The sequence below is a fragment of the Sphingobacterium sp. WM genome (assembly GCF_029542465.1).
GTDB classification, from domain to species: domain Bacteria; phylum Bacteroidota; class Bacteroidia; order Sphingobacteriales; family Sphingobacteriaceae; genus Sphingobacterium; species Sphingobacterium cellulitidis.
Genome location: NZ_CP120709.1, coordinates 807,401 through 865,071, shown reverse-complemented (window position 1 = coordinate 865,071; position 57,671 = coordinate 807,401). Strand labels below are relative to the sequence as shown.

General features: G+C 37.3%; 54 protein-coding genes and 1 tRNA gene (2 of these 55 running past the window's edge). 26 read left to right on the top strand and 29 right to left on the bottom strand.

Annotation, left to right across the window (positions count from 1 at the left end; all coding sequences use genetic code 11):
- Nucleotides 1–998: the start of a bifunctional aspartate kinase/homoserine dehydrogenase I gene (gene thrA / locus PZ892_RS03765; RefSeq protein WP_182499267.1), read on the bottom strand. Its footprint begins 1,450 nt before the window's first position; only the first 998 of its 2,448 coding nucleotides appear in the window; it begins with the start codon at nucleotides 996–998; its stop codon lies off the left edge, out of view.
- 484 nt (nucleotides 999–1,482) lie between these two features.
- Here thrA and PZ892_RS03760 point away from each other — a divergent pair, with 484 nt between their 5' ends.
- Nucleotides 1,483–2,058: an NlpC/P60 family protein gene (locus PZ892_RS03760; RefSeq protein ID WP_094255215.1), complete on the top strand. Its 576-nt coding sequence runs from the start codon at nucleotides 1,483–1,485 to the stop codon at nucleotides 2,056–2,058.
- 171 nt (nucleotides 2,059–2,229) lie between these two features.
- Nucleotides 2,230–2,745, top strand: a complete 516-nt coding sequence (locus PZ892_RS03755) for a phosphoribosyltransferase family protein (RefSeq protein WP_094255715.1) — start codon at nucleotides 2,230–2,232, stop codon at nucleotides 2,743–2,745.
- A gap of 52 nt (nucleotides 2,746–2,797) precedes the next feature.
- Here PZ892_RS03755 and PZ892_RS03750 read toward each other — a convergent pair whose 3' ends face one another.
- The 5 genes from PZ892_RS03750 to PZ892_RS03730 form a co-directional block, all read right to left on the bottom strand.
- Nucleotides 2,798–4,252 (bottom strand): lytic transglycosylase domain-containing protein, encoded by a 1,455-nt coding sequence (locus tag PZ892_RS03750; RefSeq protein ID WP_182499266.1) that lies wholly within the window; start codon nucleotides 4,250–4,252, stop codon nucleotides 2,798–2,800.
- A gap of 148 nt (nucleotides 4,253–4,400) precedes the next feature.
- Nucleotides 4,401–4,616, bottom strand: coding sequence for a twin-arginine translocase TatA/TatE family subunit (locus PZ892_RS03745; protein WP_094255217.1), 216 nt, complete (start codon nucleotides 4,614–4,616; stop codon nucleotides 4,401–4,403).
- Between the two features lie 75 nt (nucleotides 4,617–4,691).
- Entirely contained in the window at nucleotides 4,692–5,969 is a 1,278-nt protein-coding gene (locus PZ892_RS03740) for a peptidoglycan DD-metalloendopeptidase family protein (protein ID WP_094255218.1), read from the bottom strand.
- 108 nt (nucleotides 5,970–6,077) lie between these two features.
- Entirely contained in the window at nucleotides 6,078–6,860 is a 783-nt protein-coding gene (locus tag PZ892_RS03735; protein WP_220476800.1) for a DUF4292 domain-containing protein, read from the bottom strand.
- Nucleotides 6,838–8,544 carry a tetratricopeptide repeat protein gene (locus tag PZ892_RS03730; RefSeq protein ID WP_277712102.1) on the bottom strand — a complete coding sequence of 569 codons (1,707 nt, stop codon included), beginning with the start codon at nucleotides 8,542–8,544 and terminating at the stop codon, nucleotides 6,838–6,840. The genes PZ892_RS03735 and PZ892_RS03730 overlap by 23 nt, the downstream gene beginning before the upstream one ends.
- 433 nt (nucleotides 8,545–8,977) lie before the next feature.
- On the opposite strand from PZ892_RS03730, the gene rplM reads away from it, so the two are divergent.
- The 11 genes from rplM to PZ892_RS03675 all read left to right on the top strand — a co-directional run bounded on the left by rplM (nucleotide 8,978) and on the right by PZ892_RS03675 (nucleotide 18,742).
- Complete coding sequence (gene rplM / locus PZ892_RS03725; protein WP_094255220.1) at nucleotides 8,978–9,421, top strand: 50S ribosomal protein L13; 444 nt, start codon at nucleotides 8,978–8,980, stop codon at nucleotides 9,419–9,421.
- A gap of 11 nt (nucleotides 9,422–9,432) precedes the next feature.
- A complete protein-coding gene (rpsI, locus tag PZ892_RS03720; RefSeq protein ID WP_094255221.1) occupies nucleotides 9,433–9,819 on the top strand; it encodes a 30S ribosomal protein S9 in 387 nt (128 codons plus the stop codon).
- An 18-nt stretch (nucleotides 9,820–9,837) separates the two neighbouring features.
- Entirely contained in the window at nucleotides 9,838–10,644 is an 807-nt protein-coding gene (rpsB, locus tag PZ892_RS03715; protein ID WP_093098738.1) for a 30S ribosomal protein S2, read from the top strand.
- A 191-nt stretch (nucleotides 10,645–10,835) separates the two neighbouring features.
- Nucleotides 10,836–11,672, top strand: a complete 837-nt coding sequence (tsf, locus tag PZ892_RS03710; RefSeq protein ID WP_094255222.1) for a translation elongation factor Ts — start codon at nucleotides 10,836–10,838, stop codon at nucleotides 11,670–11,672.
- A gap of 300 nt (nucleotides 11,673–11,972) precedes the next feature.
- Nucleotides 11,973–13,037: an AI-2E family transporter gene (locus PZ892_RS03705; RefSeq protein ID WP_094255223.1), complete on the top strand. Its 1,065-nt coding sequence runs from the start codon at nucleotides 11,973–11,975 to the stop codon at nucleotides 13,035–13,037.
- A gap of 212 nt (nucleotides 13,038–13,249) precedes the next feature.
- Complete coding sequence (locus tag PZ892_RS03700) at nucleotides 13,250–13,993, top strand: glucose 1-dehydrogenase (RefSeq protein WP_182499264.1); 744 nt, start codon at nucleotides 13,250–13,252, stop codon at nucleotides 13,991–13,993.
- 166 nt (nucleotides 13,994–14,159) lie between these two features.
- On the top strand, nucleotides 14,160–15,026 hold the full coding sequence (locus PZ892_RS03695) for a methylated-DNA--[protein]-cysteine S-methyltransferase (RefSeq protein WP_182499263.1): 867 nt from the start codon (nucleotides 14,160–14,162) through the stop codon (nucleotides 15,024–15,026).
- Nucleotides 15,013–15,615, top strand: a complete 603-nt coding sequence (locus PZ892_RS03690) for an alpha-ketoglutarate-dependent dioxygenase AlkB (protein ID WP_182499262.1) — start codon at nucleotides 15,013–15,015, stop codon at nucleotides 15,613–15,615. The genes PZ892_RS03695 and PZ892_RS03690 overlap by 14 nt, the downstream gene beginning before the upstream one ends.
- Before the next feature lie 153 nt (nucleotides 15,616–15,768).
- On the top strand, nucleotides 15,769–17,358 hold the full coding sequence (locus PZ892_RS03685) for an ABC-F family ATP-binding cassette domain-containing protein (RefSeq protein WP_182499261.1): 1,590 nt from the start codon (nucleotides 15,769–15,771) through the stop codon (nucleotides 17,356–17,358).
- Nucleotides 17,359–17,376: 18 nt separating this feature from the next.
- Nucleotides 17,377–17,916, top strand: coding sequence for a dihydrofolate reductase family protein (locus PZ892_RS03680; RefSeq protein WP_182499260.1), 540 nt, complete (start codon nucleotides 17,377–17,379; stop codon nucleotides 17,914–17,916).
- A gap of 307 nt (nucleotides 17,917–18,223) precedes the next feature.
- Nucleotides 18,224–18,742, top strand: a complete 519-nt coding sequence (locus PZ892_RS03675) for a hypothetical protein (protein ID WP_182499259.1) — start codon at nucleotides 18,224–18,226, stop codon at nucleotides 18,740–18,742.
- 8 nt (nucleotides 18,743–18,750) lie between these two features.
- On the opposite strand, the gene PZ892_RS03670 is transcribed toward PZ892_RS03675, so the two are convergent.
- The 5 genes from PZ892_RS03670 to PZ892_RS03650 form a co-directional block, all read right to left on the bottom strand.
- Complete coding sequence (locus tag PZ892_RS03670) at nucleotides 18,751–19,527, bottom strand: SDR family oxidoreductase (protein ID WP_277712096.1); 777 nt, start codon at nucleotides 19,525–19,527, stop codon at nucleotides 18,751–18,753.
- An 11-nt stretch (nucleotides 19,528–19,538) separates the two neighbouring features.
- Nucleotides 19,539–21,182 (bottom strand): sodium:solute symporter, encoded by a 1,644-nt coding sequence (locus PZ892_RS03665; protein ID WP_182499257.1) that lies wholly within the window; start codon nucleotides 21,180–21,182, stop codon nucleotides 19,539–19,541.
- A gap of 5 nt (nucleotides 21,183–21,187) precedes the next feature.
- Entirely contained in the window at nucleotides 21,188–22,408 is a 1,221-nt protein-coding gene (locus tag PZ892_RS03660; RefSeq protein WP_182499256.1) for an enolase C-terminal domain-like protein, read from the bottom strand.
- 36 nt (nucleotides 22,409–22,444) lie between these two features.
- Nucleotides 22,445–23,491, bottom strand: a complete 1,047-nt coding sequence (locus PZ892_RS03655; RefSeq protein WP_182499255.1) for an alpha-L-fucosidase — start codon at nucleotides 23,489–23,491, stop codon at nucleotides 22,445–22,447.
- Between the two features lie 239 nt (nucleotides 23,492–23,730).
- A complete protein-coding gene (locus PZ892_RS03650) occupies nucleotides 23,731–24,156 on the bottom strand; it encodes an L-rhamnose mutarotase (RefSeq protein WP_182499254.1) in 426 nt (141 codons plus the stop codon).
- A gap of 181 nt (nucleotides 24,157–24,337) precedes the next feature.
- On the opposite strand from PZ892_RS03650, the gene PZ892_RS03645 reads away from it, so the two are divergent.
- Nucleotides 24,338–25,204: an AraC family transcriptional regulator gene (locus PZ892_RS03645; protein ID WP_182499253.1), complete on the top strand. Its 867-nt coding sequence runs from the start codon at nucleotides 24,338–24,340 to the stop codon at nucleotides 25,202–25,204.
- Between the two features lie 59 nt (nucleotides 25,205–25,263).
- Nucleotides 25,264–26,559, top strand: coding sequence for a serine hydrolase (locus PZ892_RS03640; RefSeq protein WP_182499252.1), 1,296 nt, complete (start codon nucleotides 25,264–25,266; stop codon nucleotides 26,557–26,559).
- Between the two features lie 2 nt (nucleotides 26,560–26,561).
- Here the strand turns inward: PZ892_RS03640 and PZ892_RS03635 are convergent, their stop codons facing one another.
- Nucleotides 26,562–26,948 (bottom strand): diacylglycerol kinase family protein, encoded by a 387-nt coding sequence (locus PZ892_RS03635; protein ID WP_182499251.1) that lies wholly within the window; start codon nucleotides 26,946–26,948, stop codon nucleotides 26,562–26,564.
- A 158-nt stretch (nucleotides 26,949–27,106) separates the two neighbouring features.
- Between PZ892_RS03635 and PZ892_RS03630 the strand changes: the two genes are divergently transcribed.
- The 4 genes from PZ892_RS03630 to PZ892_RS03615 all read left to right on the top strand — a co-directional run bounded on the left by PZ892_RS03630 (nucleotide 27,107) and on the right by PZ892_RS03615 (nucleotide 29,621).
- Nucleotides 27,107–27,637, top strand: coding sequence for a hypothetical protein (locus PZ892_RS03630; RefSeq protein ID WP_182499250.1), 531 nt, complete (start codon nucleotides 27,107–27,109; stop codon nucleotides 27,635–27,637).
- A gap of 197 nt (nucleotides 27,638–27,834) precedes the next feature.
- Nucleotides 27,835–28,419 (top strand): hypothetical protein, encoded by a 585-nt coding sequence (locus PZ892_RS03625; RefSeq protein WP_277712094.1) that lies wholly within the window; start codon nucleotides 27,835–27,837, stop codon nucleotides 28,417–28,419.
- Between the two features lie 37 nt (nucleotides 28,420–28,456).
- Nucleotides 28,457–29,005 (top strand): hypothetical protein, encoded by a 549-nt coding sequence (locus tag PZ892_RS03620; RefSeq protein WP_182499248.1) that lies wholly within the window; start codon nucleotides 28,457–28,459, stop codon nucleotides 29,003–29,005.
- A 61-nt stretch (nucleotides 29,006–29,066) separates the two neighbouring features.
- Nucleotides 29,067–29,621 carry a hypothetical protein gene (locus tag PZ892_RS03615; RefSeq protein WP_182499247.1) on the top strand — a complete coding sequence of 185 codons (555 nt, stop codon included), beginning with the start codon at nucleotides 29,067–29,069 and terminating at the stop codon, nucleotides 29,619–29,621.
- A gap of 363 nt (nucleotides 29,622–29,984) precedes the next feature.
- Here the strand turns inward: PZ892_RS03615 and PZ892_RS03610 are convergent, their stop codons facing one another.
- On the bottom strand, nucleotides 29,985–30,413 hold the full coding sequence (locus PZ892_RS03610; RefSeq protein ID WP_182499246.1) for a hypothetical protein: 429 nt from the start codon (nucleotides 30,411–30,413) through the stop codon (nucleotides 29,985–29,987).
- Between the two features lie 313 nt (nucleotides 30,414–30,726).
- A tRNA-Met gene (locus PZ892_RS03605) sits at nucleotides 30,727–30,800 on the bottom strand.
- A gap of 327 nt (nucleotides 30,801–31,127) precedes the next feature.
- Here PZ892_RS03605 and PZ892_RS03600 point away from each other — a divergent pair.
- The gene (locus PZ892_RS03600) at nucleotides 31,128–31,505 is read left to right on the top strand and encodes an START-like domain-containing protein (protein WP_094255298.1); all 378 of its coding nucleotides are present in this window, start codon (nucleotides 31,128–31,130) and stop codon (nucleotides 31,503–31,505) included.
- Nucleotides 31,506–31,706: 201 nt separating this feature from the next.
- Entirely contained in the window at nucleotides 31,707–33,167 is a 1,461-nt protein-coding gene (locus PZ892_RS03595) for an LptF/LptG family permease (RefSeq protein WP_182499245.1), read from the top strand.
- Between the two features lie 67 nt (nucleotides 33,168–33,234).
- On the opposite strand, the gene PZ892_RS03590 is transcribed toward PZ892_RS03595, so the two are convergent.
- The 3 genes from PZ892_RS03590 to PZ892_RS03580 all read right to left on the bottom strand — a co-directional run bounded on the left by PZ892_RS03590 (nucleotide 33,235) and on the right by PZ892_RS03580 (nucleotide 39,456).
- On the bottom strand, nucleotides 33,235–35,649 hold the full coding sequence (locus tag PZ892_RS03590) for an outer membrane beta-barrel family protein (RefSeq protein WP_182499244.1): 2,415 nt from the start codon (nucleotides 35,647–35,649) through the stop codon (nucleotides 33,235–33,237).
- A gap of 52 nt (nucleotides 35,650–35,701) precedes the next feature.
- Nucleotides 35,702–36,904, bottom strand: a complete 1,203-nt coding sequence (locus tag PZ892_RS03585; RefSeq protein WP_182499243.1) for a PepSY-associated TM helix domain-containing protein — start codon at nucleotides 36,902–36,904, stop codon at nucleotides 35,702–35,704.
- 80 nt (nucleotides 36,905–36,984) lie between these two features.
- Nucleotides 36,985–39,456, bottom strand: a complete 2,472-nt coding sequence (locus PZ892_RS03580; protein ID WP_182499242.1) for a TonB-dependent siderophore receptor — start codon at nucleotides 39,454–39,456, stop codon at nucleotides 36,985–36,987.
- A gap of 74 nt (nucleotides 39,457–39,530) precedes the next feature.
- On the opposite strand from PZ892_RS03580, the gene PZ892_RS03575 reads away from it, so the two are divergent.
- From PZ892_RS03575 to PZ892_RS03565, 3 genes are all read left to right on the top strand, one after another.
- A complete protein-coding gene (locus tag PZ892_RS03575) occupies nucleotides 39,531–40,544 on the top strand; it encodes an AraC family transcriptional regulator (protein ID WP_182499241.1) in 1,014 nt (337 codons plus the stop codon).
- Between the two features lie 251 nt (nucleotides 40,545–40,795).
- The gene (locus tag PZ892_RS03570) at nucleotides 40,796–42,007 is read left to right on the top strand and encodes a bifunctional 3,4-dihydroxy-2-butanone-4-phosphate synthase/GTP cyclohydrolase II (protein ID WP_094255304.1); all 1,212 of its coding nucleotides are present in this window, start codon (nucleotides 40,796–40,798) and stop codon (nucleotides 42,005–42,007) included.
- Nucleotides 42,008–42,108: 101 nt separating this feature from the next.
- Entirely contained in the window at nucleotides 42,109–43,542 is a 1,434-nt protein-coding gene (locus PZ892_RS03565; RefSeq protein ID WP_182499240.1) for an NAD-dependent succinate-semialdehyde dehydrogenase, read from the top strand.
- Between the two features lie 11 nt (nucleotides 43,543–43,553).
- On the opposite strand, the gene PZ892_RS03560 is transcribed toward PZ892_RS03565, so the two are convergent.
- From PZ892_RS03560 to PZ892_RS03535, 6 genes are all read right to left on the bottom strand, one after another.
- On the bottom strand, nucleotides 43,554–44,060 hold the full coding sequence (locus PZ892_RS03560; RefSeq protein WP_182499239.1) for a hypothetical protein: 507 nt from the start codon (nucleotides 44,058–44,060) through the stop codon (nucleotides 43,554–43,556).
- A 10-nt stretch (nucleotides 44,061–44,070) separates the two neighbouring features.
- Complete coding sequence (locus PZ892_RS03555; RefSeq protein WP_182499238.1) at nucleotides 44,071–44,622, bottom strand: CopD family protein; 552 nt, start codon at nucleotides 44,620–44,622, stop codon at nucleotides 44,071–44,073.
- Nucleotides 44,623–44,750: 128 nt separating this feature from the next.
- Entirely contained in the window at nucleotides 44,751–45,776 is a 1,026-nt protein-coding gene (hemE, locus tag PZ892_RS03550) for a uroporphyrinogen decarboxylase (RefSeq protein ID WP_277712090.1), read from the bottom strand.
- A gap of 11 nt (nucleotides 45,777–45,787) precedes the next feature.
- Entirely contained in the window at nucleotides 45,788–46,303 is a 516-nt protein-coding gene (locus tag PZ892_RS03545; RefSeq protein ID WP_094255308.1) for a hypothetical protein, read from the bottom strand.
- Between the two features lie 4 nt (nucleotides 46,304–46,307).
- A complete protein-coding gene (locus tag PZ892_RS03540; protein WP_094255309.1) occupies nucleotides 46,308–47,015 on the bottom strand; it encodes a response regulator transcription factor in 708 nt (235 codons plus the stop codon).
- Nucleotides 47,005–47,880 carry an ATP-binding protein gene (locus PZ892_RS03535; protein WP_094255310.1) on the bottom strand — a complete coding sequence of 292 codons (876 nt, stop codon included), beginning with the start codon at nucleotides 47,878–47,880 and terminating at the stop codon, nucleotides 47,005–47,007. The genes PZ892_RS03540 and PZ892_RS03535 overlap by 11 nt, the downstream gene beginning before the upstream one ends.
- Before the next feature lie 120 nt (nucleotides 47,881–48,000).
- On the opposite strand from PZ892_RS03535, the gene PZ892_RS03530 reads away from it, so the two are divergent.
- Nucleotides 48,001–48,702 carry a YjjG family noncanonical pyrimidine nucleotidase gene (locus PZ892_RS03530; RefSeq protein ID WP_182499236.1) on the top strand — a complete coding sequence of 234 codons (702 nt, stop codon included), beginning with the start codon at nucleotides 48,001–48,003 and terminating at the stop codon, nucleotides 48,700–48,702.
- Between the two features lie 20 nt (nucleotides 48,703–48,722).
- Here PZ892_RS03530 and PZ892_RS03525 read toward each other — a convergent pair whose 3' ends face one another.
- The 4 genes from PZ892_RS03525 to PZ892_RS03510 all read right to left on the bottom strand — a co-directional run bounded on the left by PZ892_RS03525 (nucleotide 48,723) and on the right by PZ892_RS03510 (nucleotide 53,569).
- Nucleotides 48,723–49,832 carry an SGNH/GDSL hydrolase family protein gene (locus PZ892_RS03525; RefSeq protein ID WP_182499235.1) on the bottom strand — a complete coding sequence of 370 codons (1,110 nt, stop codon included), beginning with the start codon at nucleotides 49,830–49,832 and terminating at the stop codon, nucleotides 48,723–48,725.
- Nucleotides 49,832–50,650, bottom strand: coding sequence for a DUF1080 domain-containing protein (locus PZ892_RS03520; protein WP_094255313.1), 819 nt, complete (start codon nucleotides 50,648–50,650; stop codon nucleotides 49,832–49,834). The genes PZ892_RS03525 and PZ892_RS03520 overlap by 1 nt, the downstream gene beginning before the upstream one ends.
- 58 nt (nucleotides 50,651–50,708) lie before the next feature.
- Nucleotides 50,709–53,198, bottom strand: a complete 2,490-nt coding sequence (locus tag PZ892_RS03515; RefSeq protein WP_277712089.1) for a TonB-dependent receptor — start codon at nucleotides 53,196–53,198, stop codon at nucleotides 50,709–50,711.
- An 89-nt stretch (nucleotides 53,199–53,287) separates the two neighbouring features.
- Nucleotides 53,288–53,569: an ATP-dependent Clp protease adaptor ClpS gene (locus PZ892_RS03510; RefSeq protein ID WP_094255315.1), complete on the bottom strand. Its 282-nt coding sequence runs from the start codon at nucleotides 53,567–53,569 to the stop codon at nucleotides 53,288–53,290.
- A gap of 68 nt (nucleotides 53,570–53,637) precedes the next feature.
- Here PZ892_RS03510 and PZ892_RS03505 point away from each other — a divergent pair, with 68 nt between their 5' ends.
- Nucleotides 53,638–54,687 (top strand): beta-ketoacyl-ACP synthase III, encoded by a 1,050-nt coding sequence (locus PZ892_RS03505; RefSeq protein WP_094280128.1) that lies wholly within the window; start codon nucleotides 53,638–53,640, stop codon nucleotides 54,685–54,687.
- 72 nt (nucleotides 54,688–54,759) lie between these two features.
- Here the strand turns inward: PZ892_RS03505 and PZ892_RS03500 are convergent, their stop codons facing one another.
- Together PZ892_RS03500 and atpG are read right to left on the bottom strand one after the other, a co-directional pair.
- Complete coding sequence (locus tag PZ892_RS03500; protein ID WP_229678310.1) at nucleotides 54,760–55,449, bottom strand: sterol desaturase family protein; 690 nt, start codon at nucleotides 55,447–55,449, stop codon at nucleotides 54,760–54,762.
- A 1,459-nt stretch (nucleotides 55,450–56,908) separates the two neighbouring features.
- Nucleotides 56,909–57,671, bottom strand: the 3' portion of a protein-coding gene (gene atpG / locus PZ892_RS03495) for an ATP synthase F1 subunit gamma (RefSeq protein ID WP_094255319.1). Its footprint extends 119 nt past the window's final position; the window shows 763 of its 882 coding nt (coding positions 120–882); the start codon falls outside the window, past its right edge; the stop codon is at nucleotides 56,909–56,911.

Genomic DNA, 57,671 nt, shown 5'->3' with positions numbered 1-57,671 from the left:
CTACCGCTGAAGCCTGATTTACCAACCATTCCACTACCTGTTAGATTGATAACTGAAACATCAGAGATAGAAGATATCCCCTTGATTGGGAATGCTGCCTTCCCTGTTTCAAATTGAATAACCGTTCCTGGAAACTTTGGCTGGAAGGTATTACGGATAACAATAGGGATTTTCTTCATGAAGGCAGGAACCATTGTCGGAGGATAAATCACCTTCGCCCCAAAATAGGATAGTTCCATAGCTTCTGTATAAGATAAAACTGGCAATGAGAATGCTTTTTTAACAATACGAGGATCCGCAGTCAACATTCCATTTACGTCAGTCCATATTTCGATGGCGGAAGCATTGAGCACCGAACCGAAAATAGCCGCTGTATAGTCTGATCCCCCACGGCCTAATGTTGTAATTCTACCTTTTTCATTCGAACCGATAAATCCAGTTACAAATAGGAGTTTATCAGCATGTGTTTGAGCAAGGGCTTGAATTAATTGAGTTGTTAAGGGTTCATTTAGATGAGCATTTCCAAAGTTGGAGTCTGTTTTTACATAATGCGAAGCATTAATATATTCGGCTTCAGGAACTTCTTGTTCCATGATTTTAGCAACCAAATAATTACTGCAACGCTCGCCATAGGAAATGATCAGGTCTTTGCTTTGATTGCTTAACTCTTTGAGAGCTGCTACACCTTGTAAAAGATCTTCAAGTTCATTGACCAATAATTTAAGTCTGGTCAATACTGGATTTTGGAATTTTACAGCGATTAATTTCTTAACGACTTCAAAATGTTTTTCTTCCAACACCTTCAGATCCTCTATGAAGGACTTGCCTTCAGAAGCGTCTTCGGCCATTTTTGTCAATAGGTTGGTGATTCCTGACATGGCTGATAAAACAACCAATGGTTTTTCTCCGGCTTCGAAGGATTCTTTAACGATTGCCAATACGGCCTTGATACTTTCTACGGAACCTACGGATGTTCCGCCAAATTTTAGGATTTTCATGCTTTAGTTGCTCTGATTATTTACTGTTTTGTTTGTTTTAAAAATAAAAAAAGCCCTCCTCAAAATGAGGAAGGCTTCTAATATCTGTACTATTTACTATACAATAGAGTCACTTCCTCCTGGCTTCTCCCCCGGTGGTAATGATAATTGTAATAATAATAGATGCGTTTAACATTAATTTTGCTTTTGTTTTTCCAAATATATTATTAAATTTTAGATAATCAGATAGTTTTATTAAAAAAATTAAAAAAAACATTAAAACAGGTGATTTATTAGAATAGGGCAAGTTTTTAAGCGTTTTTCGATAAATAGAAGATTGAACATCGAAAAAATGCAAATGTTAAAAGTGTTAAAACTTTGTTAAATTTCTTTAAGAATGTTTTGATTTCTATACAGTATGTATTAGATTTGCTTCAGCTCGTTTGAAAAATTACAAAAAAATGAAGATTTCAGAGAGCTTATGGTTGTATAAATTAGCGATTTAATGAAAACAAAGAAACTAGTGGCAGTGATGCTATTCATAGGCTTATGTCTATTCTCGCAGGCTCAAACCAGCCAAAAATCCTCCGACCCTGATAACCTAGCAAAAGAATACTTCTCTCAAATAATGGGCGTTGCATCAAACGCTACTACGAACACAAAACTTTATCAATTTGTTTACGAATGGTTAGGAACTCCATACCGTTTGGGTGGAGATTCTAAAAGAGGTATTGACTGTTCAAAATTTTCGTTGGCAGTTTACGAGAATGTGTTCAACACAACAATCGGTTATAATAGCCGTAATCAGTATTCCAATGTAACTCCGGTTCGCAAGAATGATTTACAAGCGGGAGACCTAGTTTTCTTTAAAATTAGAAGTAGAAGTATTACACATGTTGGAGTTTATTTAGGAGACGATAAATTTGCACATGCCTCTTCAAGTAAAGGTGTGATGGTAAGTAACCTTAATGAAGCTTACTGGAAGAGATATTATTATAATGGTGGCCGTCCTAAATTAGAGGATAACGAGCGTATCATGACCGCTGATGCTAATCCTACTGGCAAAAGCAATCTTCACTAGATCAAACAAAAAATATAATATTAAATAAAGTCCGAAAGTCATGCTTTCGGACTTTATTTTTTAAAATTTTATTAAATTTACCCCTATCAAAAGCATTCATGTGCTAATTATATTTTACAATCTAGTATACACATGAATTCCTTTAATAAGACACGAATAGAAAAAGCAACAATGTCATCAAAGAAAACACTTATTCTCAATAAAGAGCAGATTCACCAAAAGTCAAAGCGTATTGCTTACCAAATCATAGAAGACAATTTTGATGAATCTTCCATTGTTCTTGTTGGACTTGCGGACCGTGGTTATGTGTTTGCGGAACGCCTACAAAAGTTATTAAAGGAAATTGCTCCAGAAAAAAACTATGAGCTGATCAAGGTAACTGTTCAAAAAACAAAGCGTAGCTTGGAAGCTATCACAGACGTTCCTGTGGAAACTGCCAAGAACAAAGTTATTATTCTAATAGACGACGTTTTAAACAGCGGTAGGACCTTAGCTTACGGTTTGGGCGTCTTTCTTAACGTTCCATTAAAAAGAATGCGTACAGCCGTTCTAATTGACCGTAGCCACCATCAGTTCCCGGTATTCAGTGATTACTATGGATTAAAACTTTCAACGATCCTCAAAGAACATGTAGAGGTCGTTTTGGAAGAATTCGATAAACAAGAAGATGCGGCATATTTATCATAGCCGCATCTTCCATTTTTACTAGTATCTGTTTAGGTAATCCCTCGATTTTTTCTTAGCCTTTACCTTTATAAATTTTCAATTTCTGACCTATGCGAAGGTTTGACCCTCGAAGGTTATTATCTGACTTAATCTTGCCAATCGTAGCTCCACGATGTTTACCGGCAATTTCTGACAAGGTATCCCCTTTTCTTACAACATAGGTTACATAGGTTGGATTCTTTTTGGCTACAGTCTTAGCCTGACTTACAGCAGCAACCACATTTTTGGTTAACTCCTCGTCAATAGCTCTCGACACTACAATCTCACGCCCTACAATCGATGATCTCGAGGTTAAATGATTCCAAGCCATTAAGTTTTGTACACTTACACCATATTTCTTTGAAATACTCTGTAAGGTTTCGCCCTTAGCTACCAGATGATTTTTATCCTCTTTCACCTCTACAGCTGCAATCGCCTTTTGAATTACTTCATCTTGCGGATTGTGCAAAGCCGCATAGATTAAAGAATCACTCATGGATTCATTCACTGGAATAACCAACCTTCTTTGTTTCTCTGGACTTGCAATCACCACATCGCGCTTGTAGCCAGGGTTCAATTGCTTTAGCAATTCTGTTGAACAGGTCAGAGCAGAAGCCACCTGATTCATGTTGATGGATTTATCCAACATCAACACTTTATGATCCGATTGTAAATCATTGACCGCTGTATTTAATCCATACAATTCAGCATGGTTGAGGACATAGGTCATCGCGATAAACTTGGGAATATAATTTTGAGTTTCTTTTGGTAGATATGGCGAAAGCTCCCAATAATTAGGGCTATTCAATCCGGAACGCACTATTGCCCGGCGAACGCATCCCCTACCACAGTTATAAGAAGCAAGAGCCAACAACCAATCGTTAAACTCATCATAGGCTTCTTTCAAATAACTTGAAACAGCATAGGTCGTTGAATACACATCCTTACGTTCATCAAAATTCGAATCCATGGTCAGGTTATAGACCTTTGCGGTACCATAAATAAATTGCCAGGGTCCCACAGCTCCTGAAGTGGAAACTGTATGCGGATTAAGGGAGGATTCAATGACTGATAAATACCGAATTTCTTGCGGCAATCCTTGCTCAGCAAAGATCTGATCGTAAATTGGGAAATAATACTCGCTTAATCCGAGTAATTTCTCCATGTAAGGTTTGTAGTTTCTGGAGATATACTTATCCAGATAGGCTTTAACGCGAGCGTTATATTCTAAGGGAACAGTTTTTTGGATTCGGGCAATACGCTGGGCGATATTGACATCTTCCTCATTAAACACAACCGAACTCCCTGCAACTTGCTTTACGGAGTCGAGTAATAAAAATGTTTTCTCTTTGTCCTTTTCAATTTGGTCAATAATATTAGCCTGAAAAGTTTCGCCGAAATTATGAGGTTCGAACTGTTGTTCCTGTGTGTATCCCAATTTCATCACACACAAGCCTATTGTAACTAGGAAACTAATTTTTTTGTTCATAAGTATTTAAGTACTGTAAACTATCTGTGTTAGTTCTTCGCTTATCGTTGGCAATCTGTGCCAATTCCTTTGGTTAGCATAAAAAAAAAGTTTCACCAGATAACGAACATATCTAGTGAAACTTTATAAAATCTTTTAATGAATAGAATTAACCTTGTTTGTTAACTGTATCATTATTAGCTGTTGTATTTGTGTTGTTTTCAGCATTTGGATCATCTTTTTGGCCTTCTTTAAATTCTTTCACGCCACGTCCTAACCCACGCATTAATTCAGGAATTTTCTTTCCCCCAAATAACAATAACGCCAATACCACGATAATAATAATCTCATTGGTACCGATAAATAATAATCCTGATGTATACATATTCTACTAATTTACTAATTCTTTTCTGTTGGTATATCTAACAAATATATAGATAAAATATTTAAATCCATGTAACTATCTTGCTATCCATATTGATGGATTCATGGAGGTTGTACCGCGATAAACACTCAAATCAATGTATGAATATCCAACCTCTGGATCGGAGTCTGCAGCGCCAATTACGGTACCTGTAGAGATCTTTTGTCCCTTAGAGACTGACACCGATTTCAAGTTAGAATAAGCTGTCAAATATTCACCATGTTGAACAACAACTGCATAGGATCCAATATTGATTACTTGCAGTACTGTACCTTCAAACACGGTTTTTACTGGAGCTCCATCGGATGTACGAATACGGATGTAATCATAGAAGTCACGTACTCCACGCTCTACCGTCACACTACCATAATTACGTACTACACTTCCTTGCCCTACAGGCCATGGAAGACGACCTCTATTCGAAGAGAATCCTGCCGATAACTTGGTCGCTTCCGGTGAATTATTTAACACCGCTGAACCAGTTTTCTTTTCGATTTTTTTCTCCGCTTCTGTAACAGTCGTTCCTGTCTTTTTAGCTTCCGCTTCTGCCAATCTTCTTCTACGCTCTTCCTCAGCACGACGTGCTGCTTCTACCTCTCTGGCAATCGCAGTCTTAATCGCTGCATCTAAACGTTTCTTCTCTTGTTGCTTCTTCGTCAATTGACCACGGAAAGTACGCTCCTCCCTTGCTAATTGATTTAACTCTTGCGAGTGTGCCGCTTTATCTTTTGCAATCGTATTACGTTCAGCTTCCTGTTCTTTCAATAACGATTGTTGAGTCTTTTTATCTCTTTCCAACTGCGCAATCTTCAACTCGATTTGCTTTTTCGTTCCTTCTATCTCCGCAACCTTAATCTTTCTGGCATCCGTAAATTGTTGAAGGTATTTAACACGCTTGAAAGCTTGGTTAAAATCCTTAGAAGCAAAGATGAACATCATCTTATTATAGGAGTTCTTATTCCTAAAGGCGAAAAGGATCATTTTTTCATAATCCTGTCTCATTTTCTCCAATTCCGCTTTTAGCTTATCGACGATAGCATTATTCGAAGAAATATTTTTATTGATGATGCGTAATTCAGAGTTGATGGTACTGATTTTATTTTCCCGCAAGTCCAACTGCTTACTCAAAGCAGCGACCTCTTGCTGTGATAATAATTTCTCCTGTGTCTTAGCACTTAATATTTTTTGAAGCTCAGCGATTTCCCTATCAATTCTTTCCCTTTGTTTCTTTAATTCCAAACTACTTTGTCCGTAACTTAAACCAACAAATAGCAATAAGGAAAATATACTGAGTACAATCTTTTTAAAATCCATGAAATGTTAAATTCTTTCGCCTCTATTTTATAGAACTTCCAAAAATAAGGATATAGTTAATACGAAAATAATAAAAACATAATTTCTTTACATTATTGGCTATTCTAATTAGTTGATAGCCTTATATCTCGAAGGAATACTGAAATTCAGCTCCACCGTTTTATTAAATTCTGATTTGTTATAAAGCATATCTGAAGACACCTTCGTACCACTTCCTTCAATGTTTAACGTGAATCTCTGCGGAAAATTATGTCCATCTATCAATGCAAAATCACCATAATGGGCTTCCAGTTTATCAGATTTCCCTAATTCCATCAAATTAAATATGGTAGGTCTGTTACTCTTATTCACTCCATAATGAAAGGTCAAACCGTCCTTCACCCCTATTACCTGAACATCCTCATCGCTGGTAGCAATCTGTAATTGATCCGTCCTCAGCATCTCTGTAGAAATATTGCCAACCAAAATATCCTGCAACATTCTGAAGGAAATTCCCGGATTGGTATACCTATATATATAGGAGAAAGGTTTAGCAATATATTCACTATGCAATCTATTGATAATCTTTACACTATCAGGCGTAATTAATACTCTTGCCGCTTCAATTCCCAATAAGGCCGTTACTGAGATCCAGATAGCCTTATCTCTTTCCATACGGATATTCAAAGTTACATTCTGAGTCTCTTCTCCAACCTGTACCTTAGCCTTCGCACGCCCAGAAAAGGTAATGAAGTTCAAATTATTCAACTCGTATGTATTCAACAAGTCCTTTCCCTTCGCAGTCACTCCGGCATCAGGCTTCTTAACTGTCGATTTCTTACTGGCACATGCTGAAACCAACATGAAAACTGCCAAAATCAAACTTATTCTACTCAATATATTTCTTCTCACTGATTTTCTGTTTTAATTTTTCTTTATCTAAGGAACTTCCTTCTGACAAGGTCATTGCTTTCTCCCATTGCTTTACAGCCTCTTTTGTCTTACCCAACTTGATTAGGATATCACCATAATGATCATACAACACTCCTGATGGTTCTGAATTTTTTATAGATTTCTCAATCCAGGTCAATGCTTCCTGATATTTTCCTTGTTGAAATAATACCCATGCATAGGTATCCTGGAAAGTTCCAGAATTTGGTTCCATCTTATTGGCGCGTTTCGCATAATCCGCAGCTTTATCCAAATCTTTCTTTTGAAGAGACAAATAATAAGCTGCATTATTTAATACCGTTACGTTATTACTATCCAATTTAATCGCTTCATCATAGGCAACTTCAGAAGCAGACTCCATTTTGATTTCATGATATAAATCACCTAAACCTCCATACACCATCGATTTCACAAAGTCATTTTCATTACCACTCTGATCCAATGCTCTTTCAAGATATAATCTTGCATTATCGGTGTCCTTCTTCATCATGTAAGCCATACCAACAAAATAAGTGATGATTACATTTCCAGGGTTATGACTCAAAGCCTCATTTCCATCCACAATAGCCTCGTCCAATTCATTCTTGGCCAACTCCACATTGATAAGTTTTCGCCAAGCCTCTATATGCTGCGGGTTCATGCTTACGGTGGTTAGATACAGGGATTTCGCTTCAACAAGGTCACCACGCATCCACATGATATCCCCCTTGAACATATGGCTATCAGGCATCCTTGGGTGTTTTAACACCAAGGTGTTCGAAAGATCTTGAAGTTGATCCTTACTGAATTCTTTATTATTATTCACCAGGTTCATCATGACACGGTGCTTATCAATAAAGTTGACTGCATCAGATTGAAAGGCTTTTTTAATATTATCATATGCCTGTGAACTCTTTTTCAATGCCATATTCGCATCGGCCATATCTAGGTACAGCAAATCATCTTTCGTCGAGACCAAACCTTCTTCAAGAACCGAAACGGCATCTTTGGGTTTATTCTGATCCACGAGAATATAACTCAGTGTACTATAGACTTGTCTGATCGGCGATTTTTTCTTTCTCCAATATTGCAATAATTCATTGGCTTCACTTGGACGATCTAAGTCCATAAGGATTTCAGCCTTTAAAACATCCAACGTATCCGTTTCACCAAACTTTTCCTTGGTGATTTCATAAGTTTTTAAGGCATCTTCGGATTTTTTTGCTGCATGTTGCATCATGATTTTTTCACGATACACCTGAGGGTTATTAGGTTGTTTGATTAGGAAATCATCCAAAACCTGAATTGCAGAATTGAAATCACCCTTACTTTTATAAAGCTCTAAAAGGTGATTATTATAGATTACATTCTCAGGAGATATTTTTACAGCCTCTTGAGCTGCAGGCAAGGCCACATCAAAGTTTCTGGCTTGTGCATATAATAAGGACTTAGCATAGTAAACTTCTGCGCCATTCGGATATTTCTGCAGAGTTTCTTCTATACTCTGTAAAGCATTGGCCAAATCACCGCTCTTCAACTTGGATTCTATGGAGGCTAATTGCTCCTTATATCCTTTATCTTCTTTCAAATCTTGCGCAAACAACACTTGTCCCGCCATCAGCAATATTCCCAGAACCAGGGGTTTGCACCATTGTGATCTTCTCATCTAATTTACTTTAATTATCCACCCTATATCATGCTTAGCGCTCGGTCTAAGGCAATTCAAGGTAATAAATTAATTTTAAAGAGCACAAAAATGCAGAAAAGTTTAATCCGTATTACCTTAAATTATGTTAATAGTTTAACCATTAACAAAAATATCCTTTCTTAATTGACTCAAATTTTAAACATATAAGTCCGAAATAACATCAAAAAATACCCGTTAATACGCAAGTTACTCTAAAATATAAAGGGTTGATTTAGAAGAAATACGAATGTACTTTCATGGATCTTGGGGTTTGAAAAACAATAGTGCATCGATATCAAAACAAAAAGTAAAATTGGCTTTGAGAATTAAATTAAAATATTGTACCTTTGCAGACCTCTTTGTAGTGATTACAAAAGGATTAAAACATTATTAATTAATTAAATAAAAGCAAGTGAATACGTTAAGTTACAAAACTGTCTCTGCTAACAAGAACACCGTTAACAAGGAATGGATCGTTGTTGACGCTGAAGGCGAGATTTTGGGGCGCTTGGCAAGCGAGATTGCGAAAGTGATTCGTGGAAAGCACAAGCCTTCATTCACCCCACACGTAGACTGTGGAGATAACGTAATTGTTATCAACGCAGACAAAATTAGATTGACTGGAAACAAATTAGGCGACAAAGTATATGTTCGCTACACAGGCTACCCAGGTGGTCAACGTTTCGTTTCTCCAAAAGAGTTAATGGCTAAACACCCTGAGCGCATCATCGAGAAAGCTGTTCGCGGGATGTTGCCTAAGAACCGTTTAGGACGTCAATTATTTAAAAACCTTTATGTTTATGCAGGTACAGAGCACAAACATGAGGCGCAGAATCCAAAACCAGTTAAATTTTAAGGAGAACGACTATGTCAACAACTAACACTTCAGGAAGAAGAAAAACTGCTGTTGCCCGCATCTACTTAACAGCTGGCAATGGAAATATTACCGTGAATGGTAAAGATTACAAGGAATATTTTCCGACATTACCTTTGCAATACATCGTTACTCAATCTTTATTGGTAGCTGATTCTCTTGCAAATTTTGACATCAATGTTAACGTTCAAGGTGGTGGAGTTAAAGGACAAGCAGAAGCAGTTCGTTTAGCAATTGCTAAAGCTTTAGTAGAGCTTAACCCAGAAGTTAAACCTGCTTTACGTTCTAAAGGTTTGATGACACGTGATGACCGTATGGTTGAGCGTAAGAAACCAGGACGTCGTAAAGCACGTAGAAGATTCCAATTCAGTAAACGTTAATATAAGGAGGATCAAAAAATGGCAAGAACAACATATCAAGAATTATTGGATGCAGGTGTTCACTTTGGTCACCTTACTCGTAAGTGGGATCCGAAGATGGCTAAGTACATTTTCATGGAACGCAATGGTATCCACATCATCGACTTGAACAAAACTCTTACTAAATTAGAAGAGGCAGCTTCAGCGATTAAACAAATCGTGAAATCAGGTCGTAAAGTTTTATTCGTAGCTACAAAGAAACAAGCGAAAGAAATCGTGGCAGAACAAGCAAAAGCAGTAAACATGCCTTTCGTTACGGAACGTTGGTTAGGTGGTATGCTTACGAACTTTGCAACAGTACGTAAATCAATCAAAAAAATGTCAAACATCGATAAAATGCAAAAAGATGGCACTTACGATGTATTGTCGAAAAAAGAAAAATTGATGATTCAACGTGAGCGTATTAAGTTAGAAAACCTTTTAGGTGGTATTGCTGACTTAAACCGTTTGCCTGCTGCGTTATTTATTATCGACGTTAAGAAAGAGCATATTGCAGTTGCAGAAGCGATGAAATTAAACATCCCTACTTTTGCAATGGTGGATACAAACTCTGACCCTACTAACATCGACTTCCCAATCCCTGCAAACGATGATGCTACTAAATCAATTAGCTTAATTGCTAGCGTAATTGGTAAAGCGATTATCGAAGGATTAGAAGAGCGCAAGCGCGATAAAGAAGAGGATGCGGAAAAAGAAGCTGCTGCTGCTAAAGCTGCAGTAGACAATGGTGAAGCTACTGAAGCTACTCCAGGAAAACGCACTCGTAAAGCGAAAGACGTAGAATAATCTTATTCTATTACATAAGCCGGATAGACAAGTGTTGGTTTCTGGAAGATCTGCTTCCTTTTACCGCTCCTGTCTTTCCGGTTTTTTGCTAATAAGCAAAAACCTATTCAATATTAAAAAGTTAACATTCTGTTCATTTAAAAACAAAGAATGGTTAACACATCAATTGTAATTTTAACAAAAAATATACTATGTCAGTACAAATTTCTGCATCAGATGTAAACAAATTGCGTCAACAAACTGGCGCTGGTATGATGGACTGTAAAAAAGCATTAGTGGAAGCTAATGGTGATTTCGAAGCTGCTGTTGACTACCTACGTAAAAAAGGTGCTAAAGTTGCTGCTAGCCGTCAAGACCGCGACTCAAACGAAGGAGTAATCATTGCTAAAGCTGCTGCTGATGGCAAATCAGGTATCGTAGTAGAAGTAAACTGCGAAACTGACTTCGTAGCTAAAAACGCTGATTTCGTTGCATTTGCTGAATCAGTAGCTGACGCTGCATTAGCGAACAGCCCTGCTTCTCTAGAAGATCTTAAAGCATTAGAAATCGGTGGATCTAAAATCGCTGACTTATTAATCGAGCAAACTGGTAAAATCGGTGAGAAAATCGACGTTTCTAAATTCGAAACTGTTGCTGCTGATAAAGTTGTTGCTTATATCCACGGTAACTACCGTTTAGGTGTATTAGTAGGCCTTTCTGCTGATGCTGACGGAGTTGAAGAAGCTGGTAAAGATGTAGCTATGCAAATCGCTGCAATGAACCCGGTTGCTATCGATAAAGACGGTGTAGATACTAAAACTATCGAACGCGAACTTGAAATCGCTAAAGAACAAATCCGTGCTGAAGGTAAACCAGAAGAAATGGTAGAAAAAATTGCTCAAGGTAAATTGAACAAATTCTACAAAGAAAATACTTTATTGAACCAAGAATTCGTGAAAGATTCTTCAAAATCTATCGCTCAATTCTTAGACTCAGTTGCTAAAGGATTAACTGTAACTGCTTTCAAACGTGTACAATTAGGCGCGTAAGCATTTCACATAAAACAAAAAGCCCATCTTTTCTTAAAGATGGGCTTTTTTGTTTTATGTGGGATATGGGATTAGATAAGAGATTTGAGATATTAAACTTCCTATCTCAAATCTCACATCTCACATCTAACTTCTCACGTCTCTCTTCTTTAAAAACCCTATTTCCCCCTTCCTATCTCAAATCTCACATCTAACTTCTCACATCTATCTTCTTTAAAAACCCTATTCCCCCTTTCTATCTCAAATCTCACATCTAACTTCTCACATCTATTTCTTAAATTGCTATAGATTTCCGCGAATATGAGAACGAAGCAGATAAACAACAACTCTATCAACCAGATCATGCTAATTTTAATTATCATTCTGGTCTGTATTTTAATTTTCAAGAACCTTTACTATTACCTACCTGGCTTTCTTGGTGCTATCACTTTATATGTGCTTTTCCGTAACAGTTATTTCAAGCTAACTGAAAAGAGAAAATGGAATAAGATTTTGACTAGCCTCTTGTTTATTCTGATTTCCATTGTCTTTATTGTTTTACCTATTTGGGCATTAGTGGATTATTTGGTTCCGCAAATAACCAGTTTCCTAAATAATACCGATAAAATTGTATCACAGTTTAATCTCCTCAAGGAATACATGGCCGATAAGCCTTTCTTAAAGGATATAGACATGTCGGATGAAGCCCTATTAGCGATGTTGCAAAGGTTTACCAAATACGTACCAAGCATATTAAACTCTGTAGCAGAAGTAATGATCAATATTATTGTCGCCTTATTCGTATTGTATTTCATGCAGGTTTATGGCAGACAGATGGAAAAATATATCGCTAGTGGAGTTCCCTTCTCGCCAAAAAGTAAACAAGAACTCTGGAAAGAATTTGACTCAATGGTTCGTTCCAATGCTATCGGAATTCCAATTCTAGGATTCTTCCAAGGCTTGGTTGCGGTATTAGGTTATTGGATCTTCGGTGTTGAAAACTTTATTTTAATGGGAATGCTGACCGGCATTGCATCCATTGTTCCCGTTTTAGGTACTATGACTATCTATGTGCCACTCGGCATAATTACCCTTGCTGGAGGCGAAACTGCGAATGGAATTGGAATTCTATTGTATGGTTTCATATTAATTGGAAGTATTGATAATATCCTTCGTTTCACTATCCTAAAAACCTTAGGAAATGTCCCTCCTCTAATTACCGTATTTGGTGTTCTCCTCGGATTAAAACTTTTTGGGATGTTAGGATTGATTTTTGGTCCTCTGATTCTTTCATCTGTTGGCGTGTTAATCAAAGTGTATTCTAATGAATTTGGGAAGGGAGATTCGATAATATTAGCAGGAGATCCATACGACAAAAAGGAATAACCTATTTTTTGAGAATACTTCAATGATTCTGTAATTCCATATCGGCATTATTATGGGCTAGCAAGAGAAACTAAATCAAAATTTTATCAAAAGATTGTAAGCTTTTGACAGGTCTTTCCTATTAAAGTCATAATCAGCTTTTTGGATGACCATCATCACATAATCGCAGCTCATTTCTTTGTATCTTAATTAAAACATAATACGAGAACAAGATGAAACAACTAAATGACAAAGTGGCTATCGTGACTGGAGGTGCTTCCGGGATAGGCAAAGCAATTGTTGAACTTTTTGTTAAAGAAGGTGCAAAAGTAGTTGTAGCGGATTTAAACGAAAAGTTAGGCAATGACTTGATCAACAACCACGGCGAAGGAAATCTAATCTTTATAAAAGCAGATGCATCTTCCGCCGAGGATAATAAAAAAATTGTGGAGGCAGCAATAGAGAATTTTGGAGCACTACATATCGCCGTTAATAATGCGGGTATTGGAGGTGAATCCAATCCGGTAGCTGATCTGTCCATTGAAGCTTGGAAAAAAGTAATCGACATCAACTTAAATGGCGTTTTCTATGGTATGCATTATCAGCTTCCTGAAATAGAGAAAGTAGGTGGTAGTATTATCAATATGGCATCAATCTTAGGTGCTGTAGGATTTGCAAAATCCTCTGCTTATGTTGCTGCAAAACATGGAGTCGTTGGTTTAACTCAGACTGCTGGTTGGGAATATGCAACCAAGGGTGTTCGAATCAATGCCATTGGACCCGGATTTATCTCCACCCCTTTAGTGGATGACAATCTGGATCCTGATTCCTTAAAATTTTTAGAAACTCAACATGCTTTTCAAAGACTTGGAAAACCAGAGGAAGTTGCTGAATTAGCATTATGGCTAGCTTCAGATAAAGCTTCCTTCGTAACCGCATCCTACTATCCGGTAGATGGTGGTTATTTGGCGAGATAAACTTGAGGGCGAGATAAAAAAATGGGCATTTGATTTTTTCAGTGCCCATTTTTATTGAATGATATTTAATCTTATAACCATAAAATGCACTCTTTTAGGTTTTCATTTTCTCGTAACTTAGCAAGAATCGGATTTTTATTTATCCCATTACTTATCATCTTTGAATATGGAAAAGACGCAACAAGAATTAAACTATGAACGAATTGCCAAAGCAATTCAGTTTATCCAGGATAATTTCCAGGATAAGCCTAGTTTGGAGGAAATTGCGGAACATGTTCATCTAAGCCCCTTTCATTTTCAACGTTTATTCTCGGATTGGGTGGGAACAAGTCCCAAAAAATTCCTTCAATACATCCAGGTGAGCTATGCAAAGAAATTACTGAAAGAGGAACAAAGGACTTTGTTTGACACCCATTTAATGACTGGAGTAAGCAGTACCAGTAGGTTGCATGACATGTTTGTTCAAATTGAAGGAATGACTCCTGCGGAATTCAAGCAAGGTGCAGAAGGGTTAAGCATCTCCTATAGCTTTCAGGACAGTCCCTTTGGACAATGCTTGATTGCTTCCACTGAAAAAGGAATTTGTTTCCTGGCATTTGTGGAAGATCATGAAAAAGGAATCAAAGAATTAAAGGATTCTTTCGAGAATGCCGAATTCATCGCGCAGGTTCAACCTATCCATCTTGAAGCATTATCGATATTCGATCCGAAGAACAACTCCTTAAAACGAATAAAACTACACCTTAAGGGGACGGCATTTCAGTTGAAAGTTTGGCAGGCTTTATTATCCATCCCGCTTGGCGAGCTAAACACCTATAAAGACATTGCTACCAAAATTGGTAATCCTTCAGCCTCACGTGCCGTCGGAACTGCCATTGGAAGTAATCCCATTGCCTATTTAATTCCATGTCATAGGGTAATCCAAACCTCTGGACATACAGGCGGCTACCGTTGGAAACCATTGAGAAAAACTGTTATGCTGGGATGGGAATTTGCACATACAGACGTTGAAAATCACCATGAAACTATTTAATACCGAAGAGCCTTCCAAAAATCATTTACCCTATGATGGTACAGTGAATTATTACGGTGTAATCTGTAAGGAGCCGCAGTTATATTTTGAGAAATTGCTACATGGAATTGAATGGAAAAATGATCAGGCAATTATCTTTGGCAGGCACATTGAAACAAAAAGAAAGGTTGCATGGTATGGTGACCGTTCCTTTGAATACAGCTATTCCAATATTCAAAAGATCGCTTTACCCTGGACTGAGGATCTCTTAGTGCTCAAATCCCTTGTTGAATCCCATTCTGGTGAAACTTTTAATTCCTGTCTTCTGAATCTTTATCATAATGGTTCCGAAGGAATGGCATGGCATAGTGATGGCGAGAAGGACCTGAAAAAACATGGTGCCATAGCCTCTCTTACCTTTGGCGCCGAACGAAAGTTCTCCTTCAAACATAAATCAACCAAAGAAAAAATTGACCTATTCCTAGAAAGTGGCAGCTTGCTGATTATGAAGGATCAAACCCAAGATCATTGGTTGCATCGACTTCCTCCGACAAAAACAGTGCATGGCTCCAGGATTAACCTCACCTTCAGAACCATAGAAAACATGTAATACCTGAGAAAAAAGGGAGTAAAAAAATAATTCCTATATTTGTCTCAATATAAATCACAAATAGAATATATGTAATACCCAAATTCTTTCCGCAATCTATCAACAAAAGCTATTCATAGCTTTCAATGGTTTTATCTCAAAGCGAAAGGATTTATGATAATTATTCAGAACGCAACATATATTCATCCCAACAAAGAAGTATTATTTCATGATCTCTCCCTGACTATCAATAATCAGGAGAAAATAGCATTAATCGGTAATAATGGTGTAGGAAAATCTACCCTACTCAAGGCCATTGCTACTGAAGTCCATTTAAATTCCGGAACTATTCAGACAAGTAGTTTACCCTATTATATACCCCAACTCCAGGATCGATACAATGATCAAACCATAGCACAGGCATTGGGGATAGCAGATAAACTCCAGGCTTACCATGACATATTGGAAGGTAATCTTTCTGAAAATAGCTTGGATATCTTGAATGATGACTGGACAATAGAAGATCGGGTTTCCCAAGCCTTAGAACAATGGAGTTTAGCTGGTTTCGCTTTTGATAGTCCAATGAATACCTTAAGTGGCGGACAAAAAACGAAAGTCTTTCTAGCCGGCATTGCCATTCATGAACCAGAAATAATTTTGATGGATGAGCCAAGCAATCACCTGGACTTAGATTCCCGAAATCAACTTTATCAGTTTATTGAATCTTGCAATAAAACCTTATTAATAGTAAGTCATGACAGGGCTTTGTTAAACTTACTTCCCGAAATTGCCGAAATGAGTAAATCCGGGATTTCCCGGTATGGTGGCAATTACGAGTTCTTTGCAGAGCAAAAAGAAGTTGCCTTAAATGCATTGGACCATGATGTAAAATCAAAGGAAAAAGAACTTCGAAAAGCAAAAGAAAAGGAAAGAGAAGCCTTGGAACGACAGAACAAATTAAATGCGCGTGGCAAGAAGAAACAGGAAAAAGCAGGGATCCCCAAGATTCTGATGGGCGCATTGAAGAATAAAGCTGAAGGTAGCAGTTCTAAATTAAAAGGTGTACATCAGGAAAAAATATCCGGAATTCATCAAAACCTAAGAGAACTTAGAGCCAATCTTCCCGAGATTGACCAAATGAAATTCGGATTTGAGGAATCTGGATTAACCATCGGCAAAACTCTAATCGACCTCAAACAAGTCAACTTAAAAATTAACAACAGAAACCTCTGGAAGGAAAACCTAAGTTTTCAGGTGAAATATGCAGATCGATTAGCCATACATGGCAAGAATGGCTCGGGGAAAAGCAGTTTGATCAATATGATGATTGGAAAAATCCCTCCATCCGAAGGACAAATCGCTAAGAATGACTTTAAATATGTATATGTGGATCAGGATTATTCCATGATTCAATCGACAATTTCAATTTACGACATGGCACAATCCTTCAATCAATCTGGTTTGATGGAACATGAAGTCAAGATTCGTTTGAACAGATTCTTGTTTTCCAAGGAGACTTGGGATAAATCTTGCCTGATGCTTAGTGGTGGAGAACGGATGCGCTTATTACTATGTTGCCTCAATATCAGCAGTCAAGCACCTGACATAATCATTTTGGATGAACCTACAAACAATATTGACATTCAGAATATTCAGATACTTAGCAATGCCATTAAATCTTTTAACGGTACTTTGATCGTGGTTTCCCATGATCAATATTTTTTGGAAGAGGTCGAAATAAAACAAAATATTAACCTAACATAAATTCAGAAAGGAAACCATATGAGAAAGATTATTTATTACGTTGCAACCTCCATTGACGGGTTTATTTCTGGTCCCAATGACGATGTTAGTGCCTTTACCTATGAAGGTGAAGCCGTTCAGGAATATATCAATGATCTCCAGGAATTTAAACATGTCTTGATGGGAAGGAATACTTATGAATTTGGATATCAATTTGGTGTTAAACCTGGAGAACCTTCTCCAACTTATGGACATATGACTCAATATATCCTCTCCAACAATTTAAAGATTGAAAAACTCCATGAACAAGTCAAAATATTAGCCCTCGATGTTAATCGAATTAAAGAATTAAAACAAACAGCTGATTCGGACATCTATTTATGTGGTGGCGGAAAATTAGCTGGCTGGCTCTTGAAAAATAAACTTCTGGACGAGGTTAAAATAAAATTAAATCCTGTGATAGTTGGATCAGGAACCAAATTGTTTGAGGATATAAATCAAAGTTATTCCCTAACCCGTATTGACCAAAAGGAGTATGACAACAACATGATGGTTATTCACTATTCCGTAATATACTAAGTATCAGAATAAAAGAAAACTCAAATGTATCTTGGCTAATCTAAGACCTGGAAATATTAATTAGATATTGCTGATTCTGCATAATTGTTTTGAAGGCATTTATCAATTTAATTTCAGAAATATTTTATTTCTTAAAAGAAAATTACCACATTTGCTTTCGGATTGAGAGCACATATAAATTTGAATATCAATCCATTCAAACAAAAAAATCAGTTAAGTGTTTGATAACAAAAGACTTTGACGTAAATTTAATTAATCAAAGTAAATTAACCGGAATACCATTATTTTCACCAATTGGGGAATTAACATGAAAGGAAAAATCCTACTCTTTTTTATTATCACACTCTTATTTGGGTGTAAGGAGGAAGATATGTCCCCTGTTGATGGTGAATTCAACAAAGCCTTATTGGAAAAATACATCTGGAAAAACAATGTTCTGATCGATGAAGTTTTTACTGATAACAGCAATCCTGAACACTACAATCGGACTACCACCCTAAGTTTTACCGGAACACAGTATAGTCATATCGTTCAAGATTCTGTAAAAGGAAATATGGACGCCCAAAGCCGTATGAACCCATTAGCTATACGTACTTCAGAATATTGGGGCGATTATACTTTTAATGGACTTGACTCTACAATAACCCTTTCCTACCGTGTCAATGAAAAGGTACTCAATAAGATGAATATTTCTTCAGATTCTTTGATTATTCATAGCAGCTATAAAATCATTAGCCTCTCTGAGGATGAGTTGACTCTGAAACTCAAAAATGATTCAGTGATGCATGGCTATAATACAGTGATGACTTTCAAACCTGTAAAATAACCCAAGACTTAACCCTTCTCAATTCTTCTATATCCTAATTCTGCTCCACCGCTGACTGGCAAATTCACACCTGTAATAAATCCTGCCTTCTCAGAAATCAAAAAAACACAAACATCAGCAATGACATTTCCTTCAGGACAATATCCTAACAAGTGAATATCATTTAAAAATCCAACCATATTCTCCGGATTCGGCTGCTCCTCAATCCAATTCTTAAGCATTGGAGTCATTACCGCTGCCGGCATCACCGAATTAACCCTAATACCATCCTTCGCATAGTCTATCGCCATAGACTTCGTCAATGCATTGACGGCTCCTTTGGTTCCTGCATAGGCAGCATGGTTATCTTGACCAATTTCACCCACCAAACTACTGGTATTCAAAATACAGCCTTTACTCATTTTCAGGTGGGGATAAGCATAGCGAGTAGTCAACAGAATGCTTTTCACATTCACTTGCATTAAAAGATCCCATTCCTCATCATTGGTTTCATGTAGTGGTTTTGAAGGACTCGCTAATCCTGCATTATTGTGAACAACATCAATCCTGCCATATTGCTCTATGGTCCTTTCTATCATCAACTCTACTTCATTCGCTTTTGTCACATCTCCCACTATCCCCAAATGACCCTCAGGAAGTAATTCTATGGTTTTTTCAACGGATTCCGTATCCAAACCAACGAAAGTCACCAAAGCTCCTGTAGCCACATAGGCTTTGACACATTCCAACCCTATTCCTGCAGTTCCGCCAGTAATTAATATCACTTTCCCATTTAATTCAGCCATAGCTTTCATTTTTACCTGAATACAATATAAAGGAATATCACCATTCCTAGCAATAGTCCTGATAACAATCTATAGTTTCCAATTCCTTTCCAAGCTTCTCCACGTAAGGGATCCAAAGGATTTTTCCAATACAATTGTTGACTTTCTGCAGTATGTTGAACCGGAAAAATAAGTGAAAGGGTAACTTGGATAATTACACAAACGATGAAAAGATAAAAGGTCATCATCATAAATGGAATATGACCTATCAAAGATTCCGGCATCAGTTTATTGACCGAAAAGACCAAAAGTCCTAAGATGGAACCTATCCATAAGGTCCATTTCGAGGAGACTGCAGATGCTTTTTTCCAGAATACACCCAATAAAAACACACAGGTAATAGGCGGTGCTATATGGGCAATCACATCATTGATCCCGTTGAAAATAGATTCATATTTATCTAGCAAGGGCAATAATGCCAGGGATAAAATCATGGCAAAAACTGCTGAAATTTTCCCAGTTCTGATTAATTGCTTATCGGTAGCATCAGGTTTCTTTTGCTTATAGATATCATAGCTTACCATGGTAGAAATGGAGTTTAAAGCTCCTGAAATCTGACTCATTAATCCGGAAAGCAAGGCTGCAACTAAAACCCCAATGAGTCCTGAAGGTAAGAGTTGGGTAATCATCAAGGTGTAGATTCCTTTTGAATTCACATTCCCTGCTGCATCCATTCCTAAACTCGTTAAATCCAGATGACCTGACTTAAATAATGTAAATGCAAAAAGACCTGGCAGAACGAAAATAAAAACCGGCAAGATTTTCAAAAACCCACAGAATAAAGCCCCTACTCGACCATGATTCTCATCCTTCGCACCTAGAACTCTTTGAACGATAGTCTGATCAGCACACCAATACCAGATTCCTAAAATCGGATAACCTAAAATTACCGCTTGCCATGGCATCCCACTAGCATCTCCACTTGGCCTCAACATCGAAAGTCGTTCCATCTGCCCTTCCATATCCAGTACTTCGCGCATGGTTTGCCAGCCTCCCATTTTATCAAATGCAGCATAGGTTATTATAAATGCGCCTATTAATAATACAAGAGTTTGAATAGACTCGGTGACAACTACCGCCTTTAGGCCTCCTAATATGGTATACAAACCCGTAATAATGCAGATCATACCAATACTCAGATACATATTAAACCCAAATAGGGTCTTGAGGACTATCCCGCCCGCTAACATCGAAAAAGCAATATGGATCACGATGGCTGAAACTATGGATATCCAAGTCAACCAATCCCTACTCGCTCGATCATAGCGTCTCTCCAAAAAATCTGGCAGCGTGGCAACTCCTGACTTTAAATAAAAGGGAACAAAAAATAGAGCCAATAAAATCAGTGTAAATGCTGCCATCCACTCAAAATTCCCATTCAATAAGCCAGTATCAAAACCACTCTGTGCTAAGCTTACCAGATGAACAGTCGAAATATTGGTGGCAAATAAAGCCAATCCGATTGCCGGCCAACGCAATGACTTACCTGCCAGAAAGTATCCAGCAGCAGTATTGACCTGACTTTTACCTTTTTTATTCATCCCGGCCCATATTCCAACGGCTAGAATAAATAAGATATAAAATATCGATATGCCTAAATCTATGCCTCCCAACATCGCCTTTAGATTAAATCACAACTGCTCCCAACTTCCATTGGGGTTTTATAAACACCGTCTTCCAGCCTAACTGGATGTACAAAATGAGATCTCAAATGCGGAATATGCTCCAAAAATAGAGCCTCATGTCCCAAGTTCACATGATTGAAAAGTACAAGGTGCTGATGCAACTGACCCATATCGCCAACATGGGGTACTACTGGTATATTAAATTTTCGTGCCAATAGGCTCACAGTCAGAAATTCACTCACCCCACCTACTCGAACCGCATCAACCTGTATAAAACCAGCGGCACCCAATTGAAGATAATTCTTAAATAAAACCTTATTCGGCACATGCTCTCCCATAGCTATTTTTATGGGCGATACCATTTTTGCCAACTTCTGATGAGCTAGAACATCATCAGGATGCGTGGGTTCTTCCACCCAATAAGGATTCATCTCCTTCAATTCTTGGCAAATTGAAACTGCTTGAGGAAAAGTCCATTGTTGATTCGCGTCCAACATCACTTTCGCATCATCTCCCGCAACCTCACGTACTATATTTGCCCGACGAATATCCCGTAAGGCATCCTTACTACCTACCTTTAATTTCATCGCCGAAAAACCATTATCAATGGCTTTCTTACAATTTATTCGAACCTGTTCATCTGAATAATTAAACCATCCTACTGATGTATCGTAGCCTTGATATCCAGTTTCCAAAATCCCCATCCGATTTTCTCGCGTCATCAGATTTTCTTCCAATAAATGGAGGGCTTCCTCTTTACTCAGTTCATCTTCCAGATAAGATAAATCCAAGGTATTGACCAAGTCTTTCGCAGACAAATCAATCAAGAGTTTCCATAATGGAACTCCACGAGTCTTTGCCCAGAGATCATAACATGCATTGGTAATAGAGGCAAGGGCGAGATGAACAACCCCTTTCTGTGGACCAAGCCAACGGAATTGCTGCTCATTGCTCAATTCATTGAAGACCTGCCCAAAATTGGACATCAACTCTTCAATATCACGCCCCTTAAGCTTCTCCGCATAGAAGGCCGCCGCCTGGCATACCAATTCATTGCCAGCCCCTATAGTGAAGGCAAGACCAGTTCCAACCCGCCCGGCTTCATCCACTAATTGGGTTACTGCATAGGAATAAATCGGATCCTTATGAATCGCATCGCTGCCCGCCCCAGTACTCAGTGGAAACCTTTTGTCCTGGATGTTATACTTTAAAATCATTTTAGGTTTAGTTTTTAGTTTAGGTGATTAAATTTTTTATAGTTTAAGTTTGTCTTTCAATTTCATTAATATATCAACATCCCCATCTTTTACCCGACCTTCCCGATTCGGACCAACATTCAGAATAAGGATATTATCTTGACTAGTAGCCTTATGGTAAATATCCTCCAATTCATCCAGGGTTTTGTATTTCTTATCCGTCGTGTTATAAAACCATCGCTCTCCAAGAACAACAGTAGTTTCAAATGGCATGTAATAAACATTACCCTGTGCTACAAATAATTTAGGATCTGGATTATGAGGTAAATATGGATCACCAAGCCTGAAATCACTCGGGAAATATCGAATCGGGAAATAGTCCTTTTGATCATTTGGGAGGACAGGATGTTTATCGACATTTTCTGGAAGGCCTATACTCCAGTTGATACCAATCTGACATTCTGGAGTTTTACTTTTTACTAAGGAATAAATCTCCTGAGTAGGCCAACGATAATTTTCCTTTTCCCAGCCGCCATCTAACCAGAGTTCTACAATATGTCCATACTTCCCGGTGATGGACAATAATTCCTCAAGCTGCTTCAATAAATACTCATTATAGGCTTTATCCGCCTTTACATCTTTAACATCAGCATTTTGTTTCCTATCCCATAAGGAATAATAAAGCCCCAGTTTGACCCCTTGCTTTTTACACTCCTTCGCAACTTCTTCAACCACATTGGTTTTATTTGGCGAACTCGCAACATCATAGTCAGTATACTTGCTGTCCCATAAACAGAAGCCTTCATGGTGTTTGGAAACCAGAATAATATGTTTCATTCCAGCAGCCTTTGCTGTAGCAACCCATTGTTTCGCATCAATGGTCGATGGATTATAACTACTGGCAGGCTTAGAACCATCCGTCCATTCTTGATCATGAAAAGTATTGATCCCAAAATGGATAAACATGCCATATTTCCTATTGATCTGATCTACCTGAAATTTATTGGCTGTAGTCGATGAGATGGGTAAAATCCCTTTCTCTTGGCCTATTGCTTGCCCTAATATTGCCAGCAAGACCATGGTTAATTGAGCTCTTAACTTCATAATTGAAAGATTTCTTTAGATTTATTCCCAAAGGTATTTTCAAAAACGATTTAGGGTATAAACTATATTGCCTGGTATTGCAACTATATTGACTTGTTTTTTAATAGAAAGAAACCTTATTAGACCGAATAATGGATAATTTTCAAGTTTTAAAAAGTTTCATAAAAAGAAAAATCCACCTTCCCCAAGGTGGATTTAAACCAAATTAAAAACTATATTGACTAACTAACTCTTGTGCATTATTCCATATGGAAGACCTCTTCCATTCCTGACCAAACCTCACCTTTTGACTTCGCATCATCCAACGGAATTTGACAGGGATCTGTTTCTTTCCACCACTTTTGCGTCTCCGGATCAGCAGCCATTTTTTCCATGTCCTGCTCAAAATTATCTCCAGTATATTCGAAGTAACTGAAGAGAAAAAATTCTCCTTTTATTTCCTTTAGGTATATCGAGTAATTCTGTATTTGGCAATCTTTCAACTTCTTTAAAACTGAAGGCCAAACAGCAGCATGCAACTTTTTATATTCATCTACTTTATTTGACTTCAAGCCTGTAATTGATGCATATCGTAAGACTTGATGCTTTTCAGATTGACACGAAATTGATATGAGGAAAGAGATTAATCCAATAAAAAGTAGGTTTAGGTTAATTTTTCCCCACATATCAATTCGTTAAATGTCTTGTCTATGAAAATAGAATACACGAAAATAATATAAACTCCATTACTGAACTTTGCCAGTATTAACAAATACCAACACTATATTAACATGTAGTTTATCTTTTTCGATAATCGAACTATTTCAAGTATATTGGAGGCAATAATAACCACCAATCTATCGAAAAATGAAACCTGTTTATGCCAAAATATTAGAAGGTTCCGAAATTGCTACCTTCGCGACAAGAGAGGTGAATAGACCATTTTTCTCAACAGAATTCCATTTCCACAGCGCTTGTCAAATGACATATATCGTCAAAAGTGAAGGTAAAAGGATTATTGGTGACAACGTAGATCGTTTCCTAAAAGACGAACTGACATTCATTGGTTCTGACCTCCCCCATGTGTGGCACAACGACCAAATAAATACCCCAACGCACAATGAAGCCAAATCTTTGGCTCTTTATATTGAACCTGCTCTCATTGTTCAGGCTTTTGCTCAGTTTTTTAACACCTCGAAATTAGAAGCTTTCTTTAACCTCTCTAAAAGAGGGTTGATCTTTTATGGTAAAACTAAAGATGAACTCAAAAAGAAACTTGTGAAGATTGTTAAACTTCCTTATGGCCCTCAAAAGACAATCTTACTTATCGAAATCATCGAAATTCTACTCAATTGCTCTGAATACGAATCCATCTCAAGTACAGGCTATACCAATAATTATAATCCGATCGATAACAATAAAATCGAAAGAGTATTTAAGTATGTATTTGACAACTATCCTAAGGAGATTCTCTTATCCGATGTCTCGGATATGTCAAGTATGTCTAAACATGCCTTCTGCCGCTACTTCAAATCTAGGACACAGAAGACCTTTATACAGTTTGTAAACGAAGTTAGGATTAGTGAGGCCTGTAAAATGATTGCTGAAAATAGCATACAGATTACCAATATTGCCTATGAATGTGGTTTCAATAGCCTTTCCAATTTCAATAAAATATTCAAATCTGTAAAAGGCATTACCCCAACGGAATACAAGTCCCAAATATTCAAATAAAGAGTAAAACATTTTTTGACTTTCCTCTATTAGTTCAATATAGCTTAACTTTGAACAAAATGAAAAAGTTATTATTCTGTTTACTTCATATTACAATCTGTACTTCATTGAGCGCACAAAACTATTTAAACGCTGAACAATCCAACCCTAAAACTATGGGCTGGATGAAGGGTTCTCCTCCGGCAAAAGACAGTACCTTATCCTTATTTGATGGAAGTTTCTTTCAATTTCCTGGCCTCCGTTATAGCGTATGCCACATGCGAGAGTTCATGCCAACTAAAGTTGTCAGAGCGAACTACAGCACTCCCTATACATTTCAAAGCAACATTGATAATGATATTGACCAATTAAGTTTTATTCCTTTAGGAGAAACAAAACCAGTATCATTTCAAGAGTCCTTGGGAATAAACTATACCGATGGATTGATTATTCTCCACAAAGGGAAAATTGTCTATGAAAAATATTTCGCTGAACTGGATCAAGAGGGAACTCATGCTGTAATGTCCGTTAGTAAAACCTTTACCGGAACCTTGGGCGCTAGTTTGGTCGCTGAGGGCGTGCTGGATGAAAATAAGTTAGTGCAGGATTATGTGCCCGAACTCAAGAATTCAGCCTTCGGAGATGCTACAATAAGACAAGTTCTAGATATGACCACCTCCCTGGATTACAGTGAAGATTATGCTGATCCCAAAGCAGATATCTGGGTCTTCTCCGCTGCTGGAAATCCTGTTCCTGTTCCTGAAGGATATAATGGCCCAAAAAATTATTATGAATTTTTGGAAACCGTTAAAAAAGCTGGGAAACATGGTGAAGCATTCGGATATAAAACCATCAATACCGATGCAATGGGCTGGATCATCAGTAGGGCAACCGGGAAAAGTATCCCTGAACTGCTTTCCGAAAAAATATGGCAACCTATTGGAGCGCATCATGATGGCTATTACCAAATCGACCGTTCCGGAATTGCCTTCGCAGGTGGCGGATTTAATGCCAATTTAAGGGACTTAGCCATGTTCGGAGAAATGATCCGAAATAACGGGAATTTTAATGGCAAGCAAATCTTAAAAAAGGAAGTGATTGAAGATATTCGAAAGGGTGGAAAACAATCTGATTTTGCAAAAGCCGGCTATACAAACCTGAAAAATTGGAGCTATAGAAATATGTGGTGGATCTCTAATAACAAAAATGGAGCTTTCTGTGCTCGAGGAGTACATGGACAAACCATTTATATCGACCCAACTGCCGAAATGGTATTGGTTCGACTTGCCTCCCATCCGGTAGCAAGCAATACAGCCAACGATGCCCATTCCCTGCCAGCTTATGAAGCAGTAGCAAATTACTTAATGAAAAAATAATATTAATAGATTAGCAGCAATAGTTTAGGAATAAAAATTATTGCTGCTATGACCACCGCAGTCATAGCGCTGACCAAAACCGCCCCGGAAGCCAGGTCTTTTATTATTTTAATCTTCGGATGAAAATCTGGAGATAAATAATCACAAACAACCTCTATCGCTGTATTTAGTGTTTCTGTAATAATAACCAAGCCTATACACAATACAATTGCCAACCATTCCATCCTACTCACCTCAAAATACCATCCCGCAAGAATAACCAGTACAGCTGCAATAAAATGGATTCTTGCATTATGCTCATATAAAAAAAGATGTTTCAACCCTGCAATGGAGTACCCGAAACTTTTTACCCGCTTTTGAATACTAAAAGATTCTTTCTCTTTCGACATCTGATCTTCTATAGGTTAATTTGATGAATATTTCAAAGGTATTAAATTATAAGATGGGATTGCTGATTGAAAAGATTTATTTCCCCAAGTCAAAGAGCTTCAGCAATTTCCTGGATTATTTCTTATATTGAGGAAACATTTACATAAATCGCAATAAAATGAACAGTAAGTTATTAAGCATATTATTTACTTCTTTATTCATTCTTATTTCCTCTTATGGAAAAAGCCAAAGTCCTATAAAACCTGGAGTTTTCACCTTTAAAGGAACAAAATTTGAAGTTTCAGAACTCCCTGACAACGAAGAAGAGTTATTAATTACCCCAAAAGATGGTCCTGAAATCTCAACAAATCCAGAAAACATAAATGGAACTTCTACGGAAGAAATTTTAAGGACCTTGGAAATCCATGATTCCTATGATTATAATTCATTGTTACCTCTGTTCAGAAATTACGAAACTTTAAAAAATGATGGCGAATATATCCAAATGGTTATTTCAACAGATGGCCAAGGAGTAATCAATAAAATTCTTTTCTATCTTGATTCCAAGACCAAAATCTCGCAACAAGACCTAGGAAAATTTTATAAAAAATTAAAAAAGGAAAATAAAATTGAATTGAAATCCAAGGACAATAAACATGTCAATCTTAAATTTATAGTCATGGATAAATCAGTGAAATTCAATAAATAAATACATCATTGATAATAATGATTTAACTGCTGCTCAATAGCATTCTTTTCTTTTCAGGTAGTTTTTAAAAAAGGAGAATATATTCTCTAGAATCTTCGTGTTAATTACGTTCTATTCCTATTGCTTTAAAAAATTAATTAATCTACTTTTAGGCCTATTATCACAATGCAGAACAAGCATTTCCCAAACTAATAAACATGGACTTAAAAGCAATAGCAGCGAATTATGAAAAAATGTCGGACAATGAACTCATTAGAGTAGCCACTACAAATGCAACGGGGCTACTTCCTGAGGTATATGACATTATTGAGCAAGAAATCAAAAAACGAAATCTTGACCCCAATATTTATCAAGGGCTGTTAGCACAGAATAAGGAATACACTATAGAAGAATTATTATATTATGCGCAAATCTTAAGAAATTTGCCTTGTCCTATTTGCGGCAGTACCACCGAAAAGTTAATGGCTTCCAGCGTCCACACCGTAAAAAGCTTTGTCTTTTTTACAGCAACTGAAAATAAACCTATAATTGGATGCCCATCTTGCTTAGACAAAAAAAATAATCAAGCTATTTTAATGACGAGTCTATTAGGCTGGTGGGGATTACCATTTGGATTAGTTAAAACACCAATCTACATCTACAAAAATATCAAAGCCAAAAAGGAAAATAAAAACCTGGAGGTCAACCCAATATTTATATCGTTTATAGAAGATCATATCGGAGAAATTGCAGCGTATGAAAATAATCCTGAGAAATTAAAAGAGATTATTAGTCAGAAGTAATCAGGTTATCAAATTCCTCGTAAGCCTATCATGAATTATGAATGAAATTAAATTAATGTTTACATTTCTGCTTTTACTGACCACTATATTCTGCAAAAGCCAGGATTTAGTCAGACCTGGAACTTTTTCTTATAATGGTACCATTTTTAAAGTATCAATTTCTCCACTTAATGCAGATGAACTATTTATTTCTGTTCAAAATGCTCCAAATTTAGGTAGTAATCCATCAAATATTAATGGTACACCAGTTGAGGAAATTTTACCTACCATGGAATTTAAAAATTCGTATGATTATAACAATCTTCTTCTTCTCTTTAGTAATTATTCTACTTTGAAAACTGATGGAGAATATATTAAAATGACATTTTCAATAAATGGTTCTGGAAAACTTAATAAAATTTACTCTTATGTCTATGGTCAAACAAAAATAACACAACAAGATTTTGGGAAATTTTATCAAAAAGTTCTATCAGAAAATACTTTTAGAATTAGATCCAGATACAACAACCATCATGCAATAAAATTTTTATATAGAGATACAACGATAAAATTTAATGATAGTTATCAAATTCCTTGTAAGCCATAATATGAACCAAGAAGGGAATTAAATATTATTTGTTTAATTTGACAACCATAAATCTTCATTAATGAAAAAACAAATTAAGGATTATAGTATTCATTTTTTAAAAGAAATAATTCCAGTAATTGCTGGAATATTAATAGCATTATTTATTGACAACTGGAATACAGACAGAAAGGATAAAAATTACATAAACCAAGTACTTTTAACGATAAATAGTGAACTTAAAGATTCAAAGGAAGATATTAAGACAATTATCCCGCAACATGAATCCCTAATTGATTCCCTTGGATTATATTCTAATAATAAAAACATCTCCATTATGGATGTTGTAAATAAATCTAATGGAATAAATATTCCCCAAATTAAGACAAATGCTTGGAAATCTGTTTCAAGTTCCAAAATTGATTTAATTGATTACGATAAAATAACCTTACTCTCCAACATTGAAGATGAAAAAGCAACACTTAATAAAAAAAGTGATTTTTTAATGAGCTTTCTCTATTCAAACATACATGCGGTGGATAAGAATTCTAAATTAACCTTAGAATTGATTTTAAAAGATATTCTTCAAACAGAAAAAACAATGCAGAAGAGAATTGAACAATTCGAAAGCAAATAAAGATCTCCATTCATATAATCAGCTATTTGACAACCACCGAATTATAAAACTTAAGTCTTATCAATTTACCTAATATATACCATTGCAGATATTTCAATTATCTTATTATTAGAGAACAACTATTAAGAAAACCTTTAGTAAATTAATTAATCATATAGATTACTGTAAAGGCCAAATCACAGGGACTATTAGTAATGGACCAGTTGAAGCCTTTTTATAAAATGGACAGATGTCTTTAATTTTGATGAGTTAAAAAAATTTTTAGAAAGAATAAATAGTGCTTTCTCTTTTATTAGAAAAATAAAATTTGAACTAGAAAAGAATACAAAAACTGATTTTATTTTTTAGGGTTGTAAATTACTTTTATTTCTTTTCAAAAGTGAGTTTTGCGCCATCAACGTAAGAATTATCCAAAGTAATTTGAGATCCTGAAGAATTAAAAACCCATTTTGAACCATGCATAACAACAAGGTTAATTTTAGTTTCCTCAGCCGAAGGAAAACCACTTAAATAATCTTTTTTGAATTCGTATGGAAATTCACCATTACTATATCCTATCTTTTCACCGCCGCTAATTTTTAACAAATTGTTTTTTTGGAAATTATATATCACATTTTCTGAACGGTAATCAGTTGTAAACAATTCATAATGTCCTTCAGAATTTATTCCGAATTGTTCTCTTTGGATTAGTTTCCATTCGCCAATAATGCTAGAATTGTTAATTTCAATATCATTACGCTCACAGGAACATAATGTTATGATGATTGTAATCAAAAAAATAAAACCTTTCATAGCTCATCCGTTTAAAATTGCCCTTTATCAATCTCCACTACCCATGTACTTTTGTTAACATCATCAATGTCAGTATTCCGATACACTGCATTCCTTTAGAAATTACGATTTTTTAGCCATCAATAAACTGGCCAACAATGTGTTAACAACATACTAATATATGAATTCATGTACATGATTAGAAGGATTTAAAAAAATAGGAATCCTCGAATAGAAAGTCTCATCCCCTCAGGCACGGCTGCAGGAAGTCTAAATACTAAATACCAACTACTAAATACTAAAAAAGCTCAGCGTAAGCTGAGCTTTTTTCCAGTAGCGGGGAGCAGGATCGAACTGCCGACCTCAGGGTTATGAATCCTGCGCTCTAACCATCTGAGCTACCCCGCCGTTTTTCGGTATGCAAAGATAGCAATAAGGAATAATTATCAAAGAAAATTTTATACAATTTTAGTGCGTATACAGCCAATTAAACATTTATTCCTTACAATCTATTTATACTCAAAAAGATAGATCCTCTAAGAATTTTAAGGAATTTTTAAGAATAATCCCTTTCTACTCCCTTTCAAACTGTTAATAATGCCCTTTTTGTGAATAAAAGATTTTAAATAGATTTTTTTGAATATTGGATTTATTCATTATACTTACAAAAAGTAGCAGAATTTGCTACTTATTGATTACTAACAAAAATATTATAGATCTACTTATACATATCAAATGGCAGAAAAGATTAAATTAAATTTAGAATATGTATTAAATTCTTCTCCTAGAATCCTCTTCCCTTACCTTCAGGAACCTAATGAGCTTGCTCAATGGTTCGCAGACGATGTGAATTTTCATGATGGTATCTATGAATTTATCTGGGATAATGAATCTCATCGTGCAAAACTTGTGGCTACAAAAGAAAACAAAAGCGTGAAATTCAAATGGTTGGATGATGAACCGTATTTCTTTGAAATCGAAATCATTCAGGATGAATTGACAAATGATGTAGCACTAAGCGTAACTGACTATGTTAAGGAAGATAATCTGGATGATAGAAAATTAATTTGGAATAACTCCATAGGTTACCTGCAAAGGGTGATTGGAGCTTAAGAATAAGATAATTGTAGGCCTTCAATTAAACTTGAAGGCCAATTTGTATTCCTAAGCCAACAGTAAACACCAAACTATTAAACCAATATTTTCAAGCACATTAACTTTTTTCTAACATTTTTGAGAACGCAAAAATTGTATCTTTGCAGCTAGACCATATCCTCCATGGAGGATAGATTCAAATGGTGATTTGAAAATTACATGAAAAAAGTAAACTTACTCATATTACAAGCATTTATTAAGCCCTTCTTGGTGACTTTCTTTATTGTCATGTTTGTACTATTGATGCTGTTTTTATTCAAGTACATCGATGACCTGATTGGGAAAGGGTTTCAATGGTATGTAATTTTGGAATTATTGGGCTACCAATGTGCTGTACAGCTTTCAATGGCTCTCCCACTATCCATGTTGCTTTCCTCGATCATGACCTTTGGAAACTTGGGTGAAAGCTATGAATTGGTCGCTATTAAAGCTGCAGGAGTATCCCTACGTAAGGCAATGACCCCATTATTTGTTGTGGTAGGCTTATTCAGTGCTGGTTCATTTTTCTTCTCCGATTATATTCTGCCGGTGGTTAACTTGAAAATGGGCTCTTTACTGTACGATGTACGTAAGAAAAAAGCCGATTTCTTTATTAAACCCGGTGTTTTTAATAATACTATCCCAGGCTATTCTATTCGTGCAAAAGGCAAGAGCGAAGATGGGACTACTTTGAAGGATTTGATGATTTATGAACATCCTTCTGGTGGTACTGCAACAAATGTCACCTTTGCCAAGGAAGGATTTATTCAGAACTCTCCGGATAATAACTATATGGTTCTAGAATTAAAAGACGGTGTAAGATACGAAGATGCTCGGGTGGAGAATGCCAAAAGGTATGACCCTCGTCAGCAATTTACACGCTTTAGATTTAAAGAAACGACTACCAAGTTCGACATGGGAAGTTTCCAGATGAATAGAACAGATCAGGACCTATTTCGTTCTCATCATCAGATGCTGAACCTGAAACAGTTAAAGCTATATTCTGACTCCAATAAAATTTCCATCGATAGTTTGCAACGGATCAATTCTTTGGAGGCCAAACGTTATGTCAATTATTACTCCCAATATTATCGGGAAAATGGCCCTAAGAAAACTAATTCGAAGGTCAGCATGCCTGATCTTGAAAAAAATGGGCAGCTGAGGATGGCGATTAACAATGGTCTGAATCAGGCTCGGCAGATAAAGGACATGGCGGCCAACCGCGAGGCTGAATTTATGCCCTATGCGGAAAAAGATATACGCTATGACATTGAATGGCATAGGAAATTTACCCTAGCCGTATCCTGTCTGTTGCTCTTTGGTATTGGGGCTCCACTTGGTGCCATTATCCGTAAAGGTGGTCTGGGACTACCCGTAGTAATGGCGATTATATTCTTCCTGATCTATCATGTTATTGCGACCTTGGCGGAAAAAGCTGCCAAAGACGCCAGCTTAACTCCAATGTTGGGAATGTGGATGGCAATCATTGTCCTCACCCCGCTGGCTATTTTCTTGACCTATAAGTCAACCTCGGACTCCGCATTATTTGATGCCGACCAATACAAAATGAAAGCCCAAGCAATCTGGAATAAAATTGTAGGCTTCTTTGTCAAAAAGAAAGAACTCAAAAGACCTTCTTAGTATAATATAATTACATTGTAAATAGAAAAGGGCTTCATCTTAGAAGCCCTTTTTTCGTTTACCAAGTTTAACTCCCACTTCTGAGCCTATTCTGCTCCTCACTCTCCTTCCGTCTCTCCTTGCCGTTGAAATCTTTTCCCAATTTGATGCTTGCAGAAAATATAAAAGTCCGCGAGTCTAAATCAAAATTCTGATTCATCCTAACTCCCGAAGCATGCGATTCGGTTCGATAAGTCATCGTTTTAAAAATGTCATTCACCGCAAATTTCAATGAAATCTTGTCGTTCCAAACATTCTTCATCAGCCCGGATGAAACAAAACCAAAGCCTTTTCGACGAAATACACCATCCGATTCCGCTGAATTATACTGTCCATTTAACTCAATAGACCATTTCTTCGGTAATTTGAAAATATTATTCGATTGTAGGGAATAGGACCAAGATCTATTATTGATAGACTCTTTATTGAACTCCCCAAAGAAATGATTCTCAAAGACATTGGCATTATTGATACTGGTCCAAAAACTTAATGGACTATAGGAATGATTCAAATTGACCCCCTTATTTCTGAATCCCTCAATATTTGAAATTGAACGAATGGTAACATTCTGCTCCGGAATTTGAGTCAACACACTGGTCATGACATCCTTCACACTGGTATAATAAAAGGAGGCATGTAAGTTCTTTCCGAAACTATAATTAAATTCAAATGCATTGGCCATCTCAGGTTGCAATAATGGATTACCTTCATAAAAAACAAAAGCATCCACATAGTATCGGAATGGATTCAGGTCATCATAATCAGGCCTGTTTATCCGCTTGCTATATGAAAACTGAACCTGGTGCTTATCATTTATTTTCTTACTGATTGCCGCACTTGGAAACCAATTGGTATAGGTTCTTTCTTGTTGTTTTTGACTGGTCAATTGCTTGCCCAATGAAAATGTGTTCTCAGCACGTAGTCCTGCCGTAATATTCCAATCGTTAAATTCTAAATGATAATTTAAATAGCCCGCATGAATATGCTCCTCATAGAGAAAATGGTTACTGGTGGTCTTGTCGCGAACCCAATCTCCTACCCGAAGAGTATCATTGATCGCATTATTATCCGCATTCACAAAACTACTCTTCCACCCAACTTCTAACCGCTGATGGTCATTGATATGTTGGAGGTAATCAATTTTTCCAACATATAATTTACTTACCGAAGGTGTTCGATTTTTTCGTCTCGACTCGAATGCTTCTTGAAAACCGGTCTTTTGAAAATCAGAGATTAAATTCTGATCCGATTGATAATCTCCATACAGGTATTCAAAATCCGCAGATAAGACACTACCCTTGTCTCCAATCTTTTGTTGCACATTCCCCATAACGGTCTGGGTATTCCAACGGCTCACATTACTATTATTAGTCAATGAATTCGATATTAACTCATCGTTACTGAACAGTATATTATTATATCCTTGGTTGAAATTCTTATAGGTTCCAAAACTCCCAGTCCAACCAATTCCCAAACTTAGTTTTTCTGTGGCTTGATAATCAATCCCGACTTTGGCATTATTGGTTTCCAAGGGTTCATCGGTATCCGAATATTGAATGGATTTCCGTGGAAACGTCTCATTGGCGTTTTTTTCAAAAAAACGATTAAAGGTGCGATACTCGCGTTCCCCCCGATAACCTTTATCATAGCCAACTAAAAAGTTCCAACTGTTTCTTTGACTATTTAATGTAAATCCTCCACCGTATCTGGCTTTCCGACCGGCTCCACCATAACTATTGACAGAAAGATTGAACCCTGATTTCTTCTCATTTTTCATGACGATGTTAATCATCCCGCCCAATCCTTGTGCATCATATTTGGCGGAAGGATTCGTAATGAGTTCAACACTTTTAATGGAGGATGAGGAAGTTCCTTTCAACAAGGTCGCTAAGTCTTTTGGAGATAGATAAGATAACTTACCATTGATCATGATAGCAACATCGGATTTGCCCCGCATACTGATATTCCCATCATCATCCACCTTGACTGCTGGCGCTCTTTGTAGAATCTCTAATGCCGTCATACCATCCGCAAGGATACTTTTTTCAACATTGATCACCATTCGATCCGAGAAGCGTTCAATAAGCCTCCTTTCACCTTTGATCTCAATTTCCTCCAAGGTTTGAGCTTGGGGCAATAGGGTAATAGAGCCGAGGTTAATGCCACTCGAACCAACCTTCAATCCTGATTTTCTATAAGTTGAATGAGCTAAATGTGAAATATGGATATCGTATTCGCCATCGGGAACATCTATGTTAAACTTACCTACTTGATTGCTGGATGTTGATTTTTGAAATTCAGTATGTATCGATTTTAATTGTACACTAACTTGATGAATAGGTTCGCCAATATCATTTTGCACAATACCCTGAACCTGGTTCTGAGCTTGGACAATGATAGAAAACAACAGAAAAATGCTGCATAATTTGAATTGTAACTGCATGTAAATAGATTAAAATGAAATGATTTATTGTTGCTTTCATAGGTATGATATCTTAAGCTCTTGATACTTTCTTTTTCTTCTTTCTTCGACCCCACCAAATCAGAAATCCGGTTATCGGCAAGGAGGTCGCTATTATTCCCGCAATAAAAGTGGATAGTTTCCCAAACTGGCCCCACCATTGCCCCATATGTAGTTGCCAGATATAATTCTCCACCTTTTCGTGTACTTCATATGGCTGCTCAACATGAAGTGCTTCACCACTATATCGATCATAAATCTCCATGTCTAAATGCTCTGTACTTTTCAATCCCGAAACACCCATCTGAAATACATAGGCTCCGACTTCTTCGAGATTATAAACCCATATCGAAGCATTCTTCTGTTCAGGATTTTTGTCCAAGGATTGATAAGCAAACTGTGCAAAGTCTAGCGAGGTCTTTTCTTCCTGTACTTTTGGTAAAGTCTCTTCCATATGTTCCGCGGAGCCCCCAAATGATTTAATAATCAAATCTCCCAAGGAATGGAAAAAGATAATAATACCTGTTGCACTTAAAATGAAACATAATAGCAAGGAATAAAACCCATACACATTATGTAAATCGTAGTTTAGACGTTTGAACCTTGCCTTCCACTTGATGGTAAAACTGTCTTGTCTGGTCTTCTTGGTCCATCGTTTCGGCCACCATAAAATCAAGCCCGTAATACAACTGATAAAGAAAATGACCGTGGAGACCAAAACTACCCAACCGCCATAAGTTCTATTCAGCAAGTTTGAATGCAAATGAGCCATCACATAAAAGAAATGCCCAGTATAGTCCACCTTGAGTACTTCAGCCGTATAAGGATTGAGATAAATAAAGTTTAATTTCTTGCTATCATCATGAAATGCACGCACTCTGACGGATCGATTCGGATCATTGAAGAAAACCATTTGGGATAGCCTCAATTTAGGATCTACCTCATGAATAGCATTAATCATCTGTTCGGCAGTGGCTCTCTCTTTTCCGACTTCCACATATCGGGCATCCCCTGCTGTAAAGTCTATTATCTCATCGCAATAAACAATGATGGTGCCCGTCAAACAGACAAACACCACAATTAATCCGGAAACAATGGATGGCCACAGATGTAGCCAAGCGTTTATCTTTGTAAACCAACTTTTGCCTTTTTTCTTCGAAGGTCCAGAAGATTTTCTCCCTTCATCTTCAAGGGTCGGCTTGAGCCTTGGTTTTGTTTTCAAATCAAAGTTTTGCATCGTGGTATGTTATCTTTTGGTTTTAAAAAGTAGCTACCGCAGAATAAATCCTGCAGTAGCTTAGCATTAGAAAAATCAAATTAGAATTTGAAAGAAAGACTTGCTAAAAACTCAAATGGTCTTTGGGGTTTCCCATACACATCCCAGTATTTTATATTAGCGATATTGTTGAATTTTAACCCAACACGATATTTTGGTTGGTCATAAAATGTGGTCGCATTTATTACAGTATATTGTGGCACATAAAAATCATCTTGCATATTCATCAAGACATCGCCTACATAGTTCAGCCCTGCTCCAAATCCCAATCCTTTGACTCCATTGTCTAAAAACTTATAGGAGGTCCAAAAATTCGCCACATGCTTCGGGCTCCATGCATCTCGCTTGCCAACTTGATTCTCTGCAGCAATAACATACTTGCTATCGTTGTATCCATAGCCAGCAATAATATTCCATCCCCGAACCGGACTTGCTATCACATCTACCTCTACTCCTTTACTGGTCAGTTCTCCGTCCTGAACACTCACTCCTGGAATAATCGACCTTAACTTATCTTTAACTGTAATGTTGTAATAACTCACGGAGGCATTTAGAAGACCATCAAACAATTCCAATTTGGAACCAACTTCAATCTGGTTGGCTTGTTCGGGTTTCCATTGTTTTAATATAGGATCTGATTCTGGATCACTCGGATTGGACAATCCTTGGGAGGCACCAATATTTGAAAAACTATTCATGTAGTTGGCAAATACTGAAACCTTATCTTTTATTGGCTGAAATACAATGCCGAACTTCGGGGATACATTCACTTGTGAATACCCTTCTTCTACTTCAAAGGATGGTTCTGTTGCTTTTTGCTCCACTTTCCCTTGTTCATTGACAACCTGTGGCTGCCCTGGATTATAGGCTGTCAAATCGTTCTGGCGAAATGCATTTACACGAGCACTTAACATCACAAATAAGCGATCTGAAATATTAGTCACATTGGAAATATAACCACTGATCACGCGATAATTGCTCTCATCCAAGCCATCGCCATAACTACGCTTTGGCCTTGAAGCATCGACCTCTGCTTTGGTCAAGGGCTTCCAATATTGATCCTTAACACTCACCGTATCATAAATCGCAAAGTAAGGAACCATATATAAATTCTTGTCTTTGAAGAACGTTGCATCAGCACCAATCAAGACTTTATTACTGACCGAACCTATATTATAAGAACCATTGAAATTCTGCTGAACGGCAGTAAAATTCATACTGTAATCATCAAAAATTCGATAGCGGCGTTCTACCCGATTATCATCAACAATCATGGGAACCATAAATATAGAACCCTTATCTCCCGTATTATTGTAAAGGAAGGAAGTCCTTGAAGACCAATTCTGAGAGATCTGATACTCAATCTCGGCTCCAATATTCACGTTTGTCCGATTGGTGGCAATATCATCAGACGTAAATGACCTATCATATGGCATTCCATATTCCTTCATATTGGAATAGGAAAGCTTATTGGTGTTTCTTAAAAAGGCAACCAAGGGTTTGGTTGTATTATACACATCGGCATCCAATCGAACCGTTGTTTTACCATTGGCCTTGAACAATAAGCTTGTTGCGAATCCCATAGCTGTGGTCTTTCCTTCATTCTGAAATCCATTATTGGTCATCCCCAAAACATTGAATCGACCCAATGCCGTCCTGTCTGTATTCAATGGAGTATTCACATCAGCTGTTATTCGGTTCATTCCAAAACTTCCCGTCGTAAAACTCACCTCACCACGTAAGGATTCAAAAGGTTTTTTGGTCACATTATTAATGATACCACCATATGAAGAAGATTGAGCTCCAAACAAGGTGGCAGATGGCCCCTTTATCACTTCAACTTTTTCCAGGTTAAAGATTTCTGAAACCGCTCTCGATTCAACAGGCATACCATTCCGTACCATATTGGAACCACCTTGATTAGTATTGGAGAATCCACGCATTAAAACACCATGCCCACTATCATTCACGCCATTCGCAATGACCGCCCCTGGTACTTGTGCCATTGCCGTAATATAATCCGTAGCTGATGTTTCCATCATCAAGTCTTTTGTAATGACGCTATAGGCCTGCGGATTCTCTAAATTCGCCAAGGGCATCCGAGCAATATCCTGCGTTTCTTTCCTCGCAAATTTATTCCGTTGTATATCAGATACAATGATTTCACGTAACTGTGTTGACTTTGATTGAACCGTGATTCGATCTAATTTTGTAGTTTCTCCTGCTTGAACCTTAACTGCAACTGTTGAAACTGTATAATTCGCATAGCTGACCTCCAGGATATATTCACCTTTTGGCGCGGTTAATTTGTACTCTCCTTGCTCATTTACCGAAGTATTAAATTTTGTGTCTCGCAATCGGATGGATGCATAAGAAAATGGTTTCCCATCGATGGTAAACACCTCTCCTTCAATCGTTCCTGTCTGTTGTGCTAATAGTAATGCTGGTAATGAAAATAATATTAAAATAGTCAGTGTGATTTTAATATAATGGTCTGTTAACTTAAATACCATATATAAACTTATTTAGATTAATTAAAAATAATGGAGCAAAAGTATTACATTTGAACATGCATCGATAACATAGCGTGGAAATTCAACAACAAATAAGGGATAATATCAAAACAGTAACGCTCCATGAATTATATGGAAAAGAAGAATTAAATGATTTGTTAACCGAGGCGGATAACAACCATGTAACCAATGGTTTTGATCTAAAATTGGTAAAGAATGAATTTCTGGAAGGCCGCTTAATGAAATATAATGACGATTCCATTTCGGTCAGTTATCAAGAATGGAACCTGTTAAAACCTTTCAAATTAAGAGTTAAACATAATTCACAACTCATCAAGGTCCAGTTTGAAATTGAAGGCTATTCACATTTTGAAAGCCTACAACAGGATTTTATTATTATCCCCTCCAACCATTATCAATTTATCAAGATTGAACATACGGATGGTTTCCTAACTTATAACTGTCCTCGAAAAGTCCTGGATATTTACATCGAGCCTAATGAACTTTTCAAATTATTAAGAACCCAAGGATTTTCTGACCTCCAACTTAAAGAGCATTTCCTTTTACAGAATTATACCTTCTGCAAAAAAGCAATCATCATTAATCCGAAGCAAATGCAACTGATTCATGAATTATTAAATCATCAATACCAAGCGGAATTTGCCAAGCAGTTTATTCGGATCAAAGCAATGGAATTAATGATCACGGTATTCTCAGGTGCAACGAATAGTATCAATCATCCTAAATGGAACCAGAAGGATATCGATCAAATCCTGGAAGTCAAGTATTTCTTGGATGAAAATTTCCATCAGGAATTGACCTTTAAAATCTTGACCAAGAAATTCGCCATCAATGAATTCAAACTCAAGAATGCTTTTAAGGACTTATTTGGCGATACTGTCTTCGGTTATATTCGTAGAAATAAACTCCGCAAAGCACATGAATTATTGACAAATTCAAACCTCGAAATCAAAGAAATAGCTTTCCTAACCGGTTTTAAATATGCGCATCACTTCTCCAAAGTGTATACTGAATATTATCATATTAAACCCAGTGAGTACAGGAATCAAATAAAACCTAAATTTTGAGTATTGTTAGGAATAGTTTATTTTTAAAAAATGATTGTATAAACATCTATCATAACAAACAAATCAATTATTATAATAAAACATCAAATCATATCGGATAGGTGCTCCTTGGTAAACTCAAAATATTATTCTTTCAAAGAATTCAAATTGGAGATCCTTGCCAAATATGAGTCTTGAGGATAGTTTTTATGACAACTTGCTTATAAAATAATGGTTATTAAGCCCTACCTTTGCACTAATATTTAAAACAAATGAAAATTCAATTAAATACGATTGAAGAAGCAATCGAAGACATAAAAGCTGGAAAGGTTATCATTGTAGTAGATGATGAAGACCGTGAGAACGAAGGGGACTTTGTAACCGCAGCTCGTAATGCCACTCCAGAAATCATTAATTTCATGGCTACCCATGGTAGAGGATTGGTATGTGCTCCATTGACTGAAGAGCGTTGTAGAGAATTAAACCTTGGTTTAATGGTGAACAACAATACCGCAGTGTATGAAACGAACTTCACTGTTTCTGTTGACTTGCAAGGCTATGGTTGTACCACTGGTATTTCCGCATCGGACCGCTCGAAAACAATCAAAGCATTAATTGACCCTAATATTAAGCCTGAAGAATTAGGTCGTCCTGGTCACATCTTCCCTTTAATCGCCAAAGATGGTGGGGTTTTGCGTAGAACTGGACATACTGAAGCTTCAGTGGATTTAGCACGTTTAGCGGGTTTCGAACCTGCTGGAGTATTGGTAGAAATCCTGAAAGATGATGGCGAAATGGCTCGTCTTCCTGATTTAATCAAAGTGGCTGAAAGATTCGACCTTAAAATCGTCTCTATCGAAGATCTGATTGAATATCGCTTAAAACACGATACCTTAATTAAAGAAGAAGTAAGTGTAGATATGCCAACCGAATGGGGTGATTTCAAAATGAAAGCATTTACCCAAAAAAATACCGGCGAACAACACTTAGCTTTATATAAGGGTGAATGGGCGGAAGATGAACCTGTATTAGTCAGAGTACATAGCTCATGTGTTACAGGTGATATCTTTGGATCTTGCCGTTGTGACTGTGGACCTCAATTGCATAAAGCAATGGAGATGATCCAAAAAGAAGGTAAAGGTATAGTTGTTTATATGAATCAAGAAGGAAGAGGAATCGGCCTTGTGAATAAACTACATGCTTATAAACTTCAGGAAACTGGAATTGATACCGTGGATGCAAATCTTCAATTAGGTTTCAAACCTGATTTACGCGACTATGGTGTGGGAGCACAAATCCTTCGCTATATGGGCGTAACGAAAATGCGTCTTATGTCTAATAATCCAACAAAACGTGCTGGATTAATCGGCTATGGTTTAGAAATAGTAGACAATGTGCCTATCGAAATTGTACCTAACAAGTACAATGAAGAATACTTGAAAACTAAAAGAGATAAAATGGGTCATACCCTAAGCAATCTCTAAAAATACAAAGTGGAGGTCTTGGGACCTCCATTTTTTTTAATAACATCCAACATCGCCGATAAACTATCGGCTCTCCTAATTGTTGGAATAATAAAATCACTATGAAAAATCCCTTATTAATTCAAAAGGCTTATTTTAACGGTTCTTTCATCCAATCTGATAAAACATTTGAAGTCATTAATCCTTCAACTTTAAAACCCGTGGGCAACCTGCCTGACTTAACAGTTAAAGATTGTAAGAAATTTATTGATAGTGCCCATAAAGCTTGGGATTCTTGGAAAAATACACCTGTTGCTGAGCGTTCTAGAATTCTAAGAAACTTATATAATTTAATCAATGAGCATAAGCAGGATTTGGCAGAGATTATGACTCTGGAAAGTGGCAAACCAATTCGTGAATCACTCACTGAGGTGGACTATGCAAACTCTTTTATTGACTGGTTTGCCGAAGAGGCTAAACGTGCTTATGGTGAAACTATCCCTTCCCTTGCTGGAAATGCCAGAATGCAAACCATCAAACAATCCGTTGGAGTGGTTGCTGCTATTACGCCTTGGAATTTCCCTTTGGCTATGATTACCCGTAAGGTAGGTCCTGCACTTGCCGCAGGTTGTACCGTGGTATTGAAACCTGCATCTCAAACGCCATTCTCAGCAATTGCATTGGCAAAATTAGCAGATCAGGCGGGGGTACCTAAAGGTGTACTGAATGTTATCACTTCGAAAGATAGCCGTGGAATTGGTAAAGAACTCGCAACCAATGATAAAATCCGTAAAATATCTTTTACAGGTTCAACCTCGGTTGGACAAACCTTAATGGAACAAGCAGCATCTACCATTAAAAAAATATCACTTGAACTTGGTGGTAATGCACCATTCCTGGTCTTTAATAATGCTGATATTGATAAAGCTGTAGAAGGTGCTGTTGCAGGTAAATTTAGAAATACCGGTCAGACTTGTGTATCCATCAACCGATTCTATGTTCAGGAAGATGTTTTTGCTGAATTCACTAAAAAACTAAGCGCAGCGGTAAAAGCGTTGCAGGTTGGAGATGGGTTAAAGAAAACCTCCCAAGTAGGTCCATTGATCAATGCTGAAGGTCTAGAAAAAGTGGAAGAACATGTTCAGGATGCTTTGGATAAAGGGGCAAAAATTGAAACGGGTGGTAAAAGAATCAAAGGCTTGTTCTACGAACCTACTGTATTATCGAATATGCCTAATCACAGTTTGATAGCCTCTGAAGAAACCTTCGGACCTGTTTGTGCTTTATTCAAATTCAAGACGGAAGAGGAAGCTATTAAATTAGCAAACGATACGCCATTTGGATTGGCGGCATACTTCTTTAGCCAGGATGTAAATCAATGTTTCCGAGTTGCAGAACAACTTGAAGCTGGAATGGTCGGTGTGAATACTGGATTGATCTCAAATGCTTCTGCTCCATTTGGTGGAGTTAAACAATCTGGATTAGGTCGAGAGGGATCTAAGTACGGATTGGATGAATATATCGAAGTAAAATACATTTGTTTTGGAGGGAATTAACCTCCAAAACATTACCAAATATGATATCGTAATCCCAACATGATATAATTGGGTTCAGTTACCTCATCCTTGAACTGATATTTTACTTTATAACCCGTATAAAGGGATAAATCTACCGTTGGAAAGTAATAACTGATTCCTACCTGTCCATTAACCTTGGTAAAGTTCTCTTTTCTACGCATAGGCTCCTCATTATCGCCATCTACAGAATAATCATAAGTGAAAAATTCCTGTCCTAGACCTGCACCTAAAAATACATTGAAATTGGATTTCTCCTTGTTCAGGATGCTGACCAAATAATCAGCTCCAACTGCTAATAAATCTCCACGACCGTGAAATTGTGCCTGTATAGACTGCCTATTGGTAAAATCATACTTCCCCTGAACCCCAAAGCTGGCATCATAGGATGGATCGTCCAGTTTCAAGTCGCTATATAAACCAAATGCCCAATCATGTTCCTGAGCTGTTGAAAGTAACGGCAGCATAATAACTCCTACAATCCAAAGTAATCTCTTCATAACATAAATATTAATCAACTTGTTCACCCTTACTTTTACGGTACTTTTTGTAAAGTTTGACAAGTATCATGAGTAAAATTCCTAATCCAAAAATTCCGAGAACTCCAAATACCCAACCTATGGTCGACTTTAGAATCACCAAAAAGACAATAGCAAACAATATAATGGTAGATACCTCATTCCACATTCTCAACTGCGTGGAGGTCCAGCTGGAAACTTCATCTCTCAATCGATACATAATCTTTTGAGAAATAAAATGATAGGCAATTAATGCGGCCACAAAACCTAATTTCACCTGCATCCAACCCGCAGATAATAGTCCCGGATTGAGATGTAGCATCACTAAGGCTGAAATTACAGCGATATACATGGAAGGAGTCGTTATAACCCACCATAGCCTATTCTCCATAATCACAAATTGCTTATGCAATACCTGATACTCCACTGCTGATTTTTTCCTGGCCTCGGTGTGATAGATAAATAACCTTGGCATATAGAATAACCCAGCCATCCAACAGATTACAAAAATGATATGTATTGCTTTCGCGTATAGATAGACCATAATTTCAATTAATTCTCAAAAATAAAAATTAAATCAGCAATTACTGACATGAGCAAGTAATGAATTCACTGTTTAAACGAAAGGAGCTGACACTTAGTGACAGCTCCTTTTGTTTATATTTTAAATGCTTAGTATCTGAATTCCTTAATGGTTTCAACGGCATATTTCACATTGTCAAAAGGAATATCCGGCATGATACCGTGACCTAGATTAAAGATAAATCCATTCTCACCACGCATACGCTCAAACAGATCTAAGATCTTTTTCTTGATGACTGGTTTATCTGCATAAAGTACAAATGGATCAAGATTTCCTTGAACAGCCATATTGCTTGGTAAAGACTTTTTGATATTCAATAAATCTGCATTCCAATCTACTGATACAACATCAGGTTGCGCTTCAGCCATAACTGGTGCAAATACCGAACTACCTTTACAGAAAGAAATTACAGGTATATCTTTTCTGTTCAATCTAGAAATAATGTATTTGTTGTATTTATGGGAGAACTCATGGTAATCATTCCATGATAAAGCCAATGCCCAGCTATCGAACAATTGTAGTGCATTTACTCCGGCTTCAATCTGCATGTTCATGTAGTTTACCGTTACATCAGCAATTTTTTGCAAGATGGAATGCGCCAATTCCGGTTGATTGTTCAACAAGGTTTTTGTCAATTTAAAATCCTTGGAAGATCCACCTTCTACCAAATAACTTAAAATGGTAAATGGTGCTCCTGCGAAACCAATCAATGGCACTTTTCCGTCCAAACGCCCTTGGATAACCTTAATGGCATCACCTACATATTGTAGTTTATCCAAACAATCCACCGATAGATTCTCGGCATCTTGAACAGTTCTTATCGGATTTGAGAATCTCGGACCAACACCTTGTTCAAAGGATAGGTCTCCCCCCATGGCCTCGGCCGTAACCAAGATATCCGAAAATAAAATAGCTGCATCAACACCTAATAGGTCTATTGGCAGCATGGTAACATCTGCGGCAATCTCCGGAGTTTTGCACATCTCCAAGAAAGAATATTTGTTCTTGATTTCCCAATATTCCTTCATAAATCTTCCTGCTTGACGCATCATCCATACTGGAGGTCGTTCCGTAGGCTGCGATAATGCAGCGCGAATCAATAGATCGTTCTTCAAATTTTTGTCCACTACTTATTCTTATTTACTTCGTTTTGTATTTTCTCTATTATTGACTGCTGTCTCGCAGTTAGTCTTAATTTACCAGCTAAATCTAAATAAGCCTGAACACGTTCGTAATCATGTTTCCTTAAATTGATATTCGCCAGATTAATCAACACCATCCCCTTCTCATTGTCCTTACGCCATGGTAATCGCGATGCTAACTGAAAATGATACTCAGCCTCCTCAATCCGCTCTTCCTTCAAGGCGATATTCCCCATCATAAACTCATAAAAATTCCTTCTCCCTTTTCGAAGCTTATCTGGGTTCTTGATATCCGCTAGTAACCTTTTGGTTTTCTCGTAATCTTGTTTGTGAAAAGCTTGTGTAGCCAAATAAACATTGCCTTCCTTTAAATAGCTCCATACTAAGTAGGTAATCCCTCCAAAGATGTAAACCGCAATATTATAATGCTTGGCATAAATGGCATACAATAGAAAAGCAATCGCAATTGCGATCACTATTTTTCGAGCTTGATTGGTCATCTATTTAGTTCGAGTTGTCTGTAAACTTATATCCAACACCACGAATGGAATGGAAATAAATTGGATGTTTTTGATCAGGTTCAAAATATTTTCTAAAAGTCAGGATAAAATTATCAATGGTCCGTGTTGAAGGATAAACATCATAATTCCAAACTGTCTCTAAGATTTGCTCACGGGAAACAGCCTCATTTCTACGTTCAATCAACAGTTTTAGCAACATCGTCTCTTTCTTCGTCAAGGAAGTGATGCTACCATCTGCATGATGTAGTTCAAAGGAGTTAAAATAAATTGTTTTATCACCAATGGTATAAGAATTCAACTCTTTCAAGTCTTCCCCTTTCATACCACGACGGATTAGATTGCTCACGCGTAGAATCAATTCTTCCAAATTGAATGGTTTTACCAAATAATCATCGGCACCTTTTTTCAATCCGGTAATACGATCTTCAGAACTGTTCTTGGCAGTCAAAAACATAATAGGAACTTCAGAATTCTGAAGCCTAATGGTTTCTGCTACCTGGAAGCCATCAATCTCAGGAATCATAACGTCCAAAATAATTAAATTGAAACGCTCCTCCTTAAATATTTTTAATGCTTTCTTTCCATCTGTAGCCGTAGTAACACGGTATCCTTCAAGTTCTAAATTTAACTTGATAGCTTCTAACAGATGCTCTTCATCTTCAACTAATAGTATTCGTTGTTTAGTTTGCATAATTTTCAAAAATAACTTCAAAGATGCTACCTGTAGGCGTATTATCCTTTACGCGGATAGTAGCATTGTGTTTTTGTAATACTGTCTTAACAATATATAAACCCAAACCAGTTCCTTTAGTTTTACGGGTCGATTCACTTCCTACGCGATAAAACTTATTAAAGATAAGTTTTTTTTCATCATCCGGTATTCCTTCACCATGGTCCGTTACCGAAAATAAGAGGTTATTTCCCTGTTTTTTCAACTTCACATAAACCGTAGCACAAGGTGGTGAATACTTAACCGCATTCTCTATCAGATTCGTAATAACATTGCTGATGGCAAACTTATCCGCCTTTAACTCAATATTCTCCTCCAAATCAAATTTAATAACTTGAGATTTGCAGGCATTCTTCTGTAATCGATCAACAATTTGCTCAACTAATTCAGTAACATTAAAAGCCTCCTTTGGAAGCTGATAAGCCCTATTCTCTAGTTTTGTGGTCAATAAAATATTCTCCACTAAATCATCCAGACGTTCAATATCCTTCAATGAATTGGACAAGAAAACCTTTTGCTGTTCCCGATCTAAATCTCTTTTTAAGATAGTCTGAATATAAAGCTTTACCGAAGCTAAAGGAGATTTCAATTCATGAGTGATTGCCAAAAGAAAATTTTGTTGCTGTTGACTGATCTCATGTTCCCTTTTTACATATTTCTTAAGCTTTAAAGCACCCCAAATAAAAATCAATAGGAATATCAGTCCTTCACCAATAATCATCCCCTTGCGGTCTGGTTCAAACTTTACCAAAATAAAGCCCCACCATAACAATTGGGTAATCGCATAAAAGACAAGAAAATAAAATAGAAATAAAGCTTTCTTCATATCTGTTGATTACTGCGCAAATGTACTCAAATACGGCCTTATTAGAAAGTTAGCCCAACTTTATGACAGTAAACTTAGATTCCCGGTTGATACAGCAAGCATTAGCCCGTATATTTGCACATGTTCAACGACAAAAAACATCTATTTTTCGATTTAGACCATACCATTTGGGATTTTGATAGAAATGCTGAAGAAACATTGCATGAACTTTATTACAGGTATTCCTTTGACGATTTGTTCAATTCCCCAACCTCCAATCAGTTTATCGCCACGTATACAGAAAACAACCATAGACTTTGGAATCTGTATCACCATGGTAAAATTGATAAGCCAACCTTAAGGAAACTTAGGTTCGCAGATACATTTAGTCAATTGGGGGTCGATCCTGAGCTTTTCCCACTGGCATTTGAAGAAGAATACCTTGAAATCTGCCCAACGAAGAAAAACCTGTTTCCAAATGCACATGAAACCTTAACTTATCTTAAGGATAAATATACCTTACATCTGATTTCAAATGGATTTAAGGAGGCTTGCGAGAAAAAATTGGAACACAGTAATCTTGCTCCTTATTTTGAAACCATTGTGATCTCGGAAATTATCGGAATCAACAAACCGGACATCCGGATTTTTCAACATGCCTTAAACAACGGAAAGGCTAATAAAACAGAAGCTGTGATGATTGGGGATAATCTGGATGCGGATGTCAGAGGAGCTCAAAACGCTGGTCTTGAAGCGATCTTTTTCAATCCTTTCGAGTTGGAGAAACCCGATGATGTCAATCACATGATCAAAGATCTAAAAGAATTACAGCAGCTTTTCTAAGAAAAAGCTGCTGACTTTTTTTACTTCAAAATTCTTTTCAAAAGCTTACTATAGGCTTTCGCTATTTTTTCCATCCCATAATCATTGGGATGCGCATAGTCAACCGTAGAATTATTATCCAATCCTATTTCTTTCTCAGAAAGCCAATAAAGATTTTTATCTCCATTTTTTTGGAGAGCTTTTACGGCTTTCTCAGCCACTCTGGATCGATTTTGATAATCTGCATTGCTTTTCAAGTTTAAAACGGCTGGAACCTCACTTGAACTATGTGCAGCAATAACGATCGGCGTCTTAGGATGGACTGCACGAATCGTTGATACAGCATTATCAATCAATCCAGTCAATTTTCGTTCTCCATCTTCTCCAGAAACTGATAGATTGGGAATACAATCCAAAATAAAAACAGCAGCATCTTCTTGCTTGATTAGATCCAGAATTGGCTGTTCCAATCGTCCATTACCACTGAATGCCAAGTTGATGACTTCCTGATCAAAGTCTCGACCTAACCAATTCGTCCATCCCAATCCTGGTCTAGAAGCACATGCTCCTTGCGCAATGGAAGTTCCATAAACAATGATGGGTTTGAGGTCAGCATGATGAAATTCCAACTTTTCATTTGCTGAAACGCCAATTTCCATCCACTTTACAGCATTATAAAGTGGTAGATACAATCGATAGATATTATTCGGGTATTGACCATAATCCTCATAGGTGTAGGAGATGGTATCTTTGAAATTATATTTTCCATAAATCCATTCCCAGGACTTCGAATCTGAAGCTTTGGAATATAGATCCAAGCCACTCACTCCAGTTGTTGGCATATGGGGCATATTCAAACCCTTGGATACTTGATATCTTACTACAAAAGACTTCGCAGAAGTTTTAAATTCAAGATATACTCCGGCTCCATCCTGTCCGAGATTCCAAACGGGCTCTCGCACCTCCCCTTTTAAATTTAAGGGTAAGCGGGCATAACCATCCGCTGTCTCAACAGCCTTCACCCTTCCTTCCAATGCTTTCGCTTCCAAAACATCGTACCATTTGGTTTCTTGACCATATCCTATGACCGAAAGGATACAAAAAAGAGAGCTCAAAAGGCTCTCTTTCCAATATTTATTGAGAATAAACATTATAATTCTTTTACAGTGATATTTCTTAACCAAACATCATCACCGTGATCTTGGAATCCAATCACACCTGATTTTGTCTTACCACCAACATTATTCAATAATTCAAATGCCAAAGGCCATTTTTCCTTGCTGAATTTACTAGCTTCCAATAATTGGGTCCATTCTGGAGTCCACAACTCATACTCAACAACTTTTTCATCGTTTTGGTAATGAGTCACTTTACCTTTGTTTACCACAATTTTAGCTCTATTCCACTCTCCTGCTGGGAATGCATTTTGAGGTTTTGCCGGAATCATATCATATAAAGATGATGATTTACGGTTTCCATCAACCCCTGCTTTCGCATCAGGATGGTTCTCATTGTCCAATAATTGAAATTCCGGACTTGAAATATAGATCGGTTGATCTTTGATTTCCTTCGCTAAGAAGAAAGTTCCTGAATTTCCAGCTTTTGAAATCTTCCACTCAAATTCCAATTCAAAATTCTTGAAATCATGAGCGAAGATCAAATCGCCACCTTCAGGGTTTTGAACACCTGCAGGTGCTTTAGAAAATTTCAATGTTCCGTTATCAATTGCCCATTTGCTCGGAACATGGTCCTTACCATAGCCTCTCCAGCCATTTAGTGAAGATCCATCAAATAAAACGTATGCTCCTGAGGAGTTCTTTTTAAAATCTTTTAGGGATACTTTAGGCAGATTCAGTACTTCATAGGCAGGAACATCCGCTCCCTTTGACGCTGTTGAATTCTTTGTAGCACAAGAAGCAACGGTCAATCCAATCGCGCCCACTAATACATACATAAAGTTTCTTTTCATAGTATAAAGTTGATTAAGTAAAAGTCTAATTTAATTATTCTTATCGTAAAATCAAGTATTAAAATTGTTGCCCACCCATATCATCCATATCTGGACCTTGCTGCTCTCTGTCTTTTCTACCAAAATTCTGCAAGCCAAATCTATAGGTAAAGGATAAGGTAATCATACGTTTCATCCAACGATGTGAAAACTGCATATCTCTGTTTGGCAGGTAATTATGCATCTCAAATTTACGCGTGTTAAATGCATCTCTAACATTTAACATTAAGCTACCCTTATTCTTTAACACGTCTTTTTTAATGGCCACATCTACTCCACGCATAGGCTTCATCTCCCCTTGCATCGTTTTCATCCCACTTCTGTAGTCGCCACGTACCTGTGCCGAAAAGGTTGGCGTAAATTTGAAATTGGTCGTTAGATTCCCATTCCAATTGAATGACTCTCTACCAACTAAGCCTAAACCTTCTTTGGGATGAAAGGTCATATGAGATAAATTCGCATTAGCAGTTACATCCCACCAGTTGGTCAAGTTTACCTTTGTGATCAATTCAAAACCCATCGCATCCAGGTCAGAAGCATTTTCCCATTTCATATAGGTCACATTCGTACGATCACCCACGATGTCTGAAATCAAATTCTCATCATAAATTACAGGCTGTGTCTGATCATTCACACGACGATAAAATACTGAGGATATAAAATTCCATTTATCATAGAATTTTGAAAAGCTCAATTCTGTTGCATGAATATCTTCAGGAAGTAAATTAGGATTACCCTGACGGTAATTCTGAACATCCGAAACATCTATAAACGGATTCACTTGCCATCCTCTTGGACGTTGAACCCTTCTTGAATAACTTAATTGAACCTTATCTCCCTTGCCTTGACCTACCGAGTAACTCAAGAATACACTTGGGTACAATCTGAAGTAATCCAGTTTTCCTTGGTCTTTTTTAATAACGGATGGGTTATCTAAATCATGTGAATAGATGTTTGTATTTAAATTCGCCTGCTCAGCCCTCAATCCCAATTGTACACCTAACTTTTCCGTTAGCTGTCTTTGATAATTCGCATATAAAGCATGAACTGTACTGCTCATATCAAAATCATTGGTAATCCGATAATCTGGAAGAAACTGTTGAGTAAGGGAATCTAATTCCTCCGAGTATTGACTCTCATCGGAATACCTAAGAATACTGCGATATCCAGCTTCAAATTTATGGTTCTCACCAAATGGCAACACATAATCCAATTGCATATTCCAGTTCTTGCCAGTTTCAGAAGTATTGTTAACTCGCTTTAAATCCGCATTCCCATTGGCAAAGGTTTGATGAAAATCATTCACCCCATCTTCTGTATCATATCCAAAAGAAACATTCGCCGTCAATTCTTCACCTTCGCGCTTTAGGGTACGCTTGAAATCAGCTTGTGCATCAATCCCTAAATCATCTTCATTTTGCAAGGAATTACGGAAACTGCTATTTCCCAATCCCGGAACATTCCAGTAATTGTAGTTAATATCATTCCCACGCTCATTATCTCTTAAACTTAAATTTGTCGTCAAACTTAAAGTCGTCTTATCATTCATATAATAGTCAGTACCCAATCGAACCGTATGGTTATACCCTAATCGGTTACTTTCTTCAAGACTTTGCGTTCTTGGACTCTTATCCGTAATGCTACCATTGATATAATCAATATTATCAGAAAATCCACTTCCCAAGCTATTTCTTCTGCTGAAGTTGTAGTTACCAAAATAATTCACCTTCCCATCTCTATAATTCAAGGTAACTCCGGCATTGGCATTCTCATACGATCCTCCCGATGCATTCACCGAACCATTTAAGCCTAAACGAGCATTTTTCTTTAATATAATATTGATAATTCCTGATTGACCTTCAGCGTCATACTTGGCTGATGGATTGGTGATGATCTCTACTTTTGCAATCGCATCCGCAGGTAAGGATTGTAGGAAGGAATTGATATCTGAACCTGCCATTGCGGATTCTTTTCCATCCACTAGAAAACGGACGTTGGTCGAACCTCTTAAGCTGACGCTACCATCGGATTCCAATTGCAGCGTTGGAACATTCCCCAATAAATCCTGGGCAGAACCACCCACACTGACCATGCTCTGGGAAACATCGAAGACTTTCTTATCGATCCCAATTTGCAAGTCCGGAACTTTTCCTTGAACGACAACTTCTGAAATCTTCTCCCCTTCTTCGGACAGTACAATGGAACCAAGATTAATATTCTTTCCCGCAGATACTACAAAGTTATTCCGGGTATAAGTTTTAAATCCAATATAAGTCACCTGAAGATTGTATGTTCCTGGATCTACATCCGAAATAGAAAAAGTACCATTAGAACCAGTTTGTTGACCGCGAATATAGGCGTTATTTACTGTTGACAATAAACTCACACTAGCACCAATGGCTGCGGAGCTGTCCTGTTCCAAAATACGACCTTGAATATCGACTTTCTGGGCAAATAAAATAATAGGAATTAATAAAAATAAACTGCTGAAGGTTTTTTTAAGTAGCATCTTAGAACTTTCTTGTGATTTAAGCCACAAAGTTGCGCATTAATTAAGAAAGTTAAATGCACGTAACTGCATTATTACGAGGGGGAGAATTATTCTACAGAAACCGTCAGCCCTTCAGTTTTAAGGATTTTGCGATAGACTTCAACTTCGGTAAATGAACCTTCGAGAATGGTACATTTCCCTTTGGTATGAACGGTCCATGCAATTCTGGAGGCTTCTGTTTCCGAGTATTGAAGGTAATGCATCAGGCAATGGATGACGTGTTCAAAGGTATTGAAATCATCGTTCCACAAAATTAACTTGTTTGAATCTTTGGTCACCGCCAGGATTTCTTCAAGGGTAAATGTTTCTTGTTCAACTTCAACGCTCATAGAGCAAAAATAGCTTATTTTTCAAATAAATCAGTATTTTAGCTGAATTGTTTATTAAAGTTAGACCTATGTTTCAATCAAAAATCGCGGGCTTGGGATATTATGTTCCCAAGAACGTATATACCAATAATGACCTGACACGATTCATGGAAACCAGTGATGAGTGGATTCAGGAACGTACAGGTATTAAGGAGCGTCGATATGCCAACAGAATTGGGGAAACAACCACAAGCATGGCGGTTGAGGCTTCTAAGATCGCTATTGAAAGAGCAAATACCACTGCTGAAGAAATTGACTTTATCATCTTTGCAACCCTATCTCCAGATTACTATTTCCCAGGATGTGGCGTTCTGTTACAACGTGAAATGGGGATGAAAGAAATCGGTGCCCTAGATGTTAGAAACCAATGTTCAGGATTTATCTACGCTCTTTCTATCGCAGACCAATTTATTAAAACCGGTATGTACAAAAACATCCTGGTTGTCGGTTCTGAAAAACATTCCTTCGCACTTGACTTTTCAACGCGAGGGCGTGCAGTTTCTGTCATCTTTGGGGATGGTGCTGGCGCAGTGGTTTTACAACCGAGTACAGAAGAAGGAAAAGGTATCTTAAGTACACATCTTCACTCTGATGGTGCCGAAGCTGAGAAATTAGCCATGTACTATCCTGGTGCTTCTGCTGGTTATTACCTTGGTGATGCTATGCCTAAATGGCCGGATGTAGAGCTGGGTGAAATGCTAATGACCAAAGAAATGTTGGACGATGGTTCAGCATTCCCTTATATGGATGGACAAGCTGTATTCAAAAAAGCTGTTGTTAAATTCCCGGAAGTCATTGGCGAGGCGCTTGCTCAAAATAAATTGAAGACTACGGATATAGACATGCTGATTCCGCATCAGGCTAACCTACGGATTTCTCAATTCGTACAGAAGACCCTGGGATTAACGGATGACAAGGTATTCAACAACATCCAGAAATACGGAAACACCACTGCCGCATCGGTGCCGATTGCACTTTGCGAAGCCTGGGAAGCCGGAAAAATTAAAGATGGTGACCTCGTTTGTCTGGCAGCATTTGGGGCTGGGTTTACTTGGGGATCAGCATTGATACGCTGGTAATCATTCATTGACCGCGCGAATTTTAAGATAAATTAAAAGGGCTCAGAATCTGAGCCCTTTTGCATATAGTTTTTAATTTAATTGTTGTTCCCGTACATTTTTTAATTCATTCACCTTTTTCTTTTCGGTACTTGCGCTTTTCTTCTTTGAGAAACCTGATCCAAAAATCACATCCCAGATTGCTGAACTTACCCCAAAACCTTTTTCTGGTTCTGAATAGTGGTGCAACATATGGTGATCCTTGATTCTTTTGAATAATCCCGATTTAAAATTAGCATGATGCATGGCATAGTGGCATTCATCATAAATCAAATACCCAAGCAGGAATCCTGAGAAAAAGGCCGCCAAAGTATAAGTTGAAAAGAAAAAGCTAAAAATAAAATAGATAATTGCTGCCATGGGAATACTCGCCGACAAGGGCATCACCAGTCTCAAGCGATCTTTCGGGAAATCATGGTGAACCCCATGAAAAATAAAGTGAATGCGTTTCCCAAATTTCGAGGATGGTTCATAATGAAAAACCCAACGGTGAAGAACATATTCCGCAAGCGTCCAAAAAAGTAATCCAAAGATGTAATACATGACCACCGTTCCTACGGACAACTCTCCCGGTACCAAGGCCCTCCAAATAAAATAAATCTTTACGGGGATCCAAAAAATGATTGGAACACTATAATGAACCTTCGTTAGAGATTCAAGAAAATCATTCTTGAACATCCGTGAAGATTCCGTCGAATTTGATACATATAACTTCTTTGCCATTTCTTACTATAATTTCATTCTCACCAAAGGTTAATGATTTAACCCTACAATTGCGCGATAGATAGCTATTAAGACCACAAAATTAAAAATTTACCCCACAGAGCAAATAGAAAACTAATATTTTGACAAAATTACGATAATAGTCAGAAATACAAACCCAATCGGGCTTAATATTATGATAATATTGTTAGTATATTAACTCGAATCCTCTTAATATAAAAAACAGGAATACCGGGGATTAGTTTTTAATAATTGGATTTTGTTGGGAGGCGGGTTATTGACAAACATGTCGCCCCTATGGGGCTGTGTTGTGTTATAATCGTGTTGCTACAAATATGTCACCCCTATGGGGTTTGAAAATTCATAGCGGAATGTATATCGGATATCTGAAACGAATGGTAGGGTTAGAGGTAAATTTGAAATAGATTCTTCGCTTCGCTCAGAATGACAGAAAAATTGTGTTTGTCATTCCGCATCGATGATGCGGAATCTATTTTATCAAACATTGGTAGGGGCGTATCGCATACGCCCTTTATTATTTGATGGAAAATTGGAAAATTGTCTTTCCGCATCTTCGATGCGGAATATATTTTAAGCGATTTGTTAGACAAACATGCCGCCCCTATGGGGCTGGGTTGTGTTATAATCGTGTTTCTACAAATATGTCACCCCTACGGGGTTTGAAAATACAAGGCTGATATCCGTATTTGAAAATGGGAGTATGCGACAAGAAAATCCAGAGGAATTTAATATTTGTACAAAGAAACCCCAGCGGGGTGACATATTTGTAGAAAGATGTGTTTATCCCAATATGCCCTCGCCCAATGCAATCGCTAAAGCGATTGCATTGGGCGAGGGCTATTCATTTATATAACCGCGTGACTAATATTGAACCCCTCTGGGGTTCTCATCTCCGCTGTCGGATATCTGAGATAAATTGTAGGGTTAGCGGTAAATTTGAAATAGATTCTTCGCTGCGATCAGAATGACAGAAAAGTTGTGTTTGTCATTCCGCATCGATGATGCGGAATCTATTTTATCAAACATTGGTAGGGGCGTATCGCATACGCCCTTTATTGTTTGATGGAAAATTGGAAAATTGTCTTTCCGCATCTTCGATGCGGAATCTATTTTATCAAATATTGGTAGGGGCGTATCGCATACGCCCTTTATTATTTGATGGAAAATTGGAAAATTGTCTTTCCGCATCTTCGATGCGGAATATATTTTAAGCGATTTGTTAGACAAACATGCCGCCCCTATGGGGCTGGGTTGTGTTATAATCGTGTTTCTACAAACATGTCACCCCTACGGGGTTTGAAAATTCATAGCGGATTGTATATCGGATTTTTAAAACGAATTGAACCGCCGTTTCATATACTCTCCTTTATTTCATCAAACAAAAAAGCCGTTATTTTACAATAACGGCTTTCCTTATACAAATTAATATTTTTATTGATTACCCATTTGAAAGGGCTGCAGCACCAGAAACGATTTCCGTTAATTCTGTTGTAATTGCTGCTTGACGCGCTTGGTTGTACGACAATTTCAATTGGCGTAGCAAATCACCTGCGTTCTCTGTTGCTTTATCCATTGCTGTCATACGTGCTCCGTGCTCTGAGGCATGTGAGTCTAGTACAGCTTTGTATAACTGAATCTTAATTGCTTTCGGGATAAGCTCCTCAATGATTTTCTCTTTGGAAGGCTCGATGATGTAGTCCAATTCGGCAACTGAATCTTCTTCTTTATTTTCAGGCAAAAGAGGTAAAATTTGCTCTGAAGTCAAGATTTGAACCGCTGCATTACGGAATTGGTTGTAAACTACTTCAACACGGTCAATGTTTCCTTCTTTAAACTGTTCCATCACATATTCAGTGATTTTTGAAACGTTTTCAAAATCCAAGTTATTGAATAAATCATTGTTATTACCAATAACTTTGAAATCACGCTTACTGAAGAAATCCTGGCCTCTTTTTCCGATTGCGATGATGCTTACATCTCCTCTTGCGAATTGATCAGCATATTTTGATGCAATTAAATTATTGGCAGTTTTAATGGCATTAGCATTGAAAGCTCCCGCTAAACCTCTGTTCGAGGTTACCACAATGATCAATACCTTGGTAGGAATACGATCTTGGGTGAAAGGCGAGTTATTACCTTCTACTGAGGCTGAAACCTGAGCCAAAATCTCCCTCAATTTTGTCGCATAAGGACGCAATTGA

What these genes read in the sequence shown, in the direction of transcription:
- PZ892_RS03760 (WP_094255215.1), top strand. Translation starts at nt 1,483, where the DNA reads ATGAAAACAAAGAAACTAGTGGCAGTGATGCTATTCATAGGCTTATGT.
- PZ892_RS03755 (WP_094255715.1), top strand. Translation starts at nt 2,230, where the DNA reads ATGTCATCAAAGAAAACACTTATTCTCAATAAAGAGCAGATTCACCAA.
- PZ892_RS03750 (WP_182499266.1), bottom strand. Translation starts at nt 4,252, where the DNA reads ATGAACAAAAAAATTAGTTTCCTAGTTACAATAGGCTTGTGTGTGATG.
- PZ892_RS03745 (WP_094255217.1), bottom strand. Translation starts at nt 4,616, where the DNA reads ATGTATACATCAGGATTATTATTTATCGGTACCAATGAGATTATTATT.
- PZ892_RS03740 (WP_094255218.1), bottom strand. Translation starts at nt 5,969, where the DNA reads ATGGATTTTAAAAAGATTGTACTCAGTATATTTTCCTTATTGCTATTT.
- PZ892_RS03730 (WP_277712102.1), bottom strand. Translation starts at nt 8,544, where the DNA reads ATGAGAAGATCACAATGGTGCAAACCCCTGGTTCTGGGAATATTGCTG.
- rpsI (WP_094255221.1), top strand. Translation starts at nt 9,433, where the DNA reads ATGTCAACAACTAACACTTCAGGAAGAAGAAAAACTGCTGTTGCCCGC.
- rpsB (WP_093098738.1), top strand. Translation starts at nt 9,838, where the DNA reads ATGGCAAGAACAACATATCAAGAATTATTGGATGCAGGTGTTCACTTT.
- tsf (WP_094255222.1), top strand. Translation starts at nt 10,836, where the DNA reads ATGTCAGTACAAATTTCTGCATCAGATGTAAACAAATTGCGTCAACAA.
- PZ892_RS03705 (WP_094255223.1), top strand. Translation starts at nt 11,973, where the DNA reads ATGAGAACGAAGCAGATAAACAACAACTCTATCAACCAGATCATGCTA.
- PZ892_RS03700 (WP_182499264.1), top strand. Translation starts at nt 13,250, where the DNA reads ATGAAACAACTAAATGACAAAGTGGCTATCGTGACTGGAGGTGCTTCC.
- PZ892_RS03695 (WP_182499263.1), top strand. Translation starts at nt 14,160, where the DNA reads ATGGAAAAGACGCAACAAGAATTAAACTATGAACGAATTGCCAAAGCA.
- PZ892_RS03690 (WP_182499262.1), top strand. Translation starts at nt 15,013, where the DNA reads ATGAAACTATTTAATACCGAAGAGCCTTCCAAAAATCATTTACCCTAT.
- PZ892_RS03685 (WP_182499261.1), top strand. Translation starts at nt 15,769, where the DNA reads ATGATAATTATTCAGAACGCAACATATATTCATCCCAACAAAGAAGTA.
- PZ892_RS03680 (WP_182499260.1), top strand. Translation starts at nt 17,377, where the DNA reads ATGAGAAAGATTATTTATTACGTTGCAACCTCCATTGACGGGTTTATT.
- PZ892_RS03675 (WP_182499259.1), top strand. Translation starts at nt 18,224, where the DNA reads ATGAAAGGAAAAATCCTACTCTTTTTTATTATCACACTCTTATTTGGG.
- PZ892_RS03670 (WP_277712096.1), bottom strand. Translation starts at nt 19,527, where the DNA reads ATGGCTGAATTAAATGGGAAAGTGATATTAATTACTGGCGGAACTGCA.
- PZ892_RS03665 (WP_182499257.1), bottom strand. Translation starts at nt 21,182, where the DNA reads ATGTTGGGAGGCATAGATTTAGGCATATCGATATTTTATATCTTATTT.
- PZ892_RS03660 (WP_182499256.1), bottom strand. Translation starts at nt 22,408, where the DNA reads ATGATTTTAAAGTATAACATCCAGGACAAAAGGTTTCCACTGAGTACT.
- PZ892_RS03655 (WP_182499255.1), bottom strand. Translation starts at nt 23,491, where the DNA reads ATGAAGTTAAGAGCTCAATTAACCATGGTCTTGCTGGCAATATTAGGG.
- PZ892_RS03650 (WP_182499254.1), bottom strand. Translation starts at nt 24,156, where the DNA reads ATGTGGGGAAAAATTAACCTAAACCTACTTTTTATTGGATTAATCTCT.
- PZ892_RS03645 (WP_182499253.1), top strand. Translation starts at nt 24,338, where the DNA reads ATGAAACCTGTTTATGCCAAAATATTAGAAGGTTCCGAAATTGCTACC.
- PZ892_RS03640 (WP_182499252.1), top strand. Translation starts at nt 25,264, where the DNA reads ATGAAAAAGTTATTATTCTGTTTACTTCATATTACAATCTGTACTTCA.
- PZ892_RS03635 (WP_182499251.1), bottom strand. Translation starts at nt 26,948, where the DNA reads ATGTCGAAAGAGAAAGAATCTTTTAGTATTCAAAAGCGGGTAAAAAGT.
- PZ892_RS03630 (WP_182499250.1), top strand. Translation starts at nt 27,107, where the DNA reads ATGAACAGTAAGTTATTAAGCATATTATTTACTTCTTTATTCATTCTT.
- PZ892_RS03625 (WP_277712094.1), top strand. Translation starts at nt 27,835, where the DNA reads ATGGACTTAAAAGCAATAGCAGCGAATTATGAAAAAATGTCGGACAAT.
- PZ892_RS03620 (WP_182499248.1), top strand. Translation starts at nt 28,457, where the DNA reads ATGAATGAAATTAAATTAATGTTTACATTTCTGCTTTTACTGACCACT.
- PZ892_RS03615 (WP_182499247.1), top strand. Translation starts at nt 29,067, where the DNA reads ATGAAAAAACAAATTAAGGATTATAGTATTCATTTTTTAAAAGAAATA.
- PZ892_RS03610 (WP_182499246.1), bottom strand. Translation starts at nt 30,413, where the DNA reads ATGAAAGGTTTTATTTTTTTGATTACAATCATCATAACATTATGTTCC.
- PZ892_RS03600 (WP_094255298.1), top strand. Translation starts at nt 31,128, where the DNA reads ATGGCAGAAAAGATTAAATTAAATTTAGAATATGTATTAAATTCTTCT.
- PZ892_RS03595 (WP_182499245.1), top strand. Translation starts at nt 31,707, where the DNA reads ATGAAAAAAGTAAACTTACTCATATTACAAGCATTTATTAAGCCCTTC.
- PZ892_RS03590 (WP_182499244.1), bottom strand. Translation starts at nt 35,649, where the DNA reads ATGCAGTTACAATTCAAATTATGCAGCATTTTTCTGTTGTTTTCTATC.
- PZ892_RS03585 (WP_182499243.1), bottom strand. Translation starts at nt 36,904, where the DNA reads ATGCAAAACTTTGATTTGAAAACAAAACCAAGGCTCAAGCCGACCCTT.
- PZ892_RS03580 (WP_182499242.1), bottom strand. Translation starts at nt 39,456, where the DNA reads ATGGTATTTAAGTTAACAGACCATTATATTAAAATCACACTGACTATT.
- PZ892_RS03570 (WP_094255304.1), top strand. Translation starts at nt 40,796, where the DNA reads ATGAAAATTCAATTAAATACGATTGAAGAAGCAATCGAAGACATAAAA.
- PZ892_RS03565 (WP_182499240.1), top strand. Translation starts at nt 42,109, where the DNA reads ATGAAAAATCCCTTATTAATTCAAAAGGCTTATTTTAACGGTTCTTTC.
- PZ892_RS03560 (WP_182499239.1), bottom strand. Translation starts at nt 44,060, where the DNA reads ATGAAGAGATTACTTTGGATTGTAGGAGTTATTATGCTGCCGTTACTT.
- PZ892_RS03555 (WP_182499238.1), bottom strand. Translation starts at nt 44,622, where the DNA reads ATGGTCTATCTATACGCGAAAGCAATACATATCATTTTTGTAATCTGT.
- PZ892_RS03545 (WP_094255308.1), bottom strand. Translation starts at nt 46,303, where the DNA reads ATGACCAATCAAGCTCGAAAAATAGTGATCGCAATTGCGATTGCTTTT.
- PZ892_RS03540 (WP_094255309.1), bottom strand. Translation starts at nt 47,015, where the DNA reads ATGCAAACTAAACAACGAATACTATTAGTTGAAGATGAAGAGCATCTG.
- PZ892_RS03535 (WP_094255310.1), bottom strand. Translation starts at nt 47,880, where the DNA reads ATGAAGAAAGCTTTATTTCTATTTTATTTTCTTGTCTTTTATGCGATT.
- PZ892_RS03530 (WP_182499236.1), top strand. Translation starts at nt 48,001, where the DNA reads ATGTTCAACGACAAAAAACATCTATTTTTCGATTTAGACCATACCATT.
- PZ892_RS03525 (WP_182499235.1), bottom strand. Translation starts at nt 49,832, where the DNA reads ATGTTTATTCTCAATAAATATTGGAAAGAGAGCCTTTTGAGCTCTCTT.
- PZ892_RS03520 (WP_094255313.1), bottom strand. Translation starts at nt 50,650, where the DNA reads ATGAAAAGAAACTTTATGTATGTATTAGTGGGCGCGATTGGATTGACC.
- PZ892_RS03515 (WP_277712089.1), bottom strand. Translation starts at nt 53,198, where the DNA reads ATGCTACTTAAAAAAACCTTCAGCAGTTTATTTTTATTAATTCCTATT.
- PZ892_RS03510 (WP_094255315.1), bottom strand. Translation starts at nt 53,569, where the DNA reads ATGAGCGTTGAAGTTGAACAAGAAACATTTACCCTTGAAGAAATCCTG.
- PZ892_RS03505 (WP_094280128.1), top strand. Translation starts at nt 53,638, where the DNA reads ATGTTTCAATCAAAAATCGCGGGCTTGGGATATTATGTTCCCAAGAAC.
- PZ892_RS03500 (WP_229678310.1), bottom strand. Translation starts at nt 55,449, where the DNA reads ATGGCAAAGAAGTTATATGTATCAAATTCGACGGAATCTTCACGGATG.